The sequence below is a fragment of the Moraxella catarrhalis genome (assembly GCF_001656295.1).
In the GTDB taxonomy this organism is placed as follows: Bacteria; Pseudomonadota; Gammaproteobacteria; order Pseudomonadales; family Moraxellaceae; genus Moraxella; species Moraxella veridica.
In genome coordinates this window covers 1-57,671 of the sequence record NZ_LXHE01000020.1, presented here as the reverse complement: position 1 = coordinate 57,671, position 57,671 = coordinate 1, and the positions used below count along the sequence as shown (strand labels likewise).

General features: G+C 43.6%; 54 protein-coding genes, 1 tRNA gene, 1 other RNA gene and 3 pseudogenes (1 of these 59 running past the window's edge). 27 read left to right on the top strand and 32 right to left on the bottom strand.

The window, feature by feature from the left end; all coding sequences use genetic code 11:
- From AO382_RS08655 to AO382_RS08620, 8 genes and pseudogenes are all read left to right on the top strand, one after another.
- Positions 1 to 1,144, top strand: the 3' portion of a protein-coding gene (locus tag AO382_RS08655) for an aspartate kinase (protein ID WP_064609709.1). Its footprint begins 140 nt before the window's first position; the window shows 1,144 of its 1,284 coding nt (coding positions 141-1,284); its start codon lies beyond the left edge, outside the window; its stop codon occupies positions 1,142 to 1,144.
- Between the two features lie 213 nt (positions 1,145 to 1,357).
- Positions 1,358 to 1,525, top strand: a pseudogene (csrA, locus tag AO382_RS08650) (carbon storage regulator CsrA); the annotation flags it as partial.
- Between the two features lie 98 nt (positions 1,526 to 1,623).
- Positions 1,624 to 1,971 carry a HopJ type III effector protein gene (locus AO382_RS08645; RefSeq protein ID WP_064620216.1) on the top strand — a complete coding sequence of 116 codons (348 nt, stop codon included), beginning with the start codon at positions 1,624 to 1,626 and terminating at the stop codon, positions 1,969 to 1,971.
- 251 nt (positions 1,972 to 2,222) lie between these two features.
- Positions 2,223 to 2,459 (top strand): 50S ribosomal protein L28, encoded by a 237-nt coding sequence (rpmB, locus tag AO382_RS08640; RefSeq protein ID WP_064602088.1) that lies wholly within the window; start codon positions 2,223 to 2,225, stop codon positions 2,457 to 2,459.
- A 39-nt stretch (positions 2,460 to 2,498) separates the two neighbouring features.
- Entirely contained in the window at positions 2,499 to 2,654 is a 156-nt protein-coding gene (gene rpmG, locus AO382_RS08635; protein ID WP_003659281.1) for a 50S ribosomal protein L33, read from the top strand.
- Between the two features lie 80 nt (positions 2,655 to 2,734).
- Complete coding sequence (locus AO382_RS08630; RefSeq protein ID WP_064620212.1) at positions 2,735 to 3,490, top strand: glutaminyl-peptide cyclotransferase; 756 nt, start codon at positions 2,735 to 2,737, stop codon at positions 3,488 to 3,490.
- 83 nt (positions 3,491 to 3,573) lie between these two features.
- Positions 3,574 to 3,765, top strand: a non-coding RNA gene (ssrS, locus tag AO382_RS08625) — 6S RNA.
- A gap of 122 nt (positions 3,766 to 3,887) precedes the next feature.
- A tRNA-Asn gene (locus tag AO382_RS08620) sits at positions 3,888 to 3,963 on the top strand.
- Between the two features lie 144 nt (positions 3,964 to 4,107).
- Here AO382_RS08620 and purN read toward each other — a convergent pair.
- Entirely contained in the window at positions 4,108 to 4,776 is a 669-nt protein-coding gene (gene purN / locus AO382_RS08615) for a phosphoribosylglycinamide formyltransferase (protein WP_064620209.1), read from the bottom strand.
- Entirely contained in the window at positions 4,776 to 5,822 is a 1,047-nt protein-coding gene (gene purM, locus AO382_RS08610) for a phosphoribosylformylglycinamidine cyclo-ligase (RefSeq protein WP_064620206.1), read from the bottom strand. The genes purN and purM overlap by 1 nt, the downstream gene beginning before the upstream one ends.
- 260 nt (positions 5,823 to 6,082) lie before the next feature.
- Between purM and AO382_RS08605 the strand changes: the two genes are divergently transcribed.
- From AO382_RS08605 to AO382_RS08595, 3 genes are all read left to right on the top strand, one after another.
- Positions 6,083 to 7,192: an AI-2E family transporter gene (locus tag AO382_RS08605; RefSeq protein ID WP_064620203.1), complete on the top strand. Its 1,110-nt coding sequence runs from the start codon at positions 6,083 to 6,085 to the stop codon at positions 7,190 to 7,192.
- Positions 7,193 to 7,353: 161 nt separating this feature from the next.
- Complete coding sequence (locus tag AO382_RS08600) at positions 7,354 to 8,118, top strand: DnaA ATPase domain-containing protein (protein ID WP_064609700.1); 765 nt, start codon at positions 7,354 to 7,356, stop codon at positions 8,116 to 8,118.
- Positions 8,119 to 8,215: 97 nt separating this feature from the next.
- Positions 8,216 to 8,863: a DUF2057 family protein gene (locus AO382_RS08595; RefSeq protein WP_064620200.1), complete on the top strand. Its 648-nt coding sequence runs from the start codon at positions 8,216 to 8,218 to the stop codon at positions 8,861 to 8,863.
- 47 nt (positions 8,864 to 8,910) lie between these two features.
- Here the strand turns inward: AO382_RS08595 and zupT are convergent.
- The 7 genes and pseudogenes from zupT to AO382_RS08560 form a co-directional block, all read right to left on the bottom strand.
- A pseudogene (gene zupT / locus AO382_RS08590) lies at positions 8,911 to 9,716 on the bottom strand (zinc transporter ZupT).
- 144 nt (positions 9,717 to 9,860) lie between these two features.
- Complete coding sequence (rpmA, locus tag AO382_RS08585) at positions 9,861 to 10,118, bottom strand: 50S ribosomal protein L27 (RefSeq protein ID WP_003659274.1); 258 nt, start codon at positions 10,116 to 10,118, stop codon at positions 9,861 to 9,863.
- Between the two features lie 64 nt (positions 10,119 to 10,182).
- Complete coding sequence (rplU, locus tag AO382_RS08580) at positions 10,183 to 10,494, bottom strand: 50S ribosomal protein L21 (RefSeq protein ID WP_049236325.1); 312 nt, start codon at positions 10,492 to 10,494, stop codon at positions 10,183 to 10,185.
- A gap of 179 nt (positions 10,495 to 10,673) precedes the next feature.
- Positions 10,674 to 11,072 (bottom strand): hypothetical protein, encoded by a 399-nt coding sequence (locus tag AO382_RS08575; protein ID WP_064620197.1) that lies wholly within the window; start codon positions 11,070 to 11,072, stop codon positions 10,674 to 10,676.
- 122 nt (positions 11,073 to 11,194) lie between these two features.
- Positions 11,195 to 11,713, bottom strand: coding sequence for a TPM domain-containing protein (locus AO382_RS08570; protein WP_064620194.1), 519 nt, complete (start codon positions 11,711 to 11,713; stop codon positions 11,195 to 11,197).
- Positions 11,713 to 12,831 carry a TPM domain-containing protein gene (locus tag AO382_RS08565; RefSeq protein ID WP_064620191.1) on the bottom strand — a complete coding sequence of 373 codons (1,119 nt, stop codon included), beginning with the start codon at positions 12,829 to 12,831 and terminating at the stop codon, positions 11,713 to 11,715. Before AO382_RS08565 ends, AO382_RS08570 begins: the two co-directional genes overlap by 1 nt.
- A 22-nt stretch (positions 12,832 to 12,853) precedes the next feature.
- Positions 12,854 to 13,498: a LemA family protein gene (locus AO382_RS08560; protein WP_064609691.1), complete on the bottom strand. Its 645-nt coding sequence runs from the start codon at positions 13,496 to 13,498 to the stop codon at positions 12,854 to 12,856.
- Positions 13,499 to 14,087: 589 nt separating this feature from the next.
- Here AO382_RS08560 and AO382_RS08555 point away from each other — a divergent pair.
- Positions 14,088 to 15,599 carry an alanine/glycine:cation symporter family protein gene (locus AO382_RS08555; protein ID WP_400260275.1) on the top strand — a complete coding sequence of 504 codons (1,512 nt, stop codon included), beginning with the start codon at positions 14,088 to 14,090 and terminating at the stop codon, positions 15,597 to 15,599.
- 226 nt (positions 15,600 to 15,825) lie between these two features.
- On the opposite strand, the gene AO382_RS08550 is transcribed toward AO382_RS08555, so the two are convergent.
- The 20 genes from AO382_RS08550 to serS form a co-directional block, all read right to left on the bottom strand.
- Positions 15,826 to 17,337, bottom strand: coding sequence for an aldehyde dehydrogenase family protein (locus AO382_RS08550; RefSeq protein WP_064620185.1), 1,512 nt, complete (start codon positions 17,335 to 17,337; stop codon positions 15,826 to 15,828).
- 235 nt (positions 17,338 to 17,572) lie between these two features.
- Positions 17,573 to 19,570, bottom strand: coding sequence for a protein-disulfide reductase DsbD (gene dsbD / locus AO382_RS08545; RefSeq protein ID WP_181878870.1), 1,998 nt, complete (start codon positions 19,568 to 19,570; stop codon positions 17,573 to 17,575).
- A 160-nt stretch (positions 19,571 to 19,730) separates the two neighbouring features.
- Entirely contained in the window at positions 19,731 to 19,856 is a 126-nt protein-coding gene (cydX, locus tag AO382_RS08540) for a cytochrome bd-I oxidase subunit CydX (protein WP_049236336.1), read from the bottom strand.
- Positions 19,857 to 19,867: 11 nt separating this feature from the next.
- A complete protein-coding gene (cydB, locus tag AO382_RS08535; protein ID WP_258865268.1) occupies positions 19,868 to 21,004 on the bottom strand; it encodes a cytochrome d ubiquinol oxidase subunit II in 1,137 nt (378 codons plus the stop codon).
- 14 nt (positions 21,005 to 21,018) lie between these two features.
- Positions 21,019 to 22,623, bottom strand: a complete 1,605-nt coding sequence (locus tag AO382_RS08530) for a cytochrome ubiquinol oxidase subunit I (protein ID WP_064620234.1) — start codon at positions 22,621 to 22,623, stop codon at positions 21,019 to 21,021.
- Between the two features lie 241 nt (positions 22,624 to 22,864).
- Positions 22,865 to 22,996, bottom strand: a complete 132-nt coding sequence (locus tag AO382_RS10535; RefSeq protein WP_081261398.1) for a methionine/alanine import family NSS transporter small subunit — start codon at positions 22,994 to 22,996, stop codon at positions 22,865 to 22,867.
- Positions 22,997 to 23,007: 11 nt separating this feature from the next.
- Entirely contained in the window at positions 23,008 to 24,498 is a 1,491-nt protein-coding gene (locus AO382_RS08525) for a sodium-dependent transporter (RefSeq protein WP_064620179.1), read from the bottom strand.
- Between the two features lie 341 nt (positions 24,499 to 24,839).
- Positions 24,840 to 25,613: an acyl-ACP--UDP-N-acetylglucosamine O-acyltransferase gene (lpxA, locus tag AO382_RS08520; RefSeq protein WP_064609682.1), complete on the bottom strand. Its 774-nt coding sequence runs from the start codon at positions 25,611 to 25,613 to the stop codon at positions 24,840 to 24,842.
- A gap of 41 nt (positions 25,614 to 25,654) precedes the next feature.
- Positions 25,655 to 26,182: a 3-hydroxyacyl-ACP dehydratase FabZ gene (fabZ, locus tag AO382_RS08515; RefSeq protein ID WP_064620177.1), complete on the bottom strand. Its 528-nt coding sequence runs from the start codon at positions 26,180 to 26,182 to the stop codon at positions 25,655 to 25,657.
- A gap of 113 nt (positions 26,183 to 26,295) precedes the next feature.
- Positions 26,296 to 27,309 carry a UDP-3-O-(3-hydroxymyristoyl)glucosamine N-acyltransferase gene (gene lpxD, locus AO382_RS08510; RefSeq protein WP_064620174.1) on the bottom strand — a complete coding sequence of 338 codons (1,014 nt, stop codon included), beginning with the start codon at positions 27,307 to 27,309 and terminating at the stop codon, positions 26,296 to 26,298.
- A complete protein-coding gene (bamA, locus tag AO382_RS08505) occupies positions 27,309 to 29,750 on the bottom strand; it encodes an outer membrane protein assembly factor BamA (protein ID WP_064620171.1) in 2,442 nt (813 codons plus the stop codon). Before bamA ends, lpxD begins: the two co-directional genes overlap by 1 nt.
- 172 nt (positions 29,751 to 29,922) lie before the next feature.
- Positions 29,923 to 31,296, bottom strand: coding sequence for an RIP metalloprotease RseP (rseP, locus tag AO382_RS08500; protein ID WP_064620168.1), 1,374 nt, complete (start codon positions 31,294 to 31,296; stop codon positions 29,923 to 29,925).
- The gene (gene dxr / locus AO382_RS08495) at positions 31,293 to 32,537 is read right to left on the bottom strand and encodes a 1-deoxy-D-xylulose-5-phosphate reductoisomerase (protein ID WP_064620165.1); all 1,245 of its coding nucleotides are present in this window, start codon (positions 32,535 to 32,537) and stop codon (positions 31,293 to 31,295) included. Before dxr ends, rseP begins: the two co-directional genes overlap by 4 nt.
- Before the next feature lie 98 nt (positions 32,538 to 32,635).
- A complete protein-coding gene (locus AO382_RS08490; RefSeq protein WP_064620162.1) occupies positions 32,636 to 33,484 on the bottom strand; it encodes a phosphatidate cytidylyltransferase in 849 nt (282 codons plus the stop codon).
- A gap of 66 nt (positions 33,485 to 33,550) precedes the next feature.
- The gene (gene uppS / locus AO382_RS08485; protein WP_064620159.1) at positions 33,551 to 34,297 is read right to left on the bottom strand and encodes a polyprenyl diphosphate synthase; all 747 of its coding nucleotides are present in this window, start codon (positions 34,295 to 34,297) and stop codon (positions 33,551 to 33,553) included.
- Between the two features lie 102 nt (positions 34,298 to 34,399).
- Positions 34,400 to 34,954, bottom strand: coding sequence for a ribosome recycling factor (gene frr / locus AO382_RS08480; RefSeq protein WP_064620156.1), 555 nt, complete (start codon positions 34,952 to 34,954; stop codon positions 34,400 to 34,402).
- A 105-nt stretch (positions 34,955 to 35,059) separates the two neighbouring features.
- On the bottom strand, positions 35,060 to 35,785 hold the full coding sequence (gene pyrH / locus AO382_RS08475; protein WP_064602011.1) for a UMP kinase: 726 nt from the start codon (positions 35,783 to 35,785) through the stop codon (positions 35,060 to 35,062).
- A gap of 193 nt (positions 35,786 to 35,978) precedes the next feature.
- Complete coding sequence (gene tkt, locus AO382_RS08470) at positions 35,979 to 37,967, bottom strand: transketolase (RefSeq protein WP_064620231.1); 1,989 nt, start codon at positions 37,965 to 37,967, stop codon at positions 35,979 to 35,981.
- 29 nt (positions 37,968 to 37,996) lie between these two features.
- Complete coding sequence (locus AO382_RS08465) at positions 37,997 to 38,689, bottom strand: NAD(P)H-binding protein (protein WP_064620153.1); 693 nt, start codon at positions 38,687 to 38,689, stop codon at positions 37,997 to 37,999.
- An 88-nt stretch (positions 38,690 to 38,777) separates the two neighbouring features.
- Complete coding sequence (gene serS, locus AO382_RS08460) at positions 38,778 to 40,046, bottom strand: serine--tRNA ligase (RefSeq protein ID WP_064620150.1); 1,269 nt, start codon at positions 40,044 to 40,046, stop codon at positions 38,778 to 38,780.
- A gap of 224 nt (positions 40,047 to 40,270) precedes the next feature.
- Here serS and AO382_RS08455 point away from each other — a divergent pair, with 224 nt between their 5' ends.
- Positions 40,271 to 40,924, top strand: a complete 654-nt coding sequence (locus tag AO382_RS08455; RefSeq protein WP_064620147.1) for a YcxB family protein — start codon at positions 40,271 to 40,273, stop codon at positions 40,922 to 40,924.
- A gap of 96 nt (positions 40,925 to 41,020) precedes the next feature.
- Here the strand turns inward: AO382_RS08455 and AO382_RS08450 are convergent, their stop codons facing one another.
- Positions 41,021 to 42,526 carry a M48 family metalloprotease gene (locus tag AO382_RS08450; RefSeq protein ID WP_064620144.1) on the bottom strand — a complete coding sequence of 502 codons (1,506 nt, stop codon included), beginning with the start codon at positions 42,524 to 42,526 and terminating at the stop codon, positions 41,021 to 41,023.
- 214 nt (positions 42,527 to 42,740) lie between these two features.
- Here AO382_RS08450 and AO382_RS08445 point away from each other — a divergent pair, with 214 nt between their 5' ends.
- The 11 genes from AO382_RS08445 to AO382_RS08395 all read left to right on the top strand — a co-directional run bounded on the left by AO382_RS08445 (position 42,741) and on the right by AO382_RS08395 (position 53,767).
- Entirely contained in the window at positions 42,741 to 44,414 is a 1,674-nt protein-coding gene (locus AO382_RS08445) for an ABC transporter substrate-binding protein (protein WP_064620142.1), read from the top strand.
- A gap of 127 nt (positions 44,415 to 44,541) precedes the next feature.
- Complete coding sequence (locus tag AO382_RS08440) at positions 44,542 to 46,167, top strand: ABC transporter substrate-binding protein (protein WP_064620139.1); 1,626 nt, start codon at positions 44,542 to 44,544, stop codon at positions 46,165 to 46,167.
- A gap of 193 nt (positions 46,168 to 46,360) precedes the next feature.
- Positions 46,361 to 47,281 (top strand): oligopeptide ABC transporter permease OppB, encoded by a 921-nt coding sequence (gene oppB / locus AO382_RS08435; RefSeq protein ID WP_049236371.1) that lies wholly within the window; start codon positions 46,361 to 46,363, stop codon positions 47,279 to 47,281.
- Between the two features lie 13 nt (positions 47,282 to 47,294).
- Positions 47,295 to 48,194, top strand: coding sequence for an oligopeptide ABC transporter permease OppC (gene oppC, locus AO382_RS08430; RefSeq protein WP_064620136.1), 900 nt, complete (start codon positions 47,295 to 47,297; stop codon positions 48,192 to 48,194).
- A gap of 44 nt (positions 48,195 to 48,238) precedes the next feature.
- Positions 48,239 to 49,216, top strand: coding sequence for an oligopeptide ABC transporter ATP-binding protein OppD (oppD, locus tag AO382_RS08425; protein ID WP_064620133.1), 978 nt, complete (start codon positions 48,239 to 48,241; stop codon positions 49,214 to 49,216).
- Between the two features lie 3 nt (positions 49,217 to 49,219).
- On the top strand, positions 49,220 to 50,203 hold the full coding sequence (gene oppF, locus AO382_RS08420) for a murein tripeptide/oligopeptide ABC transporter ATP binding protein OppF (RefSeq protein WP_064620130.1): 984 nt from the start codon (positions 49,220 to 49,222) through the stop codon (positions 50,201 to 50,203).
- A 39-nt stretch (positions 50,204 to 50,242) separates the two neighbouring features.
- Positions 50,243 to 50,689 carry a sulfurtransferase TusA family protein gene (locus AO382_RS08415; protein ID WP_227513668.1) on the top strand — a complete coding sequence of 149 codons (447 nt, stop codon included), beginning with the start codon at positions 50,243 to 50,245 and terminating at the stop codon, positions 50,687 to 50,689.
- 438 nt (positions 50,690 to 51,127) lie between these two features.
- Positions 51,128 to 51,982: an RNA polymerase sigma factor RpoH gene (gene rpoH, locus AO382_RS08410; protein ID WP_196758370.1), complete on the top strand. Its 855-nt coding sequence runs from the start codon at positions 51,128 to 51,130 to the stop codon at positions 51,980 to 51,982.
- Between the two features lie 77 nt (positions 51,983 to 52,059).
- A complete protein-coding gene (locus tag AO382_RS08405) occupies positions 52,060 to 52,443 on the top strand; it encodes a DUF423 domain-containing protein (RefSeq protein ID WP_064606735.1) in 384 nt (127 codons plus the stop codon).
- Between the two features lie 25 nt (positions 52,444 to 52,468).
- Positions 52,469 to 52,669, top strand: coding sequence for a sulfur carrier protein ThiS (gene thiS / locus AO382_RS08400; RefSeq protein ID WP_064620123.1), 201 nt, complete (start codon positions 52,469 to 52,471; stop codon positions 52,667 to 52,669).
- A 243-nt stretch (positions 52,670 to 52,912) separates the two neighbouring features.
- Positions 52,913 to 53,767, top strand: coding sequence for a carbon-nitrogen hydrolase family protein (locus tag AO382_RS08395; protein WP_064620121.1), 855 nt, complete (start codon positions 52,913 to 52,915; stop codon positions 53,765 to 53,767).
- Positions 53,768 to 53,806: 39 nt separating this feature from the next.
- Here AO382_RS08395 and AO382_RS08390 read toward each other — a convergent pair whose 3' ends face one another.
- Both AO382_RS08390 and ccmA read right to left on the bottom strand, forming a co-directional pair.
- Positions 53,807 to 54,481, bottom strand: a complete 675-nt coding sequence (locus AO382_RS08390; protein ID WP_064620118.1) for a heme exporter protein CcmB — start codon at positions 54,479 to 54,481, stop codon at positions 53,807 to 53,809.
- Positions 54,478 to 55,261, bottom strand: a pseudogene (ccmA, locus tag AO382_RS08385) (heme ABC exporter ATP-binding protein CcmA). Before ccmA ends, AO382_RS08390 begins: the two are co-directional and overlap by 4 nt.
- 64 nt (positions 55,262 to 55,325) lie before the next feature.
- Between ccmA and AO382_RS08380 the strand changes: the two are divergent.
- From AO382_RS08380 to AO382_RS08370, 3 genes are all read left to right on the top strand, one after another.
- The gene (locus AO382_RS08380; protein WP_064620115.1) at positions 55,326 to 55,889 is read left to right on the top strand and encodes a lipocalin family protein; all 564 of its coding nucleotides are present in this window, start codon (positions 55,326 to 55,328) and stop codon (positions 55,887 to 55,889) included.
- 235 nt (positions 55,890 to 56,124) lie between these two features.
- Positions 56,125 to 56,763, top strand: a complete 639-nt coding sequence (locus AO382_RS08375) for a hypothetical protein (RefSeq protein WP_064620111.1) — start codon at positions 56,125 to 56,127, stop codon at positions 56,761 to 56,763.
- Positions 56,764 to 56,798: 35 nt separating this feature from the next.
- Positions 56,799 to 57,671, top strand: an 873-nt coding sequence (locus AO382_RS08370) for a histone deacetylase (protein WP_064620109.1), incomplete at its 3' end; no start/stop codon positions are given.

Below are 57,671 nucleotides of genomic sequence, written 5' to 3'. Positions count from 1 at the left end.
CAATAGATTGATTGGATTGGCGCGTGAAATCACCACCGATCCAAACCCTCGTGAATACGATCAAATGGTCTGCACAGGTGAGCAAGTTTCTATCTCGCTACTTTCAATGGCGCTAGAAGCTATCGGCGTAGAAGCCAAATCTATGACAGGCGGTCAAGTTGCCATTCGCACTGACGACACTCACACCAAAGCACGCATCCAAAGCATTGATACAGATCCCATTTTTAATGAACTCAATGCAGGTCGCGTTGTTGTGGTTGCTGGCTTTCAGGGGATTGATGAACATGGTGATGTGACCACTTTGGGGCGCGGCGGGTCGGACACCACAGGCGTTGCTTTGGCGGCAGCTCTCAAAGCGGATGAATGCCAAATCTATACAGATGTTGATGGTGTTTATACCACTGATCCGCGCATCACCCCAAAAGCCAAAAAGCTTTCTAAAATCACTTTTGAAGAAATGCTAGAAATGGCAAGCTTAGGCTCAAAAGTGCTACAAATTCGCTCTGTTGAGTTTGCAGGCAAATACCAAGTGCCACTGCGTGTATTGTCTAGTTTTGATGACAATGCCGACGGCGTTTTCGATGATAATTTTAAACAAAATGTGGGCACACTGATCACAATTGATGAAGGAGACGATATGGAACGTGCAGTTATTTCTGGGATTGCATTCAACCGAGATGAAGCAAAAATTGTGGTTCGCGGCGTGCCAGATCGCCCAGGCATCGCATCAGCCATTTTAAGCCCTGTCAGTATCGCCAACATCGAAATTGACATGATCATTCAAAACGCATCAGATGAAGGCTTCACTGATTTTAGCTTCACTGTTCAGCGTGGCGATTATGAAAAAACATTGAAAATTTTAAATGAGCGTGTCAAAGATGAAATCGGCGCCAGCGAGATTTTTGGTGCAAATGATGTCGTCAAAGTCTCTATCGTTGGCGTGGGCATGCGTTCACATGCCGGTGTGGCAAGTAAGATGTTTGATACCTTAGCCAGTAATAACATCAACCTACAAATGATCTCAACCAGTGAAATCAAAGTCTCTGTCCTGATTCAAGAGCAGCACCTTGAAAAAGCTGTCAAAGAGCTACACACTGCTTTTGGGCTAGATCGTGAAGATGGCGAAAGTAAAGTGGCGGGCTAATCATACGCCCATCACCTGATTTCAAAGGTGATTACACAAAAAATAACGAAATCTTTTGAAAAGTTACTGACAATCTGCTTAATGCCTCTTATAATATTGCATTAAGCAGATTTTTTTTGGGGTTAATCCGCCCTACAACCACACCGATTTGCGATAATGATGGATTAAAATGGGAAAATAACAGTAAATCGGTGGCATCAAAGGAGCATAATAATGCTAATTTTAACTCGCCGAGTTGGCGAAACTTTAATGATCGGCGATGAAGTGAGTGTCACCGTCCTAGGCGTCAAAGGCAATCAGGTTCGTTTGGGTGTGAACGCACCAAAAGACATCGCTGTTCATCGCGAAGAAATCTATCAGCGCATTCAACATGAACGCTCTATGCAAATGCACATGAGCCATCTTGAGCAAGGCGGTAACTTTGCCCCGCCATCATTTGATGATGACGATTATTTCAATCGCTAAGCTATAGGTGGGTCATGAAAACAACAGAAATTTCGCGCATATTGGCAGGTGTAGAATCAAATCAGCTGACCTTTAATGATGTGCTTGCTTTTATTGATGCGCATTATAGTTATCAGCCGATTGATTTTTCAAATGGTGAAGTTACCAACCCTGCTGGCATCAATGAAGGCAGCGCCAAAGTACTAAGCCTGGCTAAGCTTCATGGGCTCAATAAAGTGGATACGCTAAAGTTATTTGCTGAGCATTATCGCGCTGTTCAAGCTGCCCCGCAAGGCGTAGATCACGCCAATATTCGCAACTTTATGCGCTATGGCTGGTCGGGTGTGGGTATGCCAACCAATGCTCTAACACAAAAAGCTTAATTCTTTTTGTGATTACACCCAAAGGCTTGAAAATACCTTGTCAAGCCTTTTTAATTCGTGTATAATTCGGGTTTTAATTTTTCTGCTACTTCTTGATTGTCGTCGCCTTTAACGGTAAGAAATAAGTGGCTCAACCATTGAAGAGTCCTGCTTTATTTGTGCTGTGTCCATACCACAAATAACCAAGCACCAAGCATGACCGGCACACCTGATACCGCTCAATATCCGTGCCACTAAATTAGGAGTTCACCATGTCTCGAGTATGTCAAGTGACTGGAAAACGCCCACAAGTGGGCAACAATGTATCACACGCAAACAACAAAACCCGTCGCCGTTTTTTACCAAATCTACACAACCATCGTTTTTGGGTAGAATCTGAAAACCGTTTTGTGCGTCTTCGTGTATCTTCAAAAGGTATGCGTATTATCGATAAGCATGGCATTGAAAAAGTACTTGCCGATTTGCGTGCCCAAGGTCAAAAAATCTAACGATTTTTACTAATTACCGAATGGATAAAGGATACAATCATGAGAGATAAAATTAAACTCGTTTCTACCGCTGGTACAGGTTATTTTTATACCACCACTAAAAATAAGCGTACCATGCCTGGCAAAATGGAAATCAAAAAATTTGATCCAAAAATTCGCCAACATGTACTTTTTAAAGAAGCAAAAATCAAATAATTGATTTGTGCCAAAATCCCAGCTGAAACTTAGCTGGGATTTTTATTATACCAGTGTGATATAAATTTATGTATCAATTAATGAAAAAATATCGTTTGGTTTTTTACATATTCTTTGGGCTGTGCTTTAGTATACCAGCTTGGGCAAATTCTTTTAAATTAATCCAAAGCTATCCTGTACATCACCCTATTTTTATTCAAGGTTTACAGCTTGATGGCTCAAATAGATTGATCTATTCAGCTGGCTTATATGGACGGTCGGAAATCGGCTATCTTAATCTGGCAACAGGCAAAACATATGGTGTTAAAAAACTTTTGCCGTCTGTTTTTGCTGAAGGCTTGACCGTTACCGATGATGGCATTTGGCAAATTACTTGGCGTGAACAGATGGCTTTTTTAAGAGATGCCAAAACATTGACCATCAAAAAAACTGTACATTATTTGGGTGAAGGTTGGGGTTTGGCTTATGACAAACGGCAAAAAGTTTTATGGCTTTCTGATGGCTCATCCAAGCTTCAAAAATTAGATGCCAAAAATTTTAATAAACTGTCTGAAATTAGCGTTCAAAATCATGGTAAACCTGTTGAATATATTAATGAATTAGAATACGCCAATGGGTTTTTATACGCCAATATTTGGCAGAGCAATAAAATTATTAAAATTAATCCCAATACAGGCAAGGTACTAAACACCTATGATTTTAGCCCCTTGGTTGCTACGCTTAATCTTACCGATCCTGACAGTGTTTTAAATGGTATTGCTCATATCGGCGGACAATCGTTTTATATTACTGGCAAAAACTTTGGCGTTGTTTGGCAAGTTTTATTCACCCAATGACTGATTCTATCTTTAAAAATAAACCCAAATACCAGCAGAATAGCCATGATGCATTGAAAATCTGATGACTATTTGCTATAATAGCTCCACTGGGGTACTCGCCAGCAAAGCGTATTCCTGAGCCGATACTTTTATCTTAGGATTTGGGCGACAATGCTTTGTTGTGCATGCCTGCATCTTTTTGATGTATCAGGAAGCCGTAATAAGCATGGCTCTTATCCGCCTTGAACTTCACGGTTCATGGTTTCCCTTTGCAGCGGTACCTTGGTTTTTTCTTTAAGCCAGTGTTTGGATATTTTTACAAAATTTTCTAAAAAATTTCAAAAAAATGTTGACAGCTTAATTTATTCTGCTATAATAGCGCACATCTTAAGCGAACTGCTTAAGTAACCGACATTCCCCAATAGCTCAGTCGGTAGAGCATCGGACTGTTAATCCGTGTGTCCCTGGTTCGAGCCCAGGTTGGGGAGCCATATTTAGAAACCCTTAGTGAATAACTAAGGGTTTTTCTTTTGCTTATAAAGTGCTTATTTTTAAGTTACTTAATTAAAAACCCAGCTGTTTATGGCTGGGTTTTTACTGTTTTAGAGTGCTAGCACCAAATCAACCAAAGCCTATTAGGGCTGATCTAGCCATAATTTCAATGGTAGTGGCATCATGCTGCCGCTCTTTGCCGTTTTGGCATCTTGAATACTAATAACACCTTTAATGATCAAGCTAATGGTAAAGGGCACTAGCTGATGCTCAAGCACTTGTACGCGCTTAGCCAGGGTTTCGACGGTATCGCCAGTGCGAACACTTAGCCATGCTTGGGTCAATACCTGCCCAGCATCCAGCTCAGCTGTCACCAAATGCACGCTGCAGCCATGACGGTTATCTCCGGAGCGCAAGACTCTTTGATGAGTATCCAACCCTTTATAATATGGCAATAAAGATGGGTGCAGATTAATCATCGCACAAGGCATGTTATTGATAAATTGGGCAGACAATACTCGCATAAAGCCTGCCAGCACAACCAAATCAGGTGACCAATCTTGAATTTGCTGAAGTGCATATTTCTCAAAAGTATTGATACCCATACGCCTACCATTTGGCACATGAGACAATACTGAGACTGGAATACCTGCATCTTTTGCTCGTGTGATTGCATAAGCATCTTCACGATTACTAATGACGCCAACAATATCAATCGCAAGGTTGCCTGATTTCATGGCATCAATCATGACTTGTAAATTTGAGCCGCTGCCTGATACCAAAACAGCAATCTTAAGGGGTTTTTGGCTCATTAGGCATACACCACCGCATCATCAGTACGCTCAATAATCTGACCAATCTGCCAAACTTGCTCACCTTGAGCAGTCAGTTGATTCATCGCCTGCTTAGCCTGATCGGCAGGAACAACCAAAATAAAGCCAACACCACAGTTAAAGGTACGATACATCTCTAAAGTGTCAATATTACCTCCATGTTGTAGCCATTGGAAAACCTCAGGTAGCACCCAACTGCTGGTATCTATTTGTGCCGCCAAATTTTTAGGTAGGACACGGGGCAGATTTTCGGTTAAGCCACCGCCTGTGATATGTGCCATGGCGTGAATATTGGCATTACCCAAGGATTTTTGTAAGGCATTGACTGACTTGACATAAATACGAGTGGGTGCCATCAGTGCATCTGCCAACTTAGTGCCATCAGCCAAAGTGTGTGCATTAACATCGGTATTGGTTACTTCTATCACTTTACGCACCAGTGAATAGCCATTTGAATGCACGCCACTAGATGCCAAAGCAAGTAATACATCGCCCTTTTGAACATTCTCGCCAGTAATCACTTCTGACTCTTCGACCACACCGACACAAAATCCCGCCAAATCATAATCTTCATCTTGATACATACCAGGCATTTCGGCCGTCTCACCGCCAATCAGAGCACAATTTGCCAATTGACAACCCTCGCCAATGCCTGCGATAACGGTTGCAGCGGTATCAACATCAAGCTTACCTGTGGCATAATAATCCAAGAAAAATAGTGGCTCTGCACCACAGACCAACAAATCATTCACACACATTGCCACCAAGTCTTGACCAATCGTTTCATGGCGATTAAGCTGTAGTGCAAGCTTAAGCTTGGTACCGACACCGTCGGTGCCTGATACAAGTAATGGTGATTTATAGCCAGTCGGAATGCGGCATAATGCACCAAATCCGCCTAAGCCGCCCATTACTTCAGGTCGACTGGTGGCTTTGGCAACCGATTTGATACGCGCAACCAATGCCTCGCCTGCATCAATATCTACGCCTGCATCTTTATAGCTAAGTGGGGTTTGATCTGTCATGTTTGACCCTTATTAAAAATGAGATGTTACTTAAGTTTGAATAATTATATCAAATTTTAACCCAAAATATCAGATTTGCCCTGAATTTATTTGGCGGTATTCTATGGTTAAAATTAAGCTATTTTGCGATTTTGATGACAGCTACCAAGATTTATCAAAAGTAACGATTGATTAAAATATACATAAAATTACATGAAAATTTAAATCAAATCACCTACAATATCACGCATAATCCTCCCCCTTTTATGCTTTGAGTTTCCATGTATCCAGCCAAAATTGATCCGTTTTTTCGCCGCCTGTTTATTTTATCGGCGTTGTGTTTGTTTTTATATGCCCTATTTTTGATGAAAGCGGTCATTGCACCCTTTGTTGCAGCATTTATTTTGGCATATTTTTTAAATCCTTTGGTCAGCCGACTTGCCTTAATTATGCCAAGAATTTTGGCGGTCTCAGTTGTGTATATCAGCTGTTTTGTGGTCATGGGTGCATTAATCATTTGGTTGGTGCCTATGGTTTGGGCACAAATGCAAATACTTTGGGAGTCATTGCCACATATCATTACTTGGTATAATGATACTGGCAGGGCTTGGATTGCTCACTATACCGACAGTGAACTTTTACCACTTGATATTGACCTAATATCCAATACAGCCTTGGATTACTTTCAAAATAACTATCAAGTTAATGATGTTCAAGGTTTGATTAAGCAAGTATTTAGCTCAGGTCTTACGGCAGCCAATAATATTGGCTTGATAGTTATGGTGCCAATTTTGACGTTTTATTTTTTATTAGGTTGGGAGCAGCGACTGCACACTTGGAAGCTTTCTGTGCCCAAGCCTTATACCCATAAGGTTGTTAGAATTGCTCGTGACTGCGATGCAGCTTTGATGAATTTTGCCAAAGGTCAGTTTTTGGTGATGCTACTGCTTGGAGCCATCTATGCCATTCAGCTGCAGCTGATTGGTCTTCAACTGGGATTGATTATTGGCATCACCGCTGGCATTGCAAGCTTTGTGCCTTATTTGGGTTTTGGCATTGGCATTATCGCGGCGCTGATCGCAGGATTATTTCAATTTGGATTAGACTGGATCTATTTGGGGCTTATTTTTGGGGCATTTATGATCGGGCAAGTCGTTGAAGGCTATATTCTTCAACCGCTATTATTGGGTGATAAAATTGGTCTATCGCCTTTATGGGTAATTTTTGCCGTATTGGCAGGTGCATCCTTATTTGGATTTGTGGGTATGTTAATTGCCTTGCCTGTTTCTGCCGTGATCAATGTTTTGTTTCATTATGCTTATGATGCCTATTTACGCAGTGATTGGCATGAAGGTCAAAGGCAGCTGCCTTTATGGAAAGAAGACGACTAAACTCATATTTGGGATAAATCACTTGCGCAAAATGCACAAAATATGGTATATATAGCCACTAAAAAACACAAGAAGTGTCATTTTCACTCATTATTTATAGGCTTTTGAACCATAACGATAAAAACCAAAATGCGCTATGAACACCCATCAAGGCTGTCATCATGACCCAAGCAATACAAGATTCATTGAATTTGGACATTCGCCCCGAAGCATCGCTTGATGATTTTCGATCCTCAAGTTACCGCCCGATTTTGGACGCTGTTGATAAATTGGTACAAGGCAGTTTGCGCGAGCTGTTCATTGTTGGTGCTTCTGGCTTTGGCAAGACACATTTGGCAAGCGCCATCTATGAACATTATATCTCTATGACCTCAAAGATGGTCATCAGCTTAAATCTAACCGAACTCATAGAACAAGATCCGCATGCAACTGCACTTGTCGGGCTTGAGATGTTTGATTTGATCATTGTAGATGATCTACAAATGGTTCGGCACAGCTACGAATGGCAAGAAGGCTTATTTCATCTGATTAACCGCATTCGTGAGCACCAAAAACAGATACTATATCTGGCAGATGATCCGGCGCGTGAGCTACAAATTGGATTACTGGATCTGCATACTCGGCTGTCGCTTGCGCCGATGCTGACTTTGCCAGATAATGATGATATTAATGATCGCCGCATCTTGCTTGAAGTCATTTTAAAGAAAAAAAACTGGAAGCTGCCTGAAGAAATTTTTGAGTATTTGCTTGAAGAAGGTCCTAGAAATGCCGGGGACATTAACACCGTTCTCGATCACATTCGACCTTTGCTAACACGCCTGTCACGCGTGCAAATTCCCAAAAAAACCATCACGGAAGCCAAGCAAATTATCTTACACGAAACATTCATGCTTGAAATCAGTGATAATGCTGACTCTAATTTTTGATAATCAGCTTATTTAAACTTAAGATAAATGCTAGTAGCAATGTTACCTAATTAATGATATGTTATGCCACATATATCGCCAACAAAAAGGATATTTTATGAAAAAAGTCAGCCTTGGCTTGCTCGCCAGCGCCCTACTCAGCACCGCTGCCGCTGCTCAAGTTCAGCTTAATGTTGATGATAACATTAAGGTAACCGCGATTAACGGTCAAGAAATTCGTCATGGGTTGTTACAGCCTCTACAACGAAATTTCACCTTGGAGCCAGGTCGTCATGTGATTACAGCACATTATGATCGGTTGTTTGAGCTGCGTAACGATGAGCATGATTATCTTAAATCAGGCAATATCACCGTTACCGCAAATTTTGCTGACAACCAAACGTATCAGCTGATCATGCCAAATCAGCCAAGAGATTATCAAGCTGCGAAAGAATATGCCAAAGCACCAAGCTTAGCAGTGTCACACAATGGTCGAATCATTGCCCAAGAATATGCAGAAAAAAGTGAGCGCCAAGGTCTTTTGAGTGGCATTACGGGGGCAATAGGCGGTATGTTCAGCCGTGGTGATTCTGCCGTTGTATCCAATCAAAAAGCAATCGCTGCAATCGATAATAACCAGTCTAATAACACGCCGACCTCAAACCCATCGCCGCGTGCTAATAACAATTTAGATGGCTTTATGCAAATTTGGCTGAATGCCAGCGATGAAGAGCGCGAAAAGATCCGTCAGTGGATTGAACAATAATTAGCCCATAAAAAGCTCTGTAAAAACAGAGCTTTTTTAATGCTTGATCATAAGTTAAATAGCGCCAAACTGATGGCGATCATACCCATGCCACCCACCAGTCCATACACTGTTTCGTGTCCATCAAAATAACGCTTGGCAGCGGGCAGCAGTTCATCCATCGCCAAAAACACCATCGCCCCTGCAATAATCCCAAATACCCACCCAAAGGCATTGGGTGATAAAAATGGTGCCAAAATAACATAGCCCAAAATGGCGCCCATCGGTTCTGCAAGCCCTGAAATGAAGCAGCACAAAACGGTCAAGCGCTTGTTTTGAGTGGCGAAGTAAATGGGGGCAGCGATTGAGATACCTTCAGGAATATTATGTACAGCGATCGCAAATGCCAAAGGCGCGCCAAGCGTTGGGCTTTCTAAAGTGGCAAAGAATGTCGCCAAGCCCTCAGGGAAATTATGCGCAGTAATCGCAAATGCCGACATCAGCCCAATTCTTTTTAAATAGCTTTGGGTTTTGTCTTGAAACTTTGGATCATTGACATCAAGCGTCTCATGCGGATTTGGGATCAGGCGATCCAAAAGTAAAATTGCCAACAATCCTGCCAAAAAGGCAAAGGTTGCCCAAGTAAACCCAATTTTACTCATTTCATCAAAACTTTGAACCGACTTTGAGAATATTTAAGTCAAAGAAACAAAGACCATCGCCCCAGCCGAAAATGCCAAACCAAAAGCCAAGATGCGCGGGCTGGGCGTTTTTTGAAAAAAACCAAGGCGCTACCGAGCACCGTCGCAAGACCTGCGGCAAGCGTGATTAAAAACGCGATTGCTACATTATCTACAATCATAAAGCCATTCATCGCATAGGTATAAAAATAGTCAGTTACCAATTGAGCAAGATACCACCGACCAAATCAAAAATCTAGTAAAATCATTCACTCATTCATAAAAAAGCTCATCACGTATATATGATGAGCTTTTTTAGTGGATCTATTTATCGCAAATTATTTTGCTAAAACAGAAACGTAACGACGGTTAAATTGACCTTTAGTTTCAAATTTAACTACGCCCTCAGTCAAGGCAAATAGCGTATGGTCACGACCCATACCTACACCTTCACCAGCATGGAATTCAGTACCACGTTGACGAACGATGATGTTACCGGCAACAACATCTTGACCACCAAATACTTTTACGCCAAGCATTTTTGGGTTAGAATCACGACCGTTACGAGTAGAACCTGCGGCTTTTTTATGTGCCATGAGAATATCTCCTGTTAAAATACCGATGGGCAATGCCCTAGGTATCAAATACTAATGTGGTGAATTAAGCGTTGATGGCTTTGATTTTAAGCTCGGTGAACCATTGACGGTGACCTTGCTCTTTGTGGTAGTGCTTACGACGACGATGCTTTACGATACGCACCTTCTTGCCACGACCATGCTCAACCACTTCAGCTTCTACACTCGCACCAGCAACCAAAGGCGCACCGATTTTGATGTCAGCGCCATCAACAACCATTAGCACGTCTTCAATGTTTAGCGTCTCGCCTTTTTCAGCTTTTAGTAGTTCAACTTTCAAAGTTTCGCCAACGCTAACACGGTGTTGTTTACCGCCGCTTTTAATGACTGCGTACATCTTGAGTTCTCCAGATAAACCTGTGTGCCGTGGTCATCCCTTTGATGACTCTTGATAACGAACACGACAAGGATGCAAAATAAGGCGGTATTATATAAAATTCTGCCAAAAAACGCAAGATAATTTTCAAAATTTTGTTCATCATTAGACAGCTTGCATAGACTGCCAAATAGCTATCGTCAATCCATCAACTGATCAGCATGAGCGCGAATCTTGATCATTAGATCTGACACCATTTGTGGTGTAAAGCGCGTGTTTAGATTCAGGATAAGCACATCGCCAAGCTGACGCTCTGCCATCACCGCCTGATCATCAAGCGTAATAATCGCGACTTGATTGCCTTGGCGGCTGATAAGCAGGTGATTGGATTTGGGCACAATATCAAAGCCAGGCAGACTTGCTGATAGCATATGATAGAGCTTTTGGCGCTGCGATTTAAGTGGATCGGTGTTTGATAATGCCAAGGTATTACCCAAAGATCGCTTTGATGGACGCTGGAGAGCAGGCTTTATAAGCGCCAACAAAAACAGCACCCCTAACAATAAACACAGTCCAATCAACCAACTTAACGCGCTCACAGATTTTTCCTAAAAATTGGGCGATCCATCAAAGAATCGTTCTCGCCACATTTTACGACATCAACTCCCAGTATACCCTTACTTCAAAATGATCGCAGTGGATGTAGATGTCATTAATAAACTTATTTAAGATAAGTGACTTGATTGGATAGCTCATTACCCATTTCATCATCACTTGGATAGTGCGTTTTTAATAATTCACCAATCTGAGTGATCAGCGCTGTCAAGCCCAGTTGCATCTTACCCTGGCGAAATTGAGCCACTGTGTCATCGCACATTTTTTGCCAATAATTCATATGGGCTTTTTGATCGATGCCCCGATCAGCGATGATCTCAAGGTCATGCTCGCATAAATTCACATAGACAAGCACGCCAGAATTATGCTCGGTATCCCAAACCTTATGTGTGGCAAACAAATATAAGGCGCGCTCGCGACAGTCTTGGCTATAAGCATTGGCGATGGGCAAGTGATTTTCGATAATCAGGTAAATCTCACCACGATGACCTAGCTCTGCCTGCGTAATCGCTTGCATTAATGCCGCTTTGACAGTTTTATTGAGCCAGCGATTATGCAGCGAGGGGATGTAAACTATCTGACGAAACAGCCGTGCCAAGCTTTGGGTTGATTGAATCGTTTGCATTACCAAGAACCTCCTGCACCGCCACCACCGAAGCCGCCACCGCCACCGCCGAAGCCGCCGCTACCAAAACCACCGCCACCGAAGCCGCCGCCTCGCCCGCCGCTACCAAAACCACCGCCACCAGTGATGGGCACTGAGATGCCCCGAGCCAATAAAAATACCCATAATATGACTGCAGCAAATATCGCCACAAAAAACCCAGTACCGCTCATCAGTGCTATAACAACAAATCCGCCTGCGCCAATGGTAGCGCCCAAGAATCTTCCAAGAAGCGCTCCCAAAAAAGAGCCGACAATCAGTGCAATGATGAATAAGCCAATGATATCTATATCCACAGCATCATCAGCTTGAGCTTTGGCTTGGGCATCCGCACGAGCCAAGCTTTCAGGGTCGGCTCTTAGGCGCTCATCAATGCGCGCAATCCCCGCTGACAGACCTTGAGCATAAGCCCCTGAGCGAAAAGCTGGAGTGATGTCCTCACGAATAATGCGATTCAATGCTGCGTCAGGCAGCACACCCTCAAGCCCATAACCTGTCAAAATATACATATTACGATCATTAACCGCAACAGTAATCAGCAAACCATCATCTGTATCTGCCTGACCCAGCTGCCATCGCTCAGCGACAGCGAGTGAATAATCAAAAATATCCACGCCATCAGTACTTGGAACGATCACCAAAGCAGCCTGAGCTAAGTTGTCTTGATAGATGCGCTGCAGCTGCTCTGTCAAATGCAGATATTCTGATGGTGTCAATATTTTGGCAGCATCAACCACAGGCGTATTTAAAATCAGCTTATCATGACTGACATTTTGGGCATTTGAAGTGGGCAGATTGACAGGTGCCGATTGGGCTTGGGCATCTGCTGACTCAGTCAAATCAGCCATCTGCCCAAATTCGCGCACAGACTCAGCCAGCGGTGAATCAGGATCGCTTTGAGATGCGCGATTGGCACTAATAATCAAAGCGGCTAAGTCATCTTCGGAGGCAGATGCCGTGGCAGTATTCGATGCAGGCTCAGAAGCCCAAGCAGACGCACCAAAAACCAAAAAAATTGGTAATAAAAGCGTCATTATGCGTCGCTGTATCGCCTGAGTATGAGCGTGCATTTTTTGCATTGACTTAACCACGCTGAGCCAATTACTGCGCGGTGCCAGTATTTGAGTTAGCACTGCCTGTATTGGCATTATTGCCAAAGTTTACTGTGGGTGCCGTTGAGATCGCCGCTTCATTTTCGACACTAAAATTAGGCTTAGGCTTCATGCCAAACACCATCGCTGTCAAATTTGTAGGAAATTGACGGACAGTTGTATTATAAGTACGCACATCTTCAATATAGCGATTACGAGCAACGGCAATACGGTTTTCGGTACCTTCTAGCTGAGCTTGTAGATCTTGGAATAGCGCGTCTGCCTTCAAATCAGGATAGCGCTCAGAGACCATCATCAGACGAGACAGCGCCGAAGTCATCTGACCTTGAGCCTCTTGATATTGCTGCATGGCTTGAGGGTCACTCAATGCTTCAGGCGTCAGCTGCACACTACCCACACGGGCCCGAGCTTCAGCAACTTCACTAAATACCGCTTGCTCATGCGACGCATAGCGCTCAACGACCTGCACCAAATTGGGCACCAAATCAGCTCGGCGCTGATATTGGTTAACGACTTCAGACCAAGCAGCTGCTGTTTGTTCATCTTGGGCTTGCAAGGCATTATAGCCACAGCCGGACAGTGTTAATGTGGAAGCCAGCATTGCGCTCATAAGTAGATGTTTTTTCATAATCATTATCTCCAAGATAAAAGGCGGTATGCCGCAAATTTGTCTGAATGTGTATTAAAATACAAGCTTTGCACTGCTTTTTCAATAACACTTACCAAAAACCGACAAAACAATTTTGTTTTGAATCTATTTATCAAAAATCTTAAAAAGACTTTAGGATTTGGTTATTGGTTAGATTCAAGTCTTAATTAAATTAACATTATAACTTTATAACTTTCAGAAACTCCCTGCTGGATAAGCTTTTGCTTATCTCTGTCGTCATTATATTAATAAACAAAACAATATAGGCTCAGTCTAAAATCCATCAAAATCGCAAATTGGCTAATGAATTTATCATTGACTGGTTTAAATTTACCCAAAATTCATAATTTTTTACGAAAAATTTCAATTTTTACTAGCTTTTATCGGCATTTTATGGCAAATTGCAACAATCTAAGGCAAAGTGTTGCATGTTTTCCGTAGAATGTGGCATTTTTGTATCTCTTAGGCAAATGGATTGGCTATCTATTAACCAACATCCTAGATTGTGATGGATTGATAGCATAATTGTGGTCTAATCTCCCAATGGTAAAATGCTTGGGATAAATAAAGGAATATGCGTATGGAAAGCATGATTGATACCCTAAATGGGATTATTTGGAGTCCCGCACTGATTTACCTGTGCTTGGCAGCTGGGCTATTTTATTCTATCTTGACTCGTTTTGTGCAGCTGCGTCATTTTAAAGAAATGATTCGTCTGCTTTTTTCTGGCAATCAATCACCTGAAGGTATCAGCTCATTTCAAGCACTGACCGTCTCTTTATCTGGTCGAGTGGGTATGGGTAATATCGCTGGTGTTGCCGCTGCGATTGGTTTTGGTGGCCCTGGGGCTGTATTTTGGATGTGGGTGGTTGCCTTTTTGGGTGCTGCTACTGCATATACCGAATCTACCTTAGCTCAAATTTATAAAGAAAACGACCGTGGCCAGTACCGTGGTGGTCCTGCCTACTACTTTGAAAAATTCTTTGGTGGTGGGTTTGGTAAATTTTATGGTATTTTAGTCGCCATTTCATTCATCATCTCTTGTGGATTATTCTTACCAGGCGTTCAGTCAAATGGTGTTGTTAAAGCCATCACAGGCATCACAGGTGAAGGCACTATGGTGAATACTACATTTGGTGCGGTTGGTACAAATACCCTAGTGGTAACCTTGGTAATGGTTCTTATTTTAGGCTTAATCATTTTTGGTGGTATTAAGCGTATCGCTCGTGTGGCTGAATTTGTTGTGCCTTTAATGGCATTGGGCTATATTTTGATGGCCGTACTGATTGTTTTATTTAATATCAACCAACTGCCCAATATCATCAGTCTAATCGTTGGTGATGCCTTTACAGCACAAGCAGGCTTGGGTGCTGCGATTGGTTGGGGTGTGAAACGAGGTGTGTATTCTAACGAAGCAGGTCAAGGTACAGGCCCGCACCATGCTGGTGCAGCAGAGGTAGACCACCCTGCACAACAAGGCATGGTGCAAGCTTTTTCGGTCTATGTTGATACCCTATTTGTTTGTTCAGCGACTGCCTTTATGATTTTAATGACTGGCATGTACAACATTCAAGGCACACTGCCAGAAGGTCAGTTTTTGGTTCAAAATGTTGATGCGGCCACCATCATCAGCGGACCTGCATTCACACAGATGGCTGTTTCTAGCATTTTTGGTAGTTTTGGTAATACCTTTGTGGCGGTTGCGGTATTTTTCTTCTCATTTACCACCATTATGGCTTATTATTATATTGCTGAAGTTAATGTGGCATATTTGACACGCTCAATTAAAACAACAGGGGCTTTATTTTTCATCAAACTGGTGCTTATCTTTGCGGTTGCTTATGGCGCAATCAATAACTCAGGTTATATTTGGAATATGGGTGATGTTGGCGTTGGTTTAACTGCATGGCTCAATATTGTCGGTATCTTGGTTATCTTCTTTATGGCTAAGCCTGCTATTTTGGCACTCAAAGACTATGAAGCTCAACAAAAAGCTGGCGTAACTAAGTTTACTTTTGATCCTATCAAACTGGGTATCAAAAATGCCACTTTCTGGGAAGAACGCAATAAAAAAGAACAAAACTAATTTTCATCTACCAAACAAAAGTCCCATGATAGCGATATCATGGGGCTTTTTATAATTTTGGTCATTATTTGATCAATGCCTGACTGCTTTGATTGTATTATTGTGCAATGGATGTAATTAAGTTTTAATGAATTCGCTTTAAGTTTTAAGCAAAAATTTGACCCACCCATTGGGTAAGTCAAATTCATTGCAATAAACTCATCTAAATTAATTAAAAAAGAATTAATTAAAACAGACCCATCGCCTTGGGTGAATAGCTTACCAATAGATTTTTGGTAAGCTGATAATGCTCAAGCATCATCTTATGGTTTTCACGCCCAATGCCTGATTTTTTATAGCCACCGAAAGCTGCGTGTGCTGGATAAATATGATAGCAATTTGTCCATACTCGCCCCGCTTGAATCGCTCGACCCGCTCGATAAGCCGTTGAGCCATCTCGTGTCCACACACCAGCACCCAGGCCATACATGGTATCATTCGCAATTTTTATCGCTTCATCAAAGTCTTTAAAGGTCGTCACTGCTAACACAGGACCAAAAATTTCATCTCGGAAAATTTCCATGCTATTTTCGCCCTTAAAGACAGTTGGTTCAATATAATAGCCGCCATCGACATCATGTCGTACCTCACCGCCTGTCAGCATTTTGGCACCTTCAGACTTACCCTTATCAATATAGCCCAAAATTTTATCTTGTTGCTCTTGGGAGGCCTGTGCCCCAACCATCGTCTCGGTATCAAGCGGATGTCCTGTTTTGATTTTCTTAACACGCTCGACCGCTTTTTTCAAAAATTCTTCAGCGATACTTTCATGAACCAAAGCGCGTGACGGGCAAGTACATACCTCACCTTGATTTAAAGCAAACATGGTAAAGCCTTCTAGTGCTTTATCCAAGAATTCATCATCTTTATCCATGACATCAGCAAAGAAAACATTCGGTGATTTACCGCCCAATTCCAAAGTCACAGGAATGATATTTTGGGTGGCATACTCCATGATCTTTTGACCCACTTCTGTTGAGCCTGTGAACGCAACCTTGCCAATCCGTGGATTAGTCGCCAAAGGCTGACCGACATCAGGTCCAAAGCCATTAACGATATTGAGCACACCTGGTGGTAATAAGTCTTCAATCAGCTCAACAAGTACCAAAATACTGACTGGAGTCTGCTCAGCAGGTTTTAAGACAATGCAGTTACCCGCTGCCAAAGCTGGTGCTAGCTTCCAAGCCGCCATCAGAATCGGGAAGTTCCATGGAATGATTTGCCCAACCACACCGATCGGCTCATGGTAATGATAAGCGACGGTATCTTCATCAATCTGTGAAATACTACCCTCTTGAGCTCGGATACAGCCAGCAAAATATCTAAAATGATCAATCGCCAAAGGAATATCCGCTGCCAAGGTCTCACGCACAGGTTTACCATTCTCCCATGTTTCAGCAACAGCCAACAGCTCAAGATTTTCCTCCAAACGGTCGGCAATTTTTAATAATAGGTTAGAGCGCTCAGTCGGCGAAGATTTACTCCAAGTTTTTTTGGCTTCATGAGCAGCATCTAAGGCAAGCTCCACATCTTCGGCATTGGATTTGGCAACCTTTGCAAACGGTTTACCATCGACAGGTGAAATATCGTCAAAATACTCACCACTGACAGGGGCGACCCATTTGCCGCCGATGAAATTATCATATTTTTCTTTGAAAGTAACTTTACTGCCTTCAGTATTTGGATCGGCATAACGCATAATACAACTCCTTTGCTATCATAAATATCAATAAAAACCGAGCCTAATTTGAGTGTACAAGTTTACTCGGTAAATTCATCATGCCTGAATTTGACTCAAAAATCAAGCATATTTTAAAAAAATTAACGATGCATTAACAAACACTTTGTGATGGTCACTATCAATTCATAAGTGATAATCAAAAATCCATGCAATAAAAAAGCTCAACTTAATGAGCTTTTATGATAATAGACCTTCATCGAGCAAGGGCATCTTTGAGCGTGTTAAGTTTAGTTTCACCCAATAATACCTGATCGAGCTTGCCTTGATGATAAATCAATAGCGCTGGCGGTCCGAATAATTGATAGCGTGCTAAAATGGCTCGGCTATCTTCTGTGGTCTCAGAGATATCGAGTTTCACCACTTGATAATCATCCATCTCACGGGGTCTATTGGTGAATAATGTCCGCTCCATGATGCGACACTCAATGCACCAATCCGCTGTCACATCCACCAATACTTTATCATGTGCCGCCAAGACACCATCAAGCTCAGCTAATTTGTCAATTTTGATATCTTGATGGGCAGACGATGCAAAGCTTGGTACATGCCAAGGTCGCCAAGCGTCATTTGCGCCAATGATCATTCCATAAGCTAATACTACTGCCCATGTCGCTGGGATGACGGCAAGTAATTTGAAAATTTTTCGGCTTTGCCCCACCGACACAAATAGCCAAGCCGCCAAAGCGACAAACCACACCATCCACAGCCCCAACATCCATGTGGATAAGACAATGCGCTCAATCAATAACAAAGCAACCCCAAGCAGCAAAAATCCGCCCAAGCTACGAATGTGCTGCATCCATGCGCCTGATTTTGGCATCCATTTGCCTTGCGCTGTACCCATGACAATCAATGGCATAGAAATACCGATACCCAATGCAAATAACGCCAAAAATCCAAAAATCACATTACCACTTGCCGCAACGACCGTCAGTGCGCCAGCCATGGGTGCCGAAACACATGGAGACACTACCAATGCCGACAACAGACCTGACAAATAACTACCGCCAATGGTGCCAAGTCGACTATCAGCTGCTTGCGATTTGGCGGATAACGTGTTTGACAGTACGCTTGGCAGGCGCAGCTGAATCCAACCAAACATAAAAAGTGCAAAAAAGACAAATAAGAGTGCTGCAACCAAAAGAACTTCAACGCGCTGCAACCAAGTTGCGATACCAAGCGCCTGCCCAAACCAAGCAATGAGCGCCCCAAGCATCCCATAAGCGGTCGCCACACCCACGCCATAAGCAGAAGACAAAACAAAGCCTCGCTTGGCACTGGATTTTGCGTGCTGACGCGCTACAATATTGGCAACAATCGGAATCATCGGATAAACACAAGGCGTAAAAGCAAGCAAAATGCCCACCAAAAACAAAAGTCCAATCATCAAAATCGGAGACAGATTTTTATCATTCACTTCAGGCAGTGTATGATCGAGCACAAATTTTTGATCAACATCATTGGCTATTTCAGCCTGAGTAAGATCATCTGTCTCATCATCAGAAGCCTGAATATCTGGGGCTACTGGCTGTTCATCAAGCTTGCTTTGGCCATCTAAGTGTTCACTATTTGTGTCATTGGCAGCCGATTGATCACTTGTTTGGGCAGCCAAAGTCGGCGTTTGGCTTAAATTTTGCTCAGCGGATACAGACGCTTTGGCAGCTGGGCTGGGCTTGGCTTTGGCGGTGGGTGCAGCTGACTTGTCTGCTTCTAAGCTGATTTGGGCGGTCGTGATCTCTGGTGGATAACAAAGTCCTGCTTTGGCGCAGCCTTGCCAACGCACCTCAACTGGCTTTTTGTCGATGGTGGATTGAGTAGACAGCTTAACGCGTGCAGTCACATTCTCTTCAAAGACAGGCACGACACCAAATGTGGGATCATCGATGATCGTAGGCGTTTTATCAAATACCCATTGCCCAGCGCTGACACCATTGGGTAGCTTGAGTGACAGCCGCTCTTGATAAATATAGTGCTTGGGCGTGACCTGAAAACTGACAACAAGCTCATCATCCATCTGAGAGGCAGACACTTGAAACGCTTCATGAACGGGCAAAAATTTTGGCTGACTTGCACCGCCAAATAAAGACGCCAAATTATTGGCGGCGGCAGGCATAGTGGTGCCCACCGACGCCGTACTGACTATTGACGCTCCCAAAGCAATCGAATACATACAATTTTTTAGTTTTGACATGCCACACCCAAATTAAAGATTACGCATTATATTATATCAAATTTGGCAGATTATACCACGCTTGTATTGCTTGAGTTTTGCTAAATCAAAGATGCCGCGTTAAACCAACATAAAAAATCACCCCAAGCGCACTGGCTTGGGGTGTGTTGATCAATGTTCTTTATTTTTTGTTGTCAAACTGCTTAAAAGAGTCATTGCGACTGTCTTCAAACTCAACCCAAACCGCACTGACGATGGCGAGCAGCACCGCAAAACCCAATCCTAAGATCCAAGCAAAATACCACATAATCTACCTCATTAATAAAGTGTTTTTTCGTTTTCTTTGATATAAGCCTTGGTGACTTTTCCTCGCATCACTGCATAACCCCAGCTAGTATAAGCCAGCACGACAGGCAACAAGAAGATCACCACAAAAAGCATAATGAATAAAGTAAAATGGCTTGATGTTGAATCCCAAACGGTCAGGCTTGAGCGCGGATCGGTAGAAGATGGCATATAAAATGGGAATAACGCCACGCCTGCCGTTCCGATAATGCCAAGCAAGGCTAGGCTTGAGCTTACGAAAGCGGTCAATGTGCGACCCATTTTTAGTAAAGCAATGGTCACAAGTGGCATCAGTGTACCTAATGCTGGTAGCAGCCATAGCCCAGGATGATTATAAAAATTAGTCATCCAAGCACCAGATTGGACTTGTACTTGTTTTGAAAGTAGATCAATCACCGCACCACCATTTACAGCACTAACCAAAACATAGCCATCCAATGTCTGAACCCAAAACCCTGCGATGACAAAAAGCACTGAAGTGATGACCGCGGCAGCGGTAGCCGATTTTTTAGCGCGAGATTGCACATCTTCAATGGTGCGATGCGCCAAATACACACCGCCTTGCATGGTTAGCATGGCAACACTGACCAAGCCACAAAGTAAGGCAAATGGTGCCAACAGCTCAAAAAATGAACCAGAATAAGTAGACACCAAATTTTGGTCAAAACTAAACGGTGAGCCAAGCAGTAAATTACCGAAAGCCACACCAAAAATCAATGCAGGCACGCTCGATCCAACAAATAACAGCCAATCCCAAGTATTGCGCCATTTGTCGTTTTTAATCATGCTGCGGTATTTAAAGCCAACAGGGCGGAAAAATAATGCCCACAATGTCGCCATTAATGCCCAATAATAACCACTAAACGCGGTCGCATACACCAAAGGCAGTGCCGCAAAGATCGCCCCACCAGCGGTAATAAACCAAACTTGGTTACCCTCCCAGTGCGGTCCAATCGTATTGACAATGATGCGTCTTTCTGTATCGGTACGACCCACAAAAGGCAGTAGCGTACACACTCCCATATCGTGGCCATCCATGATGGCAAAGCCGATTAGCAAAACTCCGACAAGCAGCCACCAAATCAGCTTTAATAATTGATAGTCAAACAATTCATACAGCATGGTTATACCTCCTGCTTATCGGATGGCTGAATTAAATGCTCTGATGCCGTTTCTCCGTAGTACTTACCTGTCCCAAGACTTGCAGGACCAAGACGCACATATTTAAGCATCAAATACACCTCAACGATCGCCAATAGGGTATAAAAAATGACAAAACCCGCCATGGATAAAATCACATTACTCACATCGATATTAGAAACTGATAAGTGTGTCGGTAAAATCCCGTAAACTGTCCACGGCTGACGACCATATTCTGCGACAAACCACCCTGCTTCTATGGCAATCCAAGGTGCAGGAATCATAATCATGGCAAATTTAAGTAGCCAAGGCTTGCTCATAAAATTACCTTTCAAAGTAAAGAATAAGCACAAGCTATACAAAACAAGCATCAGCACACCCATGCCCACCATCACACGGAATGTCCAAAACATCGGAGCGACGCGCGGTACACTGTCATCCACGGCTTTTGAGAGCATTTCTGGGGTGACATCGGCCATATTATCGGTGTATTTTTTGAGGAGCAGTCCGAAGCCCAAATCTTCTTTATGCTCCTCAAAAACGTCAATCAAAGCCTGCGGATTTTCAACGCCATTTAGCTTATTTTGACGCATCAAATCCAAAGCACTAACAGCGGTCATGCCGTTCACGATGTGATCGGCATTGAGTTTTTTAATATCTTGAATACCCAAAATCTCAGTATCTATTGACCGAGTTCCAATCACGCCCATGACATAAGGGATATGCAAAGACCAGTTATTTTTTTGTTCTGCTTCATTAATATCTGCAATGACATTAAAGCCTGCTGGTGCAGGTTCAGTCTCCCACATGGCTTCCATGGTTGCTAATTTGGTTTGTTGAGCTTGTCCGATCGAGTATCCAGACTCATCTCCCAAAACAATGGCGCTACAGATGGCAGCAAAGCCAAATGCCGCCGCAACATGAAAACTGCGCTTAGCAAACGCAATATCCCGCCCTTTTAGCAGATACCATGCGGACACCCCAAGCACAAAAGATGCGCCTGTCACATAGCCTGCCGAGACAGTATGAACAAATTTATTTTGGGCATCAGGATTCAAGAAAACTTCAGCAAAGCTGACCATTTCCATGCGCATAGTTTCATAATTAAATTCAGCGCCAACTGGATTTTGCATCCAGCCATTTGCTACCAAAATCCACAATGCTGATAAACTGGTACCCAGTGCCATCAGTACCGTTGTTGTGAAGTGCTGCAGCCGAGACATTCTATCCCAGCCGAAGAAAAATAGCCCAACCATGGTGGACTCAAGGAAAAAAGCCATCAAGCCTTCGATGGCAAGCGGTGCGCCAAAGATGTCGCCCACATAATGTGAATAATATGCCCAGTTTGTACCAAATTGAAATTCCATGGTTATGCCTGTAGTTACCCCAAGCACAAAATTAATTCCAAATAGCTTACCCCAAAACCGGGTCATGTCTTTCCAAATTTCTTTGCCCGTTGTTAAATAAACGGCTTCCATGATGACCAAAAGCCATGTCATCCCAAGCGTTAACGGCACAAATAAAAAATGATAAAGTGCAGTCACAGCGAACTGCAGACGTGATATATCAACCAGATGCTCGGTAATCATACCAAATCCCTTAAAAATGGCAAAAGCTGTCATTCTCCCAATAAACAGCTTTATATTTTGATGACATCAGTCAAGGCGACCCATCCATGTACGTTGTCAGTGTAAAACTCAAATCATTATAGCCAATATCTCTAACAAAAACCATGGATAATTTATGAAAGCTAGAGTCATTTTTTAAGATTGAATAAACCAAATAAAAACCCGTCAAGTCAGAAGCTTGACGGGTTTTTGGAGTGCTCCATCATCGATGATGAGATGGCACTTTATCCATATCAATATCAGGATGTTTGGTAAGGTGCAGTGCAGAGATGATCAGACCACCCCAAATTGCTACCATTGCAACAATCATAATGATCAGTGCTAAAGTTCCCATTTTAAACCTCCTTATTGTTCTTCATGAGATGAATGACCTTTGATGCGCGGTAATACCAGTGCCAAGATGGCACAGATAATGATCACGCCCCATCCAAAGATAAACTGCACATTGACCGGATAACCGCCATAACCTTCGGTAAGTAATGATTTAAGCGTCAAACCCAAAGTGACAATCAAAGCGATCGGCGTCACAATCGTCAGCATGAATGACCAAACCGCGCCTACTTTCACACTTGAGATGGCATTGATATGATTAATCAATTCAGGCAGCTTATTGCGATTAAACCAAGTTACCCAAATGATAGATAAAATCGCACCAAAGACGATGCCGATATTATTCACAAAATTATCGATCACATCCACAAATGTGATGGCATTTTGAGAACCAAATAACGCAATCGAGATGATCGCTGAACCCAACCCAACAATGGTGACGGACTGCTGTTTTGACCAGCCAAACTTATCTTGGATAGCTGAAATAGGCACTTGCAGAATTGATACCATCGAAGTCACGCCAGCGACAAACAAAGATCCAAAGAACAAAATACCTACCAAATTGCCTGCATCACCCATGGTTGAGATGATTTTTGGGAAGGCAATGAATGCAAGACCGATACCGCCTGAAACCACTTCAGAAACTGGCACACCTGACGCCTGAGCCATAAAACCCAAAACAGAGAAAATCCCAATGCCTGCTAAAAGCTCAAACGATGAGTTGGCAAAACCAACCACCAAGCCTGAACCAGTCAAGTTAGCATTACGTTTAAGGTATGAAGCATAAGTCACCATGATCCCAAAACCAATCGACATCGAGAAAAACACGTGTCCATAAGCAGCTAGCCAAACCTTAGGATCCGCCATTTTTTCCCAGTTAGGCGCAAAGAACGTATCCAGACCTATTGTTGCACCCGGCAAAGTGACTGCGCGCGCAACCAATACGCCAAACATGATCACCAACAAAGGAATGAAAATTTTATTAGACAGCTCCACACCTTTTTTGATGCCACCGTATAAAATCAGCAATACCATCGTCCAAACAACCACCAAGCCGATTAACAGCTGTGATGAATAAGCCATGGTTAATTCACTGGCATTTTGTAGGTAGGTATTAAAGAAAAACCCTTCGGTATCTTCACCCCACTGCTGACCAACTGCAAATAGCGTGTAGTTACCCGCCCAGCTCAACACTGATGCATAATAAATACCGATAATGGTACAAACCGTCACTTGCCACCAGCCAATGCCTTCGGCTGATTTGATCAAACGGCGATAAGCCGTTGGCGGCGCACCTTTGTATTTTTGACCCATGACATAGTCTAAAAACAGCAAAGGGAATCCTGCCGTCGCAAGTGCGATCAAATACGGTAAAAAGAATGCGCCACCGCCATTTTCATAAGAAACATAGGGGAAACGCCAGATATTACCCAAACCAACAGCCGATCCGATGGCTGCCAAAATAAAGCCAGAGCGTGCTGACCAACTTTCTCGTTGCGCCGACATATAAGCTCTCCTAAAATCCTATCACTCTTTTGAGAGTATCAAATATTCTTGCGTGTGACATATCCTAAAGTCTAAGTGTCAAACTCCAGTCATTTAATCACCGCGCCCACTTTTTATTTTGGTGTTTTATCCAAACTTTTTAAGATAAGTTTTTAAAATGATAAATGCACCACTATAGTTTGTATGAACTTACAAAAAAAGTCAAACAAATCCAATAATTAAAAGTAAAAAACCTACAACAAATCGTTACAGGTTTTGCAAATGCGATAGATTATTTAAATAAATTTATTATTATTTAAGAATAAATTAAAAAATTCAATAACTTTTCATCTTTTTTCAATTTATCGAACCAAGCCACGCTTGCTATTAGTGATTGAGTCAATCAAAAGCTGCACTTTAGGCTCTGCTTCGACCAGCTTTTTAAGCTCGGTCAAAGCCTCGTCACGCAGTAGCCCTGAGCGAAACACCAATCGATATGCTTCATCCAGTGCTTTGATGGTTTCTTGTGACCATCCTTTTCGGCGCATGCCTTCTTTATTTATGCCATGCGCCTTGGCAGGATTGCCTGACACCGTCACATATGCCGCCACATCTTTGACAATTAAGCTGGCACCGCCGATCATGCTATAGTCATCAATTCGGCAAAATTGGTGGACGCCAGATTGACCGCCGATAATCACATGATTACCAATATAAGCATGTCCAGCAACACCCACATTATTTGCCAATACATTGTGATCCCCTACCCAACAGTCATGAGCAATGTGCACATTGACCATAAACAGGTTTTGGTTGCCGATACGGGTCACGCCTTGATCTTGGGCGGTGCCACGATGGATGGTGCACGCTTCGCGAATGCGATTACGATCGCCAATCTCAAGATAAGTAGCCTCACCTGCGTATTTTAAATCTTGGGGATTTTCACCAACACTGGCAAATTGGTAAATGTCATTATGTGCGCCAATGGTAGTATTCTCACCAATGATGACATGACTACGAAGCACAGTATGTGCGCCAATCTTGCTGTTTTTGCCGATGATACAATAAGGTCCAATGATGGCTAAATCATCTATGATTGCAGACTCATCAATAATCGCCGTAGGATGAATCGTCATGGTTACCTCTTAAAAATTTATCTCAAATGATTGCATGTTAATCATTTGATGCCATCCACCTTTTGGCGAGCAATCATAATTTCAGCACTGCAAGTTAATTGACCATCAACATGGGCAGTGCACTCAAATTTATAAACATCTCGTTTATTCATCATAACTTTTGAGCGAATCACCAGCTGATCGCCTGAGGTAACAACTTTTTTAAAACGAACTTTATCCACACCTGCAAACAAGTATAGATAACCATCATCAGCGGTCTGCCCTGCACTGATGAAACCTAAAATACCCGATAGCTGTGCCATTGCTTCAACTTGTAGTACGCCTGGCATGATTGGATTGTCTGGAAAATGACCGTTAAATAACTCTTCATTGATACTGATATTTTTATATCCTGTGATCCACTCATTGGGTTTACAAGCGGTCACTCGGTCAATCAGCATGAATGGATAGCGATGCGGCAAATAATGCTTAATTTGGTTATAGTGCAGTGGCAATGTGACACCACGATCACTCAATGCGTGAATATCAGCAGCCTCTAATAAATCAAAATCAATGTTTGAAATAGACATAAATTTCCTTATGAATAAAAGGATAAAAGATTATTTTTATTTACCCATACCCAATTCAATCAATCAATCAAAAAAATGAACACACCCAGCCCATTAACCAATCAAACTTTGGGTTATTTTTCACCCATTTGACGAAATCTTGCCGCCGCACGCCGCCACTTTAAAGAAGGCATGGCAGCAGTACCAGAAGAGTAACTTCCTGATTTTTGGATATTGGCAATGACCATACTCATACTGGTAATGGTGACATCATCAGCGATTGTCAAATGCCCGCTGATACCCACCGCACCACCAATCAGGCAATTTTTACCGATTTTGGTGCTGCCTGCAATGCCACAGTTGGCAGCAATGGCTGTACCACGACCAATGTGAACATTATGAGCAATTTGTACCAAATTATCAATAATCACATCATCACTAATGACAGTATCATCCACCGCACCACGATCAATACAGGTATGGCTACCAATACGCACATGATTACCAATAATCACTCGCCCCAGCTGTGCAATACGCTGCCACTGTCGTCCATCTTGAGTTGCTACAGGGGCAAAGCCAAACCCTTCTGACCCAATATTTGCATGGCTATGAATGCGTGTTTGCTCGCCAATGATGCAATCATGATGAATAACAGCAGCAGCATCGATTTGACTGCCTGCACCGATTTGGGTACGCTCACCGATAATCGCACCTGCACCCACTACAACGCCATCAGCCAAAACCACTTTTTCACCAATGACGGCATTTGCACCAATACTAACTTGATTACCAATAACAGCTGAATCTGCAACGATTGCCGTGTGGTGAATGCCTGTCACACATGAAGAGACGAACAGTGTGCTAACACATGCATAGGCCAAATAAGCATCTTTGACCAATACATACAAACACTTAGGGTTAATCATCCGTGCTTCATTGATGAATTGTTCAGATAATAGTACAACTCCTGCATTTGTTTGATTGAGTTCATCAAGATATTTTGCTTTTGCCAAAAACGCAACTTGATGCTTGGTGGCTGCCGATAAATTTGCCACGCCTGTTATCTTAATACTGCCATCAATATCATCTTTATTAAGCACGCTCTGATATTTTTCGATGGCAGTCATCATTTCATGAAGACTTGGCATTAAAAGACACTACCAATCTGGAACTGTACCGTATCGGTCTGATCATTTTGTTTTTTATTTAATGGCTTGGCATAGCTAATAGATAAAGGTCCAATGGGCGTATACCAAGTTGCACCAACACCAGCACTATAACGCAACTGTTTATCTTGGGTTAGTAACGGGCGATTGGCTGCTTTTGCATTTTGCTCAGCTGTTGCTTGTGGGTCTTTAAATTGGGTTAAATCAATGGTTTGTTTATCCATACCTGTTGTATCAAAAACTTGACCACCCTCAATGAATATCACTGGACGCACCTGATCCACCCAATCACCTTTAAATGGCAAAGGTAAAATCAGCTCACTACCGAAAGTTGCCAAAGCATTACCGCCAACAACCTCTCCTAGTATGGTTTGTTGACCACGACGAGCTGTCAAATAGGCTTGTGAGCGTGGACCCAAAGAGGATTGATCATAGCCACGAACCGAGCCATAGCCGCCTGCATAGAAATTTTCATAAAATGGTAAATTATTGCCATAGCCTAACTTGGCGTATCCACGCAAGACTGATTTTTTGACAAATGGGCGATAGATATTGCCTTGATAAACCACTTTTTGATGAGTTTTATCACCAAAGCCGAATGTTAAATCCACATTATGACTCATACCTTTGGTTGGGAATACTGGGCGATCTAAGCTTGAGTAACTCCATCCCAAGATGGCATTATAGCTAGTATAGTCATTTTTAAAATCAGGGATGCCATTGGCATCAACTGAAATGTCACCACCATCATCAATCAGCTGCTTGACATTACTAATACCCATAAAACGACCACCACGCACTTCAGTATTATCGATATTCACCCCTAGACTTAATCGCTGATTTTCATCGATCGGATAGCCATAGCTTAATGAGCCGCCATAAGAATCAAGTACATAATTACTGATATTCTTGTTATCATACTTGGTTTTACGATAGTAGCCACTTAAGCTTTGCGAGACACCATTCACGGTAAAGTATGGGTTGGTCATACCCAAACTATACACCTCACGGGTCTCAGAGCGAGAAAACGAAGCATTGACACGCTTACCTGTACCCATAAAGTTATTTTGAGAAACATCAAATTGAAAAGTTACACCACCACTTTGAGAGTAGCCTGCTGCGATGGTTGATGATCCTGAAGGTTGTTCTTCAACCACAAAATTCACATCAACCTGATCAGGTGAGTTGGGTACTGGACGGGTATCAACGGTGACATTTTTAAAGAAACCTGTGCGCATTAGGCGTGCGCGTGACAGCTGAATCTTTTGGTTGGATGCCAACGCACCTTCAAGTTGTCGCATCTCACGGCGGAGTACTTCATCTTGGGTCTTAAAGTTACCTGTAAAATTAATACGGCGTACATAGACAGGGCGTACAGGGTCAATATAATATTCCACATCAACCGTACGACTTTCATCATTAATGCGTGTTACAGGACGGATTTGAGCATAATAATAGCCATCGTCACCAAATTTGGCACTGATATTGTTTGTTGTTTGCTCAAGCATGGCTTGTGAAAACCCGTCTTCTGCCTTGAATTTAAGCAGTGCTTCAAGTTCTGCCTGAGTATAAGTTAAATTACCCAAAAACTGTGTCTGTCCAAAGCGATATTGCTCACCTTCATGCAATGAAATTTCAACAAAGATACGGTTTTTATCTTCATTAATATTAAGCTTGGCATCTTTAATCTCAAAACGCACAAACCCTGCATTGAGATATTTAGCACGCAAATTCTCTAAACTGGTAACCAGCTTTTCTTGAGTATAACGGTCAGCTTTAGACAGTGGATTGATTTTATTATCCTTAATCGCAAGCACATCAATCAAATCTGCATCGCTAAAATGCTGATTGCCAATGATATTAATATCAACCACCCGTGCAGGTTTACCTTCGGCAAAGGTCATATCAAGCTTAACACGATTACCATCAAGCATCGTCTGTTTGACAGTAATTTCGGTATTATAATAGCCTTGTGATATATATTGATTGGCAAGCTCGGTTTCAATCATCTGTACCGTGGCTTGTTTTAGTGGTTGACCCACAGCTAAGCCAGCATTTTTTAGCCCTTCTTGTAGACCTTCTTTTGGAATTAAGCGATTGCCCTCAAAATTAATCTCAGCGATTAACGGCCTTTCGGTTACCTGATAGATGATACGCCCTTCTTGATGATAGACTTGCACATCTGAAAAATTGCCTGTTGCATAAAGTGCTTTGACACCATCAGCCAATTGTGCTTCACTCACCACTTGACCCAAGCGAAACGGCAGCACGCTTTGTAAGCTTTCAATGGTCACTCGCTGTAGTCCTGTGATGGCAATGTCATTTGCCACAAAATCCGCCGCTTGGGCATGAGTTGACATTACCATCATGACAGCCATTGTCATTGCACTGACCTGAAAACCTTTAAAATATGAATTACGCATAAGTCTATCCAAACTTAATTTTTAAAATTTCTAAAAATAAGGTATAAAAATGTATCAAAAATTTTCTACACCAAAATTTATATTGTGTAAAGGTAAGCCAAAAAGTTAAATTTGGCAAGTATTTCAGCTTAAAAAAACCAAAAATTTTGTTAACAGTACGATAAATCAAAACTTAGCCAAAAAATCGCATGATATCGTTACTGATTGCAAGTAACATGAAACAAAAAAGCAAAAGCGCACCTGCTTTAAATGCCGCCATCTGCACCGCTTCATTCATAGATTTACCCATAATCCATTCATAAGTATAAAATACCAAATGCCCACCATCTAACACTGGAATGGGTAAAAGATTCAGTACTGCCAAGCTTAAGCTGATGATTGCAGCTGTCGATAGTACTTCTTGAAATCCCAACTCAAAACTGGTCTTAGAAACATCGGCAATGGCTATGGGGCCTGATAGATTTTCAATGCCAATCAATCCTGTAATCATCTTACCCATCGCATCCAAGGTCATCATTGATAAATCATAAGTTCGTCGGGTGGCTTGGGTGAATGCCTCACCGACACCATATTGAATCGTCATACGATATTCATCAGGAATGAGCGTATCGGTATCAATTTGGGGGCGAATACCCAGTTGACCGACCACGCCGTTTTGTGTCTTTACACCACGGGGCATTAATTTTAAATCAACCTGCTCACCTTGACGCATGACTGTCACATCAAGCATGGTTTCTGGATTTTCCTGAATAATTTTGGTGGCACTTAGCCAATCATTGATTGGTTCGCCATGAATAACCGTGAAGACATCGCCAGTTTGTAGACCCATCAACGCACCAGCACCGTCAGAAAGCACCTCGCCGACCACAGGTGAAATGATGGGTTGATAAGGTAAAATACCCAAACTACTTAAAGGATCATTAGGCTCACGATGCTCTTTGGTCTGCATAAAATGCAAAACCTTGGCAGTTTTTTGAAGTACTTGCCCATCACGATTGACACCAATGTGAATGGTGGTACTTTCACCCATTTTAGATGCCAATGCGTAGGCGGTCTGCTGCCAAGTATTGACTGATTTTGAATCGATACTGATAATTTTATCACCAACTACCAAACCACTGGCAGCCGCAGGTGAATTGTCAATAATTTCACCAATTCGGGTGTTAAGCTGCTCACTAGGTAATAAAAATAGCACCCAAAACAGCCCAATGGCAATCAAAAAATTCATGACAGGGCCAGCTGCAACGATGGCAATTTTTTTTAAAGGGTGCTGATGATCAAACGCAACTGACTTTAATTCATCTGTGACAGATTCATGACGACCGTCCAGCATTTTAACATAGCCGCCCAAAGGAATGGCGGCGATTTGGTAGCGTATACCTGAGCGTTTAGAAGTCCAAGCAAGTAGTTTTGGCCCAAAACCAATTGAATATGTTTGTACCTTAACCCCACATAAACGAGCAACGATATAATGCCCAAACTCATGTAAAGCAACCAAAGGCCCGAGTATACAAACAGCGGCAAGAAACATATATAATGCCGTCATAACACATCACCTTGTTTAAGTAACTTTATCTTAGCCATGGCAATCTTACGAACCTTTTTATCCATCGTCAATATACGCTCAAGCCCTAGCACTTCATCACCAAAATCCTGTGAATAATCTTGGGTAATTGTCTTATCATCTAGACACGCCTTAACAATCACAGCAATATCTGTGAGACAAATTTTTTCTGCCAAAAAAGCCTCTACCGCAATTTCGTTGGCAGCATTTAGTGCAATACACGCTCCCGTACCCAATCTTGCGGCATGTCGTGCTAATTTTAGACAGGCAAATTTATCCAAATCTGGCGCCAAAAATTTCAGACTGCCAAGCTGATACAAGTCTAAAGGCATGACGCCTGATTTGATACGCTCAGGATATGCCAATGCATGTGCAATGGGTGTTTTCATATCAGGCGTACCTAACTGTGCCAAAAAACTGCCATCAACATATTCCACCAAAGAATGTACGACGCTATTTGGGTGAATCACCACTTGAATTTGATGCTCTTTTAGGTCAAATAAATGGCAAGCTTCAATCAGCTCAAGCCCTTTATTCATCATCGTAGCAGAATCAATGGAGATTTTTTGACCCATTGACCAATTGGGGTGATTGACCGCTTCTTTGACACTGGCGTTTTGCATTTGCTTGATTGACTTATCCAAAAAGCTGCCACCAGACGCTGTTAGCCACAGTTTTTTGATGCCATAGGCTGTATGGTGAATGGCAGTATTATCTGCTTGAATGGCGGCAGGCAAGCACTGATAAATGGCATTGTGTTCTGAATCAATTGGTAGAATGGTTGCACCGTATTTTTTGGCAGTTTTGATGACCAAATCACCCGCCATCACAAGCGACTCTTTATTGGCTAATAAAATTCTTTTGCCTGCACCCGCTGCCGCCAATGTAGACGACAGGCCCGCTGCACCAACAATGGCTGCCACCACCGTATCTACCGCTTCATCACTGGCAATCTCAATCAAACCTTCATCGCCTGAAAGTATGACAGTATCCAATCCTGCATCAGCAACTTTTTGGCTTAATTGTTCATAATTATCAGGCGAGGTGCAGATTTTGACAGGGTTAAATTCCATCGCCAATGCCAATAATTTATCGGCACGAGAAAATCCTGTTAATGCATGAATACGATAACGATTGGGATGCTGACGAATAATTGCCAGTGTACTATTACCAATAGACCCTGTTGCACCAAGTATCGCCAAAGATTGAAGCGTATCTGCCATTATTATCCTTAAATTTATTCTAATAATATTTTTTGATTTAATTAATAAATATAATTAATAAACATAAATTAATCCATCTCATTCATCAATCACGCTCATCAAAAAGGCACTTGCATGGTTGCAAAGTACATTTTTATCCAAACTTCTGTAAAAATACCAAGTTTTAATAATAGCCAAAAACCCAATGCAAATATCGGTGTCGCTGAAAGTAGCGAATCAATTCGATCCAAAATACCACCATGACCTGGTAGAATTGTCCCAGAATCTTTGATGCCTGCACGGCGTTTTAGCATAGATTCAAATAAGTCGCCCAGTACACTGGCAAGTACCGTTAGCCAAGACAAAATCAAAAACAATACCAATGACATACCAGACAGCTGCAAATAATAACCAACTGCCACAGTGACCACTCCAGAAACCATTAAGCCACCGCATAAGCCTTCAATACTTTTATTGGGTGATACATTGGGTGCCATTTTTCGTTTGCCAAATTTTCTGCCAACAAAATAAGCCCCACTATCAGCACACCATACCAATAAAAACACATACATCAGCCACCAAGGCGACATCTGCCAAAGCCCATACATGGCGGTGATAGCAGCGGTGAGAATGACCGCACCCATATACACCAGTCGCCTACCATACCATCGTTCTTTATTGGGGTATTGTGCGACCCATGCCGTTGCCATTACCCAAATACCCAGCGATACTGTCCACCAAAATACCCAAGTCCAAGGCAGTGCAACCGATAACATGGTGATGATTAAAACTGCCAAAATAAACTGTACAGGCTGTCTGCATTTTGGCATGAGTTTTGTCCATTCATGTGCAGCGATCAAAACCCCAATGGCTAATAGTGGCAACACAAAAATCGGCATTGAGCTTGCAAATAACGCAAATCCAACAATCAAAACCAAAATTATCGCCGTTTTTATTCGTTGCCACATTACTAAAACATCCTTGCAAAAAGTTATCAATTTTAAAGTGCTTTAACTATCAGTTAAATTCAGCACTTAGGTTTTTTGGATTTGTTCACTTGTCATGCCAAATCGACGCTCACGACCAGCAAAAATACGAATCATCTCATCAAGCTCATCACAGCCAAATTCAGGCCATAATGTGGGCGTAAAAAACAATTCAGCATATGCCGCCTGCCAAAGTAAAAAATTTGAAATGCGGTACTCTCCGCCTGTACGGATAAGCATATCCACCGGTGGCAAATCAGCCAATTCCAGCTGCGCGCCGATCGTCTGAGTATCAATACTATCAGCGCAAAGCTTGCCTGCCTCAACTTGTTTGGCAAGTTTTTTGGTGGCATTGGCAATGTCCCATTGTCCGCCATAGCTGATAGCAATCACCAAAGTCATCGCATCAAAATGCGCCGTCTTTACTTCTGCCTCTGCCATAAGCTCTACCAAGTCGCCATCGATTTGACTTCTATCACCGATAAAACGCAGACGGATACGGTGCTGATTCATGCGTGGTAGCTGCTCGTAAATCGTTTGGGACAAAAGACGCATCAAAAGATCCACCTCATCTTTTGGGCGTGCCCAATTTTCACTTGAAAATGCAAATACCGTCAGCACCTCAACCCCTAAAGCCAAACAATGCTCAACAATCGGATCAAGTGCATCTTTACCCGCCACATGGCCTGCACCTGTTGCCAGCTGTTTGGATTTACCAAAGCGATTATTACCATCCATAATGATGGCAATGTGCTTGGGAATGATGGGTAAAGACTCACAAATTTGGGTTGTCATGGTGTTACAATTACCGTCATTTAACTTTAAATCTAATCTAAATAAATGAATAACATGGATAAAGAAAACTCCTTACCCATGCTATCTTTCATTTATCGTCAATCACACTTCCATCAGCTCGCTTTCTTTTTTCTCTAGGCGACTATCAATGGTTGCGATGAATTTGTCCGTTAATTTTTGAATGTCATCTGAAGCACGGCGTTCATCATCTTCTGATATTTCTTTATCTTTTAGCAAATCTTTAATATCGCTTAGCATATCACGGCGAATATTACGCACAGAAATGCGTGTTTGCTCAGCATCATTGCGAGCAATTTTTTGCATATCACGGCGTGTCTCTTCGGTCAAAGCAGGCATTGGGACACGAATCACATCAGCGGTCATTGGATTTAGACCCAAATCCGCTTCACGGATTGCCTTATCAACAGCTTGTACCATAGACCGCTCAAATGGCTGCACCAATAAAGTGCGACTGTCTTCTACATTGATACTGGCTACCTGATTTAATGGTGTATCAGAACCATAATAACTGACCATCACGCCTGATAAAATCCCTGGATGGGCTCGACCAGTACGCAGCTTACTAAAAGCAGCTTCCAAAGATTCAATAGATTTTTGCATGCGGCTTTCGCCATCTGTTTTAATTTCATTAATCATAAAATTTCCTTAATCATCACAATTGTCTAAATCTTTAACTCAATTTTATCTCACATATTTCATATAAATAAATTTTATATGAATATTAAGGTATAAATGCTAAGCTTAGTGATAAACTCGTGTACCTTCAGCCTCACCCATAACCACATTCAGCAGTGCATTTGGTTTATTCATATCAAAAACTTGTAGCGGCACATTATGCTCTCGGCATAACGCAATCGCTGTTAAATCCATCACACCAAGCTTTTTTTCAAGCACTTCATCAAAACTCAAACTGTCAAATTTAACCGCATTATCATCGGTTGTTGGATCTTTATCATACACACCATCAACTTTGGTTGCTTTTAAGATCAAACCTGCTTCAATCTCGATGCCACGCAAGCACGCTGCGGTATCTGTGGTAAAAAATGGATTGCCCGTACCCGCCACAAAGATACACACCTCGCCATTATTTAAGTGGCGTATCGCATCACGGCTAGAATATGACTCAACCACTGTATCAATGGCAATCGCTGACATTAGGCGAGTTTTAATATTTCGGCGTACCAAGGCATCACGCATTGCCAAACCATTCATCACGGTTGCGAGCATGCCCATTTGGTCACCTGTCACACGACCAACCAACCCTTGTTTTTGTAGCGTACTACCACGGTACAAATTGCCACCACCAACAACAATACCAACTTGAACACCCAGCCCTCGAAGATGTGCAATGGATAGGCTCATTTGATCCAAGATATTAGCATCAATGCCCATATCACGACCGCCAGCCAGCGCTTCACCCGATAGTTTTAATAAAATGCGTGAAAATTGTGGATTTTTATCAGACATACAGCCCCCAAGCTGATTAAAGTGGCTTATTTCGCCCTTACAAAATTAGGACATATTTTCCCAATTTTAGCATATTTCATCAATTTTTGATACTGATAAATGTGAGCAATCTAACCATCATCATTTTTAACCATTGCTTAAAATAAAAAATCGGGTGTCATACAATCACCCGATTTTTTATTATCTGATACGATTAAAGTAAAGAATTTACCGCATCCACCACGGCTTGGGTTGTGATACCAAAATGCTCAAACAATACCTTGGCAGGTGCAGACTCTCCAAATGTCGTCATACCAACAACCTTGCCATCTAACCCAACAAATTTATACCAATAATCCGTGATTGCCGCCTCAACAGCAACACGCACACGAACATCAGATGGTAACACACTTTCGATATAACCACTGTCCTGCTTAACAAAAATCTCAGCACATGGCATAGAAACCACACGCACGCCTTCTAGTTGCTCATACGCCTGCATCGCAAGCTCAACTTCAGAACCTGTTGCGATGATGATTGCTCGAAGAGTACCTATTTCGGGTGCTAAAACATACCCGCCTTTTTCGATATTCTGAATTTGCTCATCGCTGCGAGATTGAAATGTCAAATTCTGACGAGATAAAATCAATGATGAAGGGGTAGTTTTTGTTTTCAGTGCCATCTTCCATGCCACTGCTGTCTCAACAGTATCACAAGGACGCCATACATAATGATTTGGGGTCATGCGTAAATTAGCAATCTGCTCGACAGGCTGGTGCGTTGGACCATCTTCACCCAGACCAATTGAGTCGTGAGTATAAACATTGATCACACGCTGCTTCATCAGCGATGACATACGCACAGCATTACGAGCATATTCCATAAACATCAAAAATGTCGCTGTGTAGGGGATAAATCCACCATGCAGTGCCACACCGTTGGCAATCGCTGTCATGCCAAATTCACGCACACCATAATGAACATAATTACCATCGGCGTACTCTTGAACGCCTTTAGCCCCTGACCATAAAGTTAGGTTTGAACCTGCAAGGTCAGCTGAACCGCCCAAGATTTCAGGTAAGTGTGGTGCAAGTGCTGCGATGGCGTTTTGGCTGGCTTTGCGTGTGGCGATACTTTCTGCTTTTTGGACGCAAGTTTGGATAAATTCATCTGCCAGCTGATCAAAGTTCTCTGGCAAATCACCACTGAAACGGCGTAAAAGCTCAGCAGCTTCCTTAGGATATTTATCTTGATACTCAGCAAACTGTTTATTCCAAGCTGCTTCATCGGTACTGCCTTTGGCGGTGGCATCCCAAGCACGATACATCTCATCGGTAATTATAAAAGGCGTGGTGTCCGCCCAGCCCATTTGCGTGCGTGTCAAAGCAATTTCGTCTAAGCCTAAAGGTGCGCCATGGCTAATTTCTTTACCTTGTTTATTAGGCGAGCCCAAACCAATAATGGTTTTGCAAATAATCAATGTCGGTTTGGCTGATTCTGCTCTGGCTTGATTGGTGGCATCACGAATGGCATCAGCATCATGCCCATCAATTTTTAACACTTGCCAGCCATACGCTTCAAATCGTTTGGCAGTATCATCAGAAAACCAACCTTCAACCTCGCCATCAATTGAAATGCCATTATCATCATAATAAGCAATCAGTTTACCAAGCCCCAAAGTACCTGCCAGTGAGCATGCTTCATGGCTAACACCTTCCATCAAACAACCATCGCCCAAAAACGCATAGGTAAAATGATCAATAATTGCATTGTCAGGTTTGTTAAACTGTGCTGCCAAAGTCTTCTCAGCCAACGCAAAACCAACGGCATTAGCAATACCCTGACCTAAAGGTCCTGTGGTCGTCTCGATACCATCGGCATAACCGTATTCAGGATGACCTGCGGTTTTTGAATGTAGCTGACGGAAATTTTTAAGATCATCAATGCTTAAATCATAACCAGTCAAATGTAGCAAGGCATACAATAACATTGAGCCATGACCATTAGATAGCACAAAGCGATCACGGTTTACCCATTTGGCATTTTTTGGATTATGGCGTAAAAACTCTCGCCATAGCACTTCTGCGATATCCGCCATACCCATCGGTGCCCCTGGGTGACCTGAGTTGGCTTGTTGGACGGCATCCATCGCAAGAATACGGATGGCATTGGCGTTATGGCGTTGGTTAAGTTCGATTGGCATCAGCAAAGTTCCTAACAAAATTTGCTTCATTATATCATATTTTCAGTATTTTTGGGCTTTGAAATTTGGTCATTTTGGCGATCAAGTGCTGACAATTGCCATAGCATCTCTTTGGCGATAATGCCTGATTTGTCTTGCTTAATTGCTTGTCTCATGGCCCTTGCCAAATCCGCCACAGGCATGGGTTTTAGGCTGCCAAATGGCTTTATTTGGCTGATTGTGCCCAAGACAGTCTCGCCAATTTTTTCGGCGACACGATCGGTGTTAGGGCGCTTTAATAGGGGCGGTCTGACAATCACACATCGCTCAAAAGATAAGTTTGACACCGCCCTTTCCAGAGTCCCTTTTAGGCGTGGATAAAATAGCCAAGAGTTTGCATCGGCGTTCTCAGCCGATATCAGCACATAATAAGGCACGCCATTGATCGCAGCCGCTTCAGCAAAGGCAAGCTGATACTCATAATCAACCTGCCACTGACGATCTTTTGAGCCTGCTTGCTTAAGCGTCGTACCCAAGCATGAATACAGCACATCACCCTTGACAGCCTCCGCCCAAGTTTCAGGCTGATCAAAATCAATCAGATGCACTGTCAGCTTATCATGACAGATATCCATATCTTTACGCACAAAAACATGCACGCTGTCATAATCAGGATCGGTCAGTAGCTGCTCGGTAAGTGCTCGACCTGTGGCACCTGTGGCGCCGATGACTAAGGCTTTCATTATCACATTCATCCCAGATATTTGATGGCTTGATCCTATTTATCATGGTACCCAATCAAAAAATGCCGCTATCAAAGCGGCTTTTATCTTAGGCAATCACTTCAAGTCCACCCATATAAGGCTGTAAAGCTTTGGGAATCGTGATCGTACCATCGGCATTTTGGTGATTTTCTAAAATCGCCAATAAAGTGCGACCAACCGCCAAACCCGAACCATTTAGCGTATGCACCAATTCACTTTGCTTGCCATCTTTTAGGCGAGCACTCATACGCCGCGCCTGAAAATCGCCACAATTTGAGCAACTTGAGATTTCACGATACATATTTTGAGATGGCAACCAAACCTCAATATCATAAGTTTTAACGGCACTAAAACCCATATCGCCTGTACAAAGTGTCATAACACGATATGGTAGCTCAAGCGATTGCAAGATGTCTTCTGCCTGTGCGGTCATCTGCTCTAATGCCTGCATTGAGCTATCCGCTCGTGTTACTTGCACCATTTCAACTTTTTCAAACTGATGCTGACGAATCAACCCTCGTGTATCACGCCCTGCACTGCCTGCCTCACTACGAAAACATGGCGTATGTGCGGTCAGTTTGATGGGCAAATCCTTAGGGCTAAGAATGGTATCACGAACACTGTTAGTCAGCGGTACTTCCGATGTTGGAATTAAATAATATTCTTTTTCGCCACGAAGCTTAAACAAATCTTCTTCAAATTTGGGCAACTGTCCTGTCCCTTGCAAACTGTCAGAATTAACCATATAAGGTACATACATCTCGGTATAGCCATATTTTTGGGTATGCGTGTCAAGCATAAATTGCACCAACGCACGATTTAGCTTGGCAAGATGACCTTTTAAAACACTAAAACGAGCGCCTGTCAATTTGGCTGCCAACTCAAAATCAAGCTGACCTAAGCTTTCGCCAATATCGGTATGGTCTTTGATTGTAAAATCAAACTCACGAGGCACGCCCCAGCGACGCACTTCAACATTATCAGTTTCATCACTGCCCACAGGCACACTATCATCGGGCAGATTTGGGATTTGTAGTGCGGCGGTTGTGATGGTGTTTTGAAGCTCTTTTAGCTCATTTTCGGCAGCCTTCATGGCTTCACTGACTACCTGCATTTGGTTCATAAGCTCACTGGCATCTTCACCATGTCGTTTAAGCTCACCGACTTTTTTGGCACCTTCATTTTTTTTGGCTTGCAGTGCTTCGGTCTTTACTTGGATAGATTTACGCTGATTTTCAACTTCCTGCCAAAATGCCACATCCAAATCATAACCACGCGTCGCAAGCTTGGCTTTTAATTCTTCTAGGTTACCACGCAAAAATTTAGGGTCTAACATATCAAATCCTATCAAGCACAAAAACGCCCTAAACAGCGCTTAGCGTGCAAAAATGATTAACAATAAAAATTTATGCTTATAATAGCAAATTTTCCCCCAAAACTTAAGCCAATTTCAAATCAAAGTCATCAAAAGCCAAAAAATTTTGATAAATATTAACTTTGGGTTTATTTTTTTGGATAAAATGGGTAATATAGGCAAATTCATCGTTAGGATTCATCTCAATGACCAAAGCACTTTATCCCTATACGCTAAAGCCTGTCGCTTTAAACATGAGCGAAACTGAATTTCGTGCAGCACAGTTATCATTGTTTGAAAAAGGCACAAGTCATTTTACACTAAAGTCCTTAAAGCGCACAGAGTGGATTGTGATTGCCTTGATGGTTGTGGCAGCGATCGCAGGCTTGGTATTTGTTAGTGGCTATTCGACAATCATTTTTTGGCTCATGCTGATTTTGGTTGGTGTGTATCTGCTCGCTCGCACCTTGGGTATGAAATGGTATATGAAGCGTGAATATGAAAAACAAGTGGCAAGTACCCAAATGCCTGAACAGCTTCACACTCTGCAATTAGGCGTACAATCACATGGGCTTGTTATGGCGATGCCTGCACCCACCGATCTGATGAAATCTCCACAAATGCGAGGTATGCAAATGCGTGCAGGTGCAACGCAGTCAGCAACCATACCTTGGCATACAGTGAGCAGCTGGGATGAGACAGATGACTATTTATTCATGATGTTTGACATGAAAGGTCAAAAAGGTAGCCAAATTATCCCAAAACGCCTTGAAAAACAAGGTCTACCCATCGATACCATCAAAAAGCACCTAAGCCAAGTTAGACCAAAAGGCTTAGAGTCTATGGTTCAAACGCCTTAATCAAGATAACCACGACAATCGAGACCAAATATGACACCAAATCGGCAGAAACACTCTGCCGATTTTATCATTTGACTTTGCAGTATTATCCACCCATCAAGGCTTAAAATCTCTGGCAGCAAACACGCTGTTTTTATCATGATTTAGCATGGTAAGCAGCGCATGGTGATTTGACGACCGCGCCACTTGCTCAGCTTGAGCGAGCGACTGTAAGGCTCGATCATATTGGGCCTGCCAAAGCTCAACTTGGCTGCGAGTGCGCAGTGCGTGAATTTGTGCCATAGCTTTGGCAGCAGGATCAGCGGCTTGATTTGCCATCTGCTCATAAGCGCGAAAACTGATTTGCCAAGCTTGAATATCAAATGAGCCATCTTTGGTCAATTCGCCCAATAAGCCCAAAGCAGGCACAGGCTGATCTCGATCAAGATAAACCTCTGCCAATGCCAAGCGCAGATCGCGCCGCTCTGGATAAATGCGCTGACAAGGCTCCAACGCCGCTAAAGCATCATCATACTGCCTAGCTTGGCTGTACACATAAGCTTGGGTGAGACACATGATCGGGTCGTATCGATCAAGTTCAATGGCATCAAAGACATGAAACGCCTCTTGATGACGACCTTGGTCTGACAAATTCATCGCAAGGCTCAATTTGGCGCCATCGCTGTGCTTGGCATTGGCGAGCAGCTCAGCATGGGTGGTTTGTTCGGTTAAATATTTGATGCGCCAATACAGCTGATCAAACAGCACCGCCTGAGACTGTAGCGCCGCTTGATTAGGCTTGGCATAGGCTTGGGCGCGCGCGGTGGACTCGGACAACCGCTCAGCGGTAAACGGATGTGACTGCACAAAACTTGGGATAAATGCGTTTTTGGATTGATTCAAATTCAGCTGCCTTTGCATCCGTCCAAAAAATCTTGGCATCGCTCTGGCATCAAAGCCTGACTGCGCCAAAATCTGCATGCCCACACGATCAGCCTCTCGCTCATGCTCACGACTGAATTTGGCAGCATTTTCGGCGCTTGCAGTTTGTGAGCTTGCCATCACAGCCAGTACAGCATCGCCGCCACCTGCTGCCGACGCGGCGATCGCTGCTAATAAGCCGCCCAGCTGTAAGGCAAGTAGGCGTTTATTATTATCAAGTCGATGCTCGTAGTGCCTTTGGCTGATGTGCGCGATCTCATGTGCGATCACACTTGCCATCTCATCTACCGCTTGGGCTGCCATCACTGTCCCAGCATTAATCCCAATCAAACCGCCTGGCACTGCAAAGGCATTGATATTATTATCAGCGATCACGACCGTGTGATATAAAGGCATCGTGCGCACTGTGGCATTCATCTGAGCGCTCATCTGCGCGATCACCTGATTGACCCAAGGATCGCGAATCAAAGGCAGGCTTGCATTGATCTGCCTAAGCGACCAAGCGGCGATCTGCTCATTGCGATGCTTGTCATAAAACCCTTGAGTGGTTGCAGCTGGCATCTGATAGGCTGACTGTCCCTGATATACTGGTCCACTCTGGGCAAATGCTACGGTAGCCCCAGCCCCACTGCCCATCAAAGCTGCCATAATGGCACATCGAATGACTTTTGGATGACGCATGACTTATCCTTTTAAAAGTTCATTCAAATTATACCCCATAACTTTGGCTGCGCACGCCTAATTTTAGGTGTTTATGTTGCTGCTATTGACATCAAGGTTACATTTTGTCAAAATAAGCTGCCCCCAAGTCATTTTATGAAATATTGAAGTTACATAAGTCTTGAATGGGCGGCAGCCTCTACTTGGGAATCTTCACACATTTTAAGGATAAAAAATGCAATTACCGATGTTTACTCATACTCGTTTAGTGCTTGCTTTTGGTATTGGCGCTGCTTTGACTGCTTGTGGTGGCGATAAGCCTGCCGACACCGCCGCTACTACTACTGGAGCCGCTGCGCCAGCGCCAAGTGCTGATGAGCTTTCGGATGTTCAAGAGCTGACAGTGAATAATAGGGCAGAGCCTGAATCACTCGACCCACACAAAGTCTCTGGCGTACCTGAATCAGATATTCTGCGTCAAATGTTCGTCGGCTTGACCACTACCGACCCAGAAGGTAACACCATCCCTGGCATGGCAGCTGAATGGTCAAGTGAAGACAACAAAGTTTGGATATTTAAGCTGCGTGATGCTAACTGGTCAAATGGTGACCCAGTGACCGCACATGACTTCGTTTACAGCTTCCAAAGATTGGGTGACCCAAACACCGCATCACCTTATGCAACCTATTTGGCAGATGCCAAAGTGGTGAATGCTCAAGCCATCGTTGATGGTCAATCTGCCCCAGATACTTTGGGCGTCAGAGCCATTGATGACAAAACACTTGAAGTCACCTTGTCTGAGCCTGTCCCATATTTCCCGCACATGCTGATTCATACTTCCGTCAAACCAGTGCACAAAGCGACTGTAGAAGCCTTCGGTGATAAGTGGACTTCTCCTGAAAATATCGTGGTCAATGGTCCTTATAAAATCAGCCAATGGCAGGTCAATGAGCGCATCGTTTTGGAGCGCAACCCTGCTTATTATGATGATGCTAACACCACCATTAACAAAGTAACGCTGCTTGCCATCCCTCAAGCCACCACCGATGTACAGCGCTATAAAGCTGGTGAGATTGACATAACAGCAGACGATCTACCACCTGAACAATACGACAAACTCAAGCAAGAGCTTGGCGCACAAGTCATTGAGCCGCCAAAACTTTGTACTTACTATTTTGAATTTAACCACACCAAAGCTCCGTTTGATGATGTACGCGTGCGTAAGGCTTTGTCATTGACGCTTGATCGTGACATCGTGGTTGACAGCATCCTAAAACAAGGTCAAAAAGTCGCTTATCAGTTCACCCCAGAATCTGTCCAAGACATCAATAACTTTGAGCCTGAATGGAAATCTTGGGATAAAGCCAAGCGTATCGAAGAAGCCAAAAAACTACTCAACGAAGCTGGCTATAATGAGTCTAATCCGCTAAGATTTGAGCTACTTTATAACACCAACGAGCAGCACAAAACTTTGGCGGTAGCATCAAGTGCATTCTGGAAAGAAAACTTAGGCTTTGTTGAAGTAAGCCTAAATAACCAAGAGTGGAAAACTTATCTAGAAACTCGCCGCAAGCAGAATCACCAAATGGCACGCGGTGGCTGGTGTGCTGACTATAACGAAGCTTCTACTTTCTTAAACACCTTTAAGTCAGACAACTCAAGCAACTATGGTAAGTATAACAATCCTGAGTTTGACGCATTGATGAACAAAACGCTCTTGGCTGATGTATCTGACGCTGACCGCGCCAATATGTATCAACAAGCCGAAGCCATCTTGGATAAAGACAGCGCAACCATCTTTGTTTATCAATATACCGCGCCGCGCTTGGTCAAGCCTTATGTTCACGGCTTTACCTTAAATCCTTTGGGAACTTGGCAAGCCAAAGACCTAAGAATCACCAAGCACTGATCACTCAATCATGCGCTTGAATGATTGATCACCCAGGCGGCAGTCGAGCACCTAAGCTGGACTGCTGCTTTTGCATTCACCGACGATGGATAAAGCTAAGCCGTCACTTTTATAAAGGAATTTTGTAATGCATCTTAAACCTACCCTATTAACACTTAGCCTTGCCTTGGTTTTGAGCGCTTGTTCAAATGATTCTGGCTCAAACCAAGCAAGCACAGCAGCTGCAAAAACCAATCAGCAAGGCATTACCATCAATAATGCCAGCGAACCTGAAACGCTAGACCCACATCAAGCCAAAGGCGTCCAAGAAGCCAACATCATTCGCCAGTTCTCCGAAGGCTTGGTGAGCACGGACAATGATGGCAATATCGTTCCTGGCATCGCAACCAAGTGGTCTTCTGAAGATAATAAAGTTTGGATTTTTGAGCTGCGTGATGCCAACTGGTCAAATGGCGATCCTGTGACCGCGCACGATTTTGTGTATAGCTTTCAAAGATTGGTGGATCCAGCCACAGGCTCTTCATATGCCAGCTACCTTGATGACGCCAAAGTGCTCAATGCTCAAGCGATCATTGATGGCAATATGAAGCCTGAGACCCTGGGTATACAGGCTTTGGATGATAAGACCTTACAAATCACCCTATCTGAACCCGTCCCTTATTTGGCAGATATGATGATTCATTCCGCCGTACAGCCTGTTCACAAAGCGACGGTGGAAGCCTTTGGAGATAAGTGGACAGCCCCTGAAAATATCGTGGTCAATGGACCATTTAAGCCAGTTCAGTGGATCGTCAATGAAAAAATCGTCCTTGAGCCAAACCCAAATTATTATAACGCTCAAATGGTGACATTGCCCCAATTGACCATTTTACCCATTTCACAAGCCACGACCGATGTCATGCGCTATGAAGCTGGCGAGATTGATATCACCGCCAGTGAGCTACCGCCTGAACAGTTTGACGCTCTTAAAAACAAACTGGGCGATGAGCTAAAGACCGCACCAACCTTGTGCACATATTATTATGATCTTAATCACAGTAAAGCACCTTTTGATAATCCTAAGGTGCGTCAAGCGCTGTCATTGGCGATGGACAGAGAAGTCATCAGTGAACAAGTCATGGGGCAAGGTCAAATCGCCGCTTATCAATTCACTCCAACCGCCATCAAAGGCAGCGTCAATTATACGCCTCAATGGAAGGCTTGGGATAAAGCCAAACGCCTTGAAACTGCCAAAGCACTACTGGCAGAAGCAGGCTATGATCAGTCCAATCCGCTAAACTTTGACTTATTATATGACACCAACGAAAGCCACAAGAAAATCGCCGTGGCTGCCAGCAGCTTATGGAAAGAATCACTCGGCGTAGTGAATGTCAATTTGGTCAATCAAGAGTGGAAAACTTACCTAGACAGTCGCCGTAATGGTGATTATCAAATGGCTAGAGCGCGCTGGTGCGGTGATTATAATGAAGCTTCGACTTTCTTAAATTTGCTTAAATCAACCAACACCAATAACTGGTCTCGCTATAACAATCCTGAATACGACCAAGTCATGCTACAAACGCTTGCTTCAGGCATCAGCGACAGCGAGCGCACCAAGCTGTATGAAAAAGCCGAACAAATCGCTGATCGCGACCATGCGCACATCGACATTTTTTATTATGCCAATGTCCGCTTGGTTAAGCCACATGTGGCAAATTACTCCAATAAAGATCCCTTGGATCAGTGGCACGCCAAATATTGGTCGGTCAAATAACCTGATGACATCTGATGGCAGGCGCGGTTTGGCGTCTGTCATTTACTTTCAAAAATCAGGGGGTTTTGGCTTGTTAAAAATCAGCCAAACCGCCTTTGACTTGATTTTTAAGAATTCAAAACAGTATAATACCTTCCTTTTTGCATAATTTCAGGGAAGCTTTTTGCCACCGCAAATTAAAAGGTCATTTTTTATGTTTAAACTCATCTTACGGCGTACTTTAGAAGCCATTCCAACGCTGCTTTTTTTGATTACCATTTCCTTTTTTATGATGCGCCTGGCGCCGGGTAGTCCTTTTACAGGTGAGCGCAACCTGCCACCTGCTGTGATGGCAAATATCGAAGCCAAATACAATCTTAATGATCCGCTGTGGCTGCAATATTTAAATTATCTAAAGCAGCTACTGCATGGCGATTTTGGACCTTCTTTTAAATATAAAGACCATACCATCAATGAGCTATTGGCTCAGCAGCTGCCAATCTCTGTCGAGATCGGTTTGTATGCGTTTATCATTGCGGTGGTATTTGGGGTGTTATTTGGTATCCTTGCGGCACTCAAACAAAACAGCTGGATCGATTATACCCTGATGACCTTTGCGATGGCAGGGGTTGCCATTCCTAGCTTTGTCAAAGCACCACTGATGGTTTTGATTTTTGCGGTGACGCTCAAATGGTTTCCTGCAGGCGGCTGGAACGATGGCGCGTTCATGAACCTTGTGCTGCCCGTCACGGCGCTGTCTTTAAGCTACATTGCCAGTATTGCGCGTATCACCCGTGGATCGATGATTGAGACCATGAATTCACCATTTATTCGTACTGCGCGCGCCAAGGGATTGCCGCTGCATTATATCGTCACCAAACACGCGCTGCGTCCTGCGATGCTGCCTGTGATTTCTTATCTTGGTCCTGCATTTGTAGGCATTATTACAGGCTCGATCATCATTGAGATGATTTTTGGCTTGCCTGGTATTGGTCAATTATTTGTCAATGGCGCACTCAATCGCGACTACAGCTTGGTGCTGAGTTTGACAATTTTGGTAGGAACTTTGACCATTTTATTTAATGCCATCGTTGATATTTTATACGCCGTCATCGATCCAAAAATTAAGTACTAAGTAAGGGATTTTTATGTCAAATCAAATGCAAACGGCAGCCATGCCGACGACGATCAAAGAAGTCAAAGGACGCAGTTTATGGCAAGATGCATGGCGACGCTTTTCACACAATAAAGCTGCCTTGATCAGCGGCTTTGTTCTGCTACTGATCACGCTATTTGTGATCATCGTGCCGATGGTCATCCCTTATGGCTATGCCGATACCGACTGGGCAAATATGGCAGCAGCACCTTCCATCGAAACCAAGCATTATTTTGGTACTGATAATTTGGGTCGTGATTTATTGGTGCGTGTGGCGGTCGGCGGTCGCATCTCGCTGATGGTGGGGATTGCTGGCGCACTTGTGGCGGTACTGTTTGGGACAATTTATGGTGCCATCTCAGGCTATGTCGGCGGTAAGGTTGATATGCTGATGATGCGCTTTGTGGAAGTCTTGAACGCCTTTCCGTTTATGTTCTTTGTGATCTTATTGGTGACCTTATTTGGGCGCAACATCATTTTTATCTTTGTGGCGATTGGCTTGGTGTCTTGGCTTGATATTGCGCGTATCGTCCGCGGTCAGACCCTTAGCCTAAAAAACAAAGAATTTATCGAAGCGGCTCATGTTGGCGGCGTGTCAGGCTGGAAAATTGTGACTCGTCACATCGTCCCCAATGTCTTGGGTGTCGTGGTGGTCTATGCGTCTTTATTGGTGCCTGGCATGATTATGTTTGAATCTTTCCTAAGCTTTTTGGGCTTGGGCGTTCAGGAACCGATGACCAGTTGGGGTGCACTACTTCAAGAAGGCGCTCAAACCATGCAGGTGTCACCTTGGCAGCTGATCGTGCCTTCGGTATTTTTGGTGATTACGCTGTTTTGTTTTAACTTTATCGGTGATGGTCTGCGCGATGCGCTGGATCCAAAAGATCGCTAATTTATGGATAAATTTAAGGTACACGCCTACCTTAGGAGAATTATATGGCATTATTAAAAGTTAATGATTTAAAAGTAAAATTTGCCACCGAAGAAGGCTTGGTCACCGCCGTCAATGGACTTAATTTTAATTTAAATCAAGGCGAAACCCTGGGGATCGTCGGTGAGTCTGGCTCTGGCAAATCCCAAACCGCTTTTTCCATCTTGGGACTGCTTGCCAAAAATGGTCATGCTGAAGGCTCTATCAAGTTTCGTGATAAAGAGCTGGTGGGATTATCCCAAAAAGAATTCAATAAAATTCGCGCCAACGAAATCGCCATCATCTTCCAAGATCCGATGACAAGTCTCAATCCGTTCATGAAAGTTGGCGATCAGCTGGCAGAAGTACTCATCTTGCACAAGGGCATGAGTAAAAAAGAAGCTTGGGAAGAATCCATTCGGATGCTAGACGCCGTCAAAATCCCAGAAGCTCGTAAGCGCATCGGCATGTATCCACACGAGTTTTCAGGCGGTATGCGTCAGCGTGTCATGATTGCGATGGCGCTGTTGTGCCGTCCTAAGCTTTTGATCGCCGATGAGCCTACCACCGCACTGGATGTGACGGTTCAAGCTCAGATTATGGCGCTATTAAATGAGCTTAAGCGCGATTTTGAGACCACCATCATTATGATCACCCACGATTTGGGGGTCGTTGCGGGTACCTGTGATCGCATTTTGGTGATGTACGCTGGCCGCACGATGGCGTATGGTAAAACCGAAGAGATTTTTTATAATCCAACGCATCCTTACACCATTGGACTGTTAGGCGCCATTCCGCGCTTAGATGGTCATTCCGAGCGCTTGACCACCATCCCTGGCAATCCCCCAAATTTATTAAATCTGCCTGCTGGCTGTCCATTTGTTGAGCGCTGTGAATACGCGATGGACATCTGCCGCACGACACCGCCAGAGCTAAAATTCCTACCCAATGAGCGTCAGCGCGCCTGCCATTGGCAACATCCCAACTTACCTGCCGGAGAATAATGCATGAGTACCCCATTATTACAAGTTCGCGATGTACAAACGCATTTTAATATCCATAAAAAAGGCGCGTTTTTTTGGCAAAAGCCTGCCACGCTTAAGGCGGTCAGCGGCGTATCATTTGATCTGAATGCTGGCGAGACCTTGGGCATCGTGGGTGAGTCAGGCTGCGGAAAATCTACTTTGGCGCGCACGATCATTGGACTTGTCAAAGCCAAATCAGGCAGCATACGCTTTAATGAAGAAGAGCTGGTTGGCATCTCTGAAAAAGCTTGGAAAACCAAACGCCAAGAAATTCAGATGATCTTCCAAGATCCGCTGGCTTCTTTGAACCCCAGAATGACCGTCGGCGACATCATCGCTGAGCCACTGCGCACACACCACCCCGAGCTCAAAAAAGACGAAGTTCAGGCGCGCGTGCGTGAGATGATGTCCAAAGTCGGTTTATTACCCAACTTAATCAACCGCTATCCACATGAGTTTTCGGGCGGTCAATGTCAGCGTATCGGGATTGCACGCGCACTGATACTGCGTCCTAAGCTGATCATCTGTGATGAGCCTGTATCGGCGCTTGATGTCTCCATCCAAGCCCAAGTCATCAACTTACTCCAAGAAGTCCAAAAAGAGATGGGGCTTGCGCTGATTTTCATTGCGCATGATCTTTCGGTTGTCAAACACATCTCTGACAGAGTGCTTGTCATGTACTTAGGTCATACTGTTGAGCTAGGGACTGATCAAGCTGTGTATGATAAACCCACCCATCCATACACCCAAGCTTTGATGAGCGCAGTGCCACTGCCTGATCCAGAAGCCGAGCGCAATAAAGAAATTCAGCTGCTGCCAGGCGATCTGCCAAGCCCCATCAATCCGCCGTCAGGATGTGTGTTTCGTACGCGTTGCCCAAAAGCCACCGACGCATGCGCTCAGACCGAACCTGTGCTAAGCGGACGTGATGATCATCAAGTCGCCTGCTTATACGCTGAAGTTTGATCCCGTCGCCTCGAGATGCTAATTTCGAGGCGATTTTTGATGAGTCATGTTTCACCATTTATCGCTCAAAATCAAAGCCGACCCATCCTTGCAAAATCTGCCGCCGCCCCCATGTTTATATCACTTTTATTCGGTGCACAGATTATGACTCACATTTTTGATACACTCACAGCAGCAGAAAAACCCACTTTCAAAGATCATTTGACCGACAAACTGCACGAACTAAACCTCCCCTCAGACACAGTAGAGGCATTTTATGATGCTCGAAATCTGCCTTGTCCGATGCCCTTATTAAAAGCCAAAGTGACACTGCGTCATGTCACCGATAATCAAGCACTATATTTAATCGCTACCGACCAAAACTCTCAAAAAGACTTAGTGACATATTGCAACAAAAACGCTCTGATTGCCCATACTTGGCACAGTCATGACTTGACCAATGAGATGCCCATCTATCACTTTATCATTATCAAGCCTACAAATTAAAATTAATATGAAACTGATTTAATATGAAAAGATTTTATCAAAATCAGCATAAAAATTAAGGTTAGCCAAATTTTACAGATTGTAAAATTTATGTGATTAAAAGATTGGATACTAGCTAATTTTTGGAAAATTGCCTACAATGGTATCAAGATTTTGAGAATATTATATAGAGACAAAATGGCAACCAAACGCACCCAAGATAATGATGATTATGATCACAACCATGAAGGCTATGATGACGCATATGATGATGAGTTTGATGAGGATTTGATTGAATCGTTAGACGGCTTTCATGAGATTGATGATGAAGAGTACGCTGAAATCATCGATGATATGGATGATGACGATATCGACAAACCCAAAGCTTCTGCCACACCCAAAGCTCACAGTACACCATCTGGCACAGATACCATTGCGACGCGTAATCTAGTACCAGCCATGCCAACCCATTTGGCAGCACCTGGGGTGAATTTGGGTGCTTATATAAATACTGTGCATCAAATTCCTATTTTAACACCCGAAGAAGAGCGTGCCTTGGCTGAGCGTTATTATCATGACGGTGATGTTGAAGCCGCTCGCCTGCTTGTGATGAGCCACTTAAGATTTGTCATTCATATTGCACGCAGTTATTCAGGATACGGATTATCCCAAGCTGACTTGATCCAAGAAGGCAATCTTGGCTTAATGAAAGCCGTCAAACGCTTTGATCCTAATAAAGGGGTGCGTTTGGTCAGTTTTGCGGTACATTGGATTAAGGCGGAGATTCATGAATTTGTCATCAAAAATTGGCGTATTGTGAAAGTTGCTACCACCAAAGCACATCGTAAATTATTTTTTAATTTACGCAGCCTAAAAAAATCCTCCAATCAGCTGACTTTAGATGAAGCAACTGCCATCGCCAATGATTTAAATGTGACCGTCAAGCAAGTTTTGGAGATGGAATCACGCTTGACCAGTTATGATGCATCTTTTGAGGCGCAAGATTCAGATGATGATGAAGGACGCTATGCCCCTCAGCTGTTTTTGGAAGATGCGGTCAATCCTGCTGATGTTGTCGAGGAGGCAGATTGGGAAGAAAATACCACAACCGCACTCAAAGATGCGATGGAAACCCTAGATGAACGCTCTCGTGATATCATCACGCAGCGATGGCTGGCTGACCAAAAATCCACACTGCATGAGCTTGCGGCAACTTATAATATTTCTGCTGAACGAGTTCGCCAAATTGAAAAAAATGCCATGAATAAAATCAAAGAAGCCATTACGCTTGATCGTATGATTATAGATGAATAAAAGGTTTTATTTGGCTCATTTGTTGTATTATTATTTGTTGTATTGTTCTTAATAATCACCATAAAATAGAAGGCTTTATGACTGTTAAAATCAATTGGCTGTTCGTGGCGGCACTGAATCTTGCCATAGGTGTCGCCTTTGGGGCATTTGGTGCACATGGACTTAAGCACATTGCCGATGAGTATGCGTTACAGATTTGGCAAACCGCAACGCTGTATTTGTTTATTCATGCGTTGGGCTTATTGGTCATTGGTGTTTTACAGCATATTGGGCGGTATCGCTCTGCTTTGGCTGGCGTATTACTGCAAATGGGTATTGTGATATTTTCAGGCACGCTGTATAGCATGGCACTCGGTGCACCTCGTTGGCTTGGGGCAATCACACCTATCGGTGGTGGCTTACTGATCATCGGTTGGCTTGTGTTTGCCTTACAAATCGCCAAAACGACTCGCTTGGCTTAACCCAATTTAATCAAAAATTTAAATTATGAAACAAGTAACTTTAAACGGACAACCGACCCAATCGGATCATTCAACGGTATTTGAATTGCTAAACGCCTACGGTCTGACCCAAGGGCGATTTGCGGTGGAAATTGATGGGACGCTCGTACCAAAATCACGCTTGACGCTCACAGAGCTAAAAGATGGTATGAGTATCGAAGTTGTGCAAGCCGTTGGCGGTGGCTGATACACGCTGTATTGATGCCAAATTTCATCTTCACCAATCTAATCCAAAGCACCCAAAAAAATACCCAATGATGATCAAATGCCTGTTAGTGATCGTCATTGGGTATTGTTAATATCGCACAACCTACCCAATTTTGCAAGTATTTTTATGATGATCTTGTACAAATCCATCTAAATTACCTTGACAATCCAAACAAATATCGATAGGTTAATCCAAAATCATCTAAAAAATCAAGGAAATGTCATGACCATTCGCATTGCTACCATTCAGCTAAATAGCCAAACTGACATTGACGCCAACCTAGATATTATCAATAATGCCATCAGCGAAGCTGCCCATCACGGTGCTAAGTTCATCACATTACCCGAAAATGCTTGCGTCATGGGTCGGCAGACTGAGCTTGCTGATCGCTTTGATGAAATTTGCCAATTTTATCAATCACTTGCCAAGACATACGGCGTTCATCTATTGGCAGGTACGCTACCTTGCCCGACTCGTCCTGATGGCAGCGATGTGCCTTGCGATCTTGTCAGACAAGTCAGCCTACTGATTGATGACCAAGGCAATATCAAGGCACGCTATGATAAAATTCATCTGTTTCGAGCGACCGTTGATGACAGCACAGGCAGCTATGATGAAGGCAAAACCTTTGAGCATGGCGACAAGTTGGTGTGTCAGCCATGCGTCATTGATGGGCAGGTAGTGAATGTTGGCATGATGATTTGCTTTGATGTCAGATTCCCTGCCCTTGCTCAGAGACTAAGGCAAATGGGGGCAGATATTATTACTGTGCCAGCGGCTTTTACGCATCGCACAGGCGAGGCGCACTGGCAGATGCTCCTGCAGGCGCGCGCTTTGGATAGCCAGTGTCTGATCGTCGGCTCAGCCCAAGGTGGCACCCATCAGATCGGTAGTCGCACACGCGAGACTTGGGGTCACTCCATGATTGTGGATGCGCATGGTCAAATCATGGCAGACAGTGGCAGCACTGATGTCGCAGGCGGCGGATATTGTATTGTTTATGCTGAGTATGATGCCGATCACCAAGCCAAAATCCGCGCTAGCATGCCGATTTTTGATTGTCATCGCTTGGCGTAGTACGCCTGCTAGCAGCTCACTTTAGGATGCTTTGGTGAGTTAGTCCGCCCAGGCCATTTTGAGTACCGAGGCGACCACCCACGGTGTCACCAGCACCGTAATGATACTGCCTGCCGCCAATAATGCCAATGTCGGCAAGCCATTTAACCCTGTGGCATATAAATCCACTGCACCAGTGGCAAATATCAGCACAGGCAGCTGCATCGGTAGCGCAATCAATGGCACAAGGACCGCGCCATTTTTAAGTGTCAAAGTCAAACTACTGGCGATGGCAGATAAACCAAGCAAAATCGGAGAACCTGCAAGTATCGAAACCATCAAGATGCCCGCTTCGCCAAACGGCATCTCAAACAGCACAATCACCAATAAGGATAAGACCGCTACCACGCCTGCACTAAAGAGCCAATGCACCAAAAGCCGCGCCAAAACCCAAATGGTCAAGGGCGCCTTGGCGACCACCATCTGTGCCAAGGTGCCATTATCAAATTCACTGCGGAATAAATCATCCACGCCAATCACCAAGGCAAGCAAGGCAGCAATCCACACCGCCGACGGTGCCAATCTGAGCAAAAGCTGTGGCTCATTACCAATCGCCAATGGAAATAGCGTAATGATCAATAAAAACAGCACCAGAGGATACAGCCACTGAACTGCACCTTGGCGTTTGATTTGCCACTCGCGGGCAATCATGGTCAAAAAAGAATGAGTCATCATAACGCAAATTCCGCCAAATTCAGCTGCCGATTTGCAGCTTTTGTCGTCTGATGACTGGTCATCAGCACCGCCCCGCCCGCCTTTGCAAATGCCAAAATACGCGCCTCAAGCCCCTGAACCATCGTAGTATCCAGCGCCGTCAGCGGCTCATCAAGCAGCCAAAATGGCGCTTCATTTGGTGTCAAGACAAACAAGCGAGCCAATCCCACTCGGCGCATCTGACCTGCCGACAGCTGAACGCTTGAGACATCTTGCAGCCCCTCAAGCCCCACTTGCCATAGCGCCTCATCAATCAGGTCATCATCTGCATCCACACCATACAATGACAGCAAAAAACGCAAATTTTGTGCTACGGTCAGCGCCGTACTGATGCCAAGCTGATGCGAGACATATACCATGCTGCCAGTACATAGACAGGTGCCATTAACAATGGGTAATAGCCCTGCTATCTGAGACATGAGCGTCGTTTTACCCAAGCCGTTTTCGCCGATCAAATGGCATACATCGCCCGCCTCTAAGGTCAGTTGCACCCCTTGGCATAGCACAAAATCACCGCGCTGTACATCCAGCGCCTCAATCCTAAGGATCGGCTTATGATCAGTCTGATAAGGTAAAGTCGCTATGGTCATGGTATGGTCAGGGTTAATCATGAAAATTGTGATCCGCTGAATGTCGCTGCATAAGGCTAAACCTAAATTTTACCATAACCACACCAAATAAAGCTATGCCAAGCCGATACGATCGCCAAGTATTAAGTAGCACCGTCCCCCACCGACTCATAAATACACACAAGCGCACTGTAAATTTATGGTACAATAAACTTTCATACATCTTGGAGCTTATCATGCGCCTAAAAACCTCATTAATCTTGGTTTTGGCTATTGTGACTGTTGGCGTGAGCGCTTGTGCGACCACCGCATTACAATCCGCTCAAACCCCGCAAACTGTCGATCATGTGCGCCTTGATGATTATTTGGGCACGTGGTATGAAATTGGGCGCTTGCCAATGAGCTTTCAAAATAAATGTACGCACAATGTCACTGCCAATTATACTCTCAAAGACAATGGCAAAATCAAGGTCTTAAACACTTGCCAAACTAAAGATGGACAAATGTCAGCAGATGGCGAAGCCTACCCCATCGATGATACCAATGCCAAGCTTAAGGTCAGTTTTTTACCAAGCTTTCTCAAAAAACTGCCAATCGGTCAAGCTGACTATTGGGTGCTGGCTACTACAGAAGATGCCCAAAACTACACGTCTGCCTTGGTCGGTACGCCTGATCGCAAATATCTATGGGTGCTGTCACGCACGCCAAGCCTTGATGAGCGCATTTATCAAAACTATCTGGATATCGCGCGCCAAAATGGCTATGATTTGAGTGCATTTAGCAAAACGCCTCAAAAATAAGCCAAAGTGACATTTATACCAACTCTCAGTTTGATTAATGGTAATGATGTTCTCCCTTAAAGACTGACAATCTACCGATCGCCATCCGAAGATCGGTATCTTTGGTTTGATAGCTTGATTGGCTTTTATTAAAATTTAAACCGAGTTAGTCCAAACTATCACACTGCCAAAAAGTTTGTTATGCTATCTATGATAGCCCTTCAAATTTTGCTTATTGACCAACTTGCTGAACGCGATGAAATTATTAAAAAAATTAAAATCTTTACTCAAGGCATCAGATACCGAAGTCTCAAAAAAGCACACTCAGCCCATCGCCGAGCCCGAATCAGAAGTAAGCCAGCAGCCCATCACCGATCGTCTCATGCAGTATTTAGAGCGCCATAGCTGGCACTATGAAGCACGCTCAAGCGATAGTTCGATAACGCCACAAGTTCATCATCTGATCGTATTATTTAGCGATACTGAACACCATTGGACCTGCGTGTTTCGGATTAATGAAAAAAGCCAACTTGTTTCTATCTTTGGCATCTTACCTGAGGTGGTGCCGCACAGCCATTTTGCGATGATGCTGATGGCGATCGCGACAGCAAATCTATCCATCCCATTTGGCAGCATTGAACTTGACCCAACCGATGGCGAGGTGCGCACCAAAGTCAGCCTAGATGCTGAATTTACGCCACTGAGCGATAAGGCTTTGGGCGTACATTTGCAAGGCGTGGCAAGCCTAACTGAACTTGCCCAAAGGCTGTATGATGATGTGCTGTATGAAGACGATCCCAGCCCCATCGCTACCGATTACCTGCAGCACCCTACCGATGCTCATACCAAAGACCTTTTAGATCAATACTTTGAGCCAACCGATCAATATCAGTGATAGATTTGATTATATTTTTGCATTTTGGTTAAACCATGCTAAAAATTGCTTATTCGCCCCTGTTTTGCCATGCCGTCCCAGACAGTCACCGCTTTCCCATGGCAAAATACGACCTCATCCCCAAAAAACTGCTTACCGATGGCATCATCACGCAAGATAATTTATTTCATCCCGAGCTGTTATCAGAACAAGAGATTCTAAGCACGCACACCGCTGATTATTGGCACAAATTAAAAACAGGCACGCTCACGGACAAAGAGATTCGCAAAATCGGTCTGCCCATGTCCGCCAGTCTTATCAAGCGAGAACGCTATATTACGCACGCCACTTACGAATGTGCCTTATACGCCAAAGAATATGGCATATCATTGTCGGTGTCAGGTGGCACGCACCATGCTTTTGCTGATCATGGCGAGGGCTTTTGTGTGTTTAATGACATTTGTATTGCCAGTCATCTACTCTTAAATCGCAAAGAAGCTCAGCGGATTTTGATTGTGGATTTGGATGTGCATCAAGGCAATGGCAATGCGTCCATCATGGCAAATCATCCTTGTGTCTTTGTGTTTAGTATGCACGGCAAAAAGAATTATCCGTTTTATAAACCCCCATCTGACCTAGACATAGAGCTCGATGACGGCACAGGTGATGAGGCATATTTGACGATACTGGGTGAGGCTTTGCCCAAGATTATCCGTGAGTTTGACCCTGACATGCTATTTTATCAAGCAGGCGTGGATGTGCTGGCGACGGATAAACTGGGTAAATTATCGCTTAGCATGGCAGGTTGCTATGAGCGAGATAAGCTGGTACTCACCACCGCACACAAGGCGGGCATCCCTGTCGCTGTTGTCATGGGTGGGGGCTATTCACCTGACATTGAGACGGTGGTGGCGGCTCATTGTGGGGTG

What these genes read in the sequence shown, in the direction of transcription:
- AO382_RS08605 (WP_064620203.1), top strand. Translation starts at nt 6,083, where the DNA reads ATGTATCCAGCCAAAATTGATCCGTTTTTTCGCCGCCTGTTTATTTTA.
- thiS (WP_064620123.1), top strand. Translation starts at nt 52,469, where the DNA reads ATGAAACAAGTAACTTTAAACGGACAACCGACCCAATCGGATCATTCA.
- AO382_RS08445 (WP_064620142.1), top strand. Translation starts at nt 42,741, where the DNA reads ATGCAATTACCGATGTTTACTCATACTCGTTTAGTGCTTGCTTTTGGT.
- oppB (WP_049236371.1), top strand. Translation starts at nt 46,361, where the DNA reads ATGTTTAAACTCATCTTACGGCGTACTTTAGAAGCCATTCCAACGCTG.
- AO382_RS08455 (WP_064620147.1), top strand. Translation starts at nt 40,271, where the DNA reads ATGACCAAAGCACTTTATCCCTATACGCTAAAGCCTGTCGCTTTAAAC.
- AO382_RS08600 (WP_064609700.1), top strand. Translation starts at nt 7,354, where the DNA reads ATGACCCAAGCAATACAAGATTCATTGAATTTGGACATTCGCCCCGAA.
- AO382_RS08565 (WP_064620191.1), bottom strand. Translation starts at nt 12,831, where the DNA reads ATGCAAAAAATGCACGCTCATACTCAGGCGATACAGCGACGCATAATG.
- pyrH (WP_064602011.1), bottom strand. Translation starts at nt 35,785, where the DNA reads ATGTCTGATAAAAATCCACAATTTTCACGCATTTTATTAAAACTATCG.
- frr (WP_064620156.1), bottom strand. Translation starts at nt 34,954, where the DNA reads ATGATTAATGAAATTAAAACAGATGGCGAAAGCCGCATGCAAAAATCT.
- AO382_RS08490 (WP_064620162.1), bottom strand. Translation starts at nt 33,484, where the DNA reads ATGTGGCAACGAATAAAAACGGCGATAATTTTGGTTTTGATTGTTGGA.
- oppC (WP_064620136.1), top strand. Translation starts at nt 47,295, where the DNA reads ATGTCAAATCAAATGCAAACGGCAGCCATGCCGACGACGATCAAAGAA.
- AO382_RS08465 (WP_064620153.1), bottom strand. Translation starts at nt 38,689, where the DNA reads ATGAAAGCCTTAGTCATCGGCGCCACAGGTGCCACAGGTCGAGCACTT.
- tkt (WP_064620231.1), bottom strand. Translation starts at nt 37,967, where the DNA reads ATGCCAATCGAACTTAACCAACGCCATAACGCCAATGCCATCCGTATT.
- purN (WP_064620209.1), bottom strand. Translation starts at nt 4,776, where the DNA reads ATGAGCCAAAAACCCCTTAAGATTGCTGTTTTGGTATCAGGCAGCGGC.
- cydX (WP_049236336.1), bottom strand. Translation starts at nt 19,856, where the DNA reads ATGTGGTATTTTGCTTGGATCTTAGGATTGGGTTTTGCGGTGCTGCTC.
- oppD (WP_064620133.1), top strand. Translation starts at nt 48,239, where the DNA reads ATGGCATTATTAAAAGTTAATGATTTAAAAGTAAAATTTGCCACCGAA.
- AO382_RS08560 (WP_064609691.1), bottom strand. Translation starts at nt 13,498, where the DNA reads ATGATTATGAAAAAACATCTACTTATGAGCGCAATGCTGGCTTCCACA.
- dxr (WP_064620165.1), bottom strand. Translation starts at nt 32,537, where the DNA reads ATGGCAGATACGCTTCAATCTTTGGCGATACTTGGTGCAACAGGGTCT.
- AO382_RS08570 (WP_064620194.1), bottom strand. Translation starts at nt 11,713, where the DNA reads ATGCAAACGATTCAATCAACCCAAAGCTTGGCACGGCTGTTTCGTCAG.
- AO382_RS08390 (WP_064620118.1), bottom strand. Translation starts at nt 54,481, where the DNA reads ATGATGACTCATTCTTTTTTGACCATGATTGCCCGCGAGTGGCAAATC.
- AO382_RS08395 (WP_064620121.1), top strand. Translation starts at nt 52,913, where the DNA reads ATGACCATTCGCATTGCTACCATTCAGCTAAATAGCCAAACTGACATT.
- AO382_RS08525 (WP_064620179.1), bottom strand. Translation starts at nt 24,498, where the DNA reads ATGTCGGCGCAACGAGAAAGTTGGTCAGCACGCTCTGGCTTTATTTTG.
- rseP (WP_064620168.1), bottom strand. Translation starts at nt 31,296, where the DNA reads ATGACGGCATTATATATGTTTCTTGCCGCTGTTTGTATACTCGGGCCT.
- AO382_RS08405 (WP_064606735.1), top strand. Translation starts at nt 52,060, where the DNA reads ATGACTGTTAAAATCAATTGGCTGTTCGTGGCGGCACTGAATCTTGCC.
- lpxD (WP_064620174.1), bottom strand. Translation starts at nt 27,309, where the DNA reads ATGCCAAGTCTTCATGAAATGATGACTGCCATCGAAAAATATCAGAGC.
- rpmB (WP_064602088.1), top strand. Translation starts at nt 2,223, where the DNA reads ATGTCTCGAGTATGTCAAGTGACTGGAAAACGCCCACAAGTGGGCAAC.
- rpoH (WP_196758370.1), top strand. Translation starts at nt 51,128, where the DNA reads ATGCCAACCCATTTGGCAGCACCTGGGGTGAATTTGGGTGCTTATATA.
- AO382_RS08415 (WP_227513668.1), top strand. Translation starts at nt 50,243, where the DNA reads ATGAGTCATGTTTCACCATTTATCGCTCAAAATCAAAGCCGACCCATC.
- rpmA (WP_003659274.1), bottom strand. Translation starts at nt 10,118, where the DNA reads ATGGCACATAAAAAAGCCGCAGGTTCTACTCGTAACGGTCGTGATTCT.
- AO382_RS08530 (WP_064620234.1), bottom strand. Translation starts at nt 22,623, where the DNA reads ATGATTACCGAGCATCTGGTTGATATATCACGTCTGCAGTTCGCTGTG.
- AO382_RS08550 (WP_064620185.1), bottom strand. Translation starts at nt 17,337, where the DNA reads ATGCGTTATGCCGATCCAAATACTGAAGGCAGTAAAGTTACTTTCAAA.
- AO382_RS08450 (WP_064620144.1), bottom strand. Translation starts at nt 42,526, where the DNA reads ATGCGTCATCCAAAAGTCATTCGATGTGCCATTATGGCAGCTTTGATG.
- purM (WP_064620206.1), bottom strand. Translation starts at nt 5,822, where the DNA reads ATGACAGATCAAACCCCACTTAGCTATAAAGATGCAGGCGTAGATATT.
- rplU (WP_049236325.1), bottom strand. Translation starts at nt 10,494, where the DNA reads ATGTACGCAGTCATTAAAAGCGGCGGTAAACAACACCGTGTTAGCGTT.
- dsbD (WP_181878870.1), bottom strand. Translation starts at nt 19,570, where the DNA reads ATGTCAAAACTAAAAAATTGTATGTATTCGATTGCTTTGGGAGCGTCA.
- bamA (WP_064620171.1), bottom strand. Translation starts at nt 29,750, where the DNA reads ATGCGTAATTCATATTTTAAAGGTTTTCAGGTCAGTGCAATGACAATG.
- serS (WP_064620150.1), bottom strand. Translation starts at nt 40,046, where the DNA reads ATGTTAGACCCTAAATTTTTGCGTGGTAACCTAGAAGAATTAAAAGCC.
- oppF (WP_064620130.1), top strand. Translation starts at nt 49,220, where the DNA reads ATGAGTACCCCATTATTACAAGTTCGCGATGTACAAACGCATTTTAAT.
- AO382_RS08380 (WP_064620115.1), top strand. Translation starts at nt 55,326, where the DNA reads ATGCGCCTAAAAACCTCATTAATCTTGGTTTTGGCTATTGTGACTGTT.
- AO382_RS08440 (WP_064620139.1), top strand. Translation starts at nt 44,542, where the DNA reads ATGCATCTTAAACCTACCCTATTAACACTTAGCCTTGCCTTGGTTTTG.
- fabZ (WP_064620177.1), bottom strand. Translation starts at nt 26,182, where the DNA reads ATGTCTATTTCAAACATTGATTTTGATTTATTAGAGGCTGCTGATATT.
- AO382_RS08645 (WP_064620216.1), top strand. Translation starts at nt 1,624, where the DNA reads ATGAAAACAACAGAAATTTCGCGCATATTGGCAGGTGTAGAATCAAAT.
- uppS (WP_064620159.1), bottom strand. Translation starts at nt 34,297, where the DNA reads ATGACAACCCAAATTTGTGAGTCTTTACCCATCATTCCCAAGCACATT.
- rpmG (WP_003659281.1), top strand. Translation starts at nt 2,499, where the DNA reads ATGAGAGATAAAATTAAACTCGTTTCTACCGCTGGTACAGGTTATTTT.
- AO382_RS08595 (WP_064620200.1), top strand. Translation starts at nt 8,216, where the DNA reads ATGAAAAAAGTCAGCCTTGGCTTGCTCGCCAGCGCCCTACTCAGCACC.
- AO382_RS10535 (WP_081261398.1), bottom strand. Translation starts at nt 22,996, where the DNA reads ATGGGAACTTTAGCACTGATCATTATGATTGTTGCAATGGTAGCAATT.
- AO382_RS08555 (WP_400260275.1), top strand. Translation starts at nt 14,088, where the DNA reads ATGCGTATGGAAAGCATGATTGATACCCTAAATGGGATTATTTGGAGT.
- lpxA (WP_064609682.1), bottom strand. Translation starts at nt 25,613, where the DNA reads ATGACGATTCATCCTACGGCGATTATTGATGAGTCTGCAATCATAGAT.
- AO382_RS08630 (WP_064620212.1), top strand. Translation starts at nt 2,735, where the DNA reads ATGAAAAAATATCGTTTGGTTTTTTACATATTCTTTGGGCTGTGCTTT.
- AO382_RS08375 (WP_064620111.1), top strand. Translation starts at nt 56,125, where the DNA reads ATGAAATTATTAAAAAAATTAAAATCTTTACTCAAGGCATCAGATACC.